Origin of the sequence: Mesorhizobium neociceri (assembly GCF_013520985.1) — a bacterium.
In the GTDB taxonomy this organism is placed as follows: Bacteria; Pseudomonadota; Alphaproteobacteria; order Rhizobiales; family Rhizobiaceae; genus Mesorhizobium; species Mesorhizobium neociceri.
This window is the reverse complement of record NZ_JACDTY010000001.1, coordinates 115344-173014: the sequence shown is the minus strand read 5'-3', so window position 1 is coordinate 173014 and position 57671 is coordinate 115344. Positions and strand designations below refer to the sequence as shown.

Annotated in this window: 52 protein-coding genes (2 of these 52 cut by a window edge); 20 read left to right on the top strand and 32 right to left on the bottom strand. The window is 62.0% G+C overall.

What is annotated here, in order from left to right; genetic code table 11:
• From H0241_RS00770 to H0241_RS00750, 5 genes are all read left to right on the top strand, one after another.
• Positions 1 to 222: the 3' portion of a carbohydrate ABC transporter permease gene (locus H0241_RS00770; RefSeq protein ID WP_181055532.1), read on the top strand. 738 nt of this gene lie to the left of the window's left edge; the window shows 222 of its 960 coding nt (coding positions 739-960); its start codon lies beyond the left edge, outside the window; its stop codon occupies positions 220 to 222.
• Positions 219 to 1109: a carbohydrate ABC transporter permease gene (locus H0241_RS00765; protein WP_181055531.1), complete on the top strand. Its 891-nt coding sequence runs from the start codon at positions 219 to 221 to the stop codon at positions 1107 to 1109. The genes H0241_RS00770 and H0241_RS00765 overlap by 4 nt, the downstream gene beginning before the upstream one ends.
• 124 nt (positions 1110 to 1233) lie before the next feature.
• Positions 1234 to 2331 carry an ABC transporter ATP-binding protein gene (locus tag H0241_RS00760; RefSeq protein ID WP_181055530.1) on the top strand — a complete coding sequence of 366 codons (1098 nt, stop codon included), beginning with the start codon at positions 1234 to 1236 and terminating at the stop codon, positions 2329 to 2331.
• A 30-nt stretch (positions 2332 to 2361) separates the two neighbouring features.
• Positions 2362 to 3525 carry a mandelate racemase/muconate lactonizing enzyme family protein gene (locus H0241_RS00755; RefSeq protein WP_181055529.1) on the top strand — a complete coding sequence of 388 codons (1164 nt, stop codon included), beginning with the start codon at positions 2362 to 2364 and terminating at the stop codon, positions 3523 to 3525.
• Between the two features lie 23 nt (positions 3526 to 3548).
• Positions 3549 to 4292 carry a ribonuclease activity regulator RraA gene (locus tag H0241_RS00750; RefSeq protein WP_181055528.1) on the top strand — a complete coding sequence of 248 codons (744 nt, stop codon included), beginning with the start codon at positions 3549 to 3551 and terminating at the stop codon, positions 4290 to 4292.
• A gap of 45 nt (positions 4293 to 4337) precedes the next feature.
• Here the strand turns inward: H0241_RS00750 and H0241_RS00745 are convergent, their stop codons facing one another.
• The 10 genes from H0241_RS00745 to H0241_RS00700 form a co-directional block, all read right to left on the bottom strand.
• Complete coding sequence (locus H0241_RS00745; protein ID WP_181055527.1) at positions 4338 to 5378, bottom strand: DUF930 domain-containing protein; 1041 nt, start codon at positions 5376 to 5378, stop codon at positions 4338 to 4340.
• A 118-nt stretch (positions 5379 to 5496) separates the two neighbouring features.
• A complete protein-coding gene (locus tag H0241_RS00740; protein ID WP_181055526.1) occupies positions 5497 to 6294 on the bottom strand; it encodes an ABC transporter permease subunit in 798 nt (265 codons plus the stop codon).
• Between the two features lie 2 nt (positions 6295 to 6296).
• Complete coding sequence (locus H0241_RS00735; RefSeq protein WP_328824585.1) at positions 6297 to 7154, bottom strand: 2-aminoethylphosphonate ABC transporter permease subunit; 858 nt, start codon at positions 7152 to 7154, stop codon at positions 6297 to 6299.
• Positions 7147 to 8292, bottom strand: coding sequence for an ABC transporter ATP-binding protein (locus H0241_RS00730; RefSeq protein ID WP_181055525.1), 1146 nt, complete (start codon positions 8290 to 8292; stop codon positions 7147 to 7149). The genes H0241_RS00735 and H0241_RS00730 overlap by 8 nt, the downstream gene beginning before the upstream one ends.
• A 29-nt stretch (positions 8293 to 8321) precedes the next feature.
• Positions 8322 to 9353 carry a 2-aminoethylphosphonate ABC transporter substrate-binding protein gene (locus H0241_RS00725; RefSeq protein WP_181055524.1) on the bottom strand — a complete coding sequence of 344 codons (1032 nt, stop codon included), beginning with the start codon at positions 9351 to 9353 and terminating at the stop codon, positions 8322 to 8324.
• Between the two features lie 247 nt (positions 9354 to 9600).
• Positions 9601 to 10959, bottom strand: a complete 1359-nt coding sequence (pbfA, locus tag H0241_RS00720; protein ID WP_181055523.1) for a (R)-1-hydroxy-2-aminoethylphosphonate ammonia-lyase — start codon at positions 10957 to 10959, stop codon at positions 9601 to 9603.
• Between the two features lie 71 nt (positions 10960 to 11030).
• Positions 11031 to 12488 (bottom strand): phosphonoacetaldehyde dehydrogenase, encoded by a 1458-nt coding sequence (gene phnY / locus H0241_RS00715; RefSeq protein WP_181055522.1) that lies wholly within the window; start codon positions 12486 to 12488, stop codon positions 11031 to 11033.
• 237 nt (positions 12489 to 12725) lie between these two features.
• Complete coding sequence (phnA, locus tag H0241_RS00710; RefSeq protein ID WP_181055521.1) at positions 12726 to 13982, bottom strand: phosphonoacetate hydrolase; 1257 nt, start codon at positions 13980 to 13982, stop codon at positions 12726 to 12728.
• Positions 13983 to 14007: 25 nt separating this feature from the next.
• The gene (locus H0241_RS00705; protein ID WP_181055520.1) at positions 14008 to 15207 is read right to left on the bottom strand and encodes a 2-aminoethylphosphonate--pyruvate transaminase; all 1200 of its coding nucleotides are present in this window, start codon (positions 15205 to 15207) and stop codon (positions 14008 to 14010) included.
• Positions 15208 to 15346: 139 nt separating this feature from the next.
• A complete protein-coding gene (locus H0241_RS00700) occupies positions 15347 to 17053 on the bottom strand; it encodes a Na/Pi cotransporter family protein (RefSeq protein WP_181055519.1) in 1707 nt (568 codons plus the stop codon).
• Positions 17054 to 17202: 149 nt separating this feature from the next.
• Between H0241_RS00700 and H0241_RS00695 the strand changes: the two genes are divergently transcribed.
• Entirely contained in the window at positions 17203 to 18072 is an 870-nt protein-coding gene (locus tag H0241_RS00695; protein WP_181055518.1) for a LysR substrate-binding domain-containing protein, read from the top strand.
• Here H0241_RS00695 and H0241_RS00690 read toward each other — a convergent pair.
• From H0241_RS00690 to H0241_RS00680, 3 genes are all read right to left on the bottom strand, one after another.
• Positions 18069 to 20549, bottom strand: a complete 2481-nt coding sequence (locus H0241_RS00690) for a GcvT family protein (RefSeq protein WP_181055517.1) — start codon at positions 20547 to 20549, stop codon at positions 18069 to 18071. The genes H0241_RS00695 and H0241_RS00690 overlap by 4 nt on opposite strands.
• Before the next feature lie 83 nt (positions 20550 to 20632).
• On the bottom strand, positions 20633 to 21421 hold the full coding sequence (locus H0241_RS00685) for a DeoR/GlpR family DNA-binding transcription regulator (protein WP_328824584.1): 789 nt from the start codon (positions 21419 to 21421) through the stop codon (positions 20633 to 20635).
• Between the two features lie 101 nt (positions 21422 to 21522).
• A complete protein-coding gene (locus H0241_RS00680; RefSeq protein ID WP_181055516.1) occupies positions 21523 to 21678 on the bottom strand; it encodes a DUF1127 domain-containing protein in 156 nt (51 codons plus the stop codon).
• Between H0241_RS00680 and H0241_RS00675 the strand changes: the two genes are divergently transcribed.
• The 3 genes from H0241_RS00675 to ftsZ all read left to right on the top strand — a co-directional run bounded on the left by H0241_RS00675 (position 21677) and on the right by ftsZ (position 24261).
• Positions 21677 to 22783 carry a LysR family transcriptional regulator gene (locus tag H0241_RS00675; RefSeq protein WP_328824583.1) on the top strand — a complete coding sequence of 369 codons (1107 nt, stop codon included), beginning with the start codon at positions 21677 to 21679 and terminating at the stop codon, positions 22781 to 22783. The two genes, H0241_RS00680 and H0241_RS00675, sit on opposite strands and share 2 nt — an antisense overlap.
• Positions 22784 to 22863: 80 nt before the next feature.
• On the top strand, positions 22864 to 23022 hold the full coding sequence (locus H0241_RS00670) for a hypothetical protein (protein ID WP_181055514.1): 159 nt from the start codon (positions 22864 to 22866) through the stop codon (positions 23020 to 23022).
• A gap of 258 nt (positions 23023 to 23280) precedes the next feature.
• On the top strand, positions 23281 to 24261 hold the full coding sequence (gene ftsZ / locus H0241_RS00665) for a cell division protein FtsZ (RefSeq protein ID WP_181055513.1): 981 nt from the start codon (positions 23281 to 23283) through the stop codon (positions 24259 to 24261).
• A gap of 112 nt (positions 24262 to 24373) precedes the next feature.
• Here the strand turns inward: ftsZ and H0241_RS00660 are convergent, their stop codons facing one another.
• The 5 genes from H0241_RS00660 to H0241_RS00640 all read right to left on the bottom strand — a co-directional run bounded on the left by H0241_RS00660 (position 24374) and on the right by H0241_RS00640 (position 30909).
• Positions 24374 to 25750: an aspartate aminotransferase family protein gene (locus H0241_RS00660; RefSeq protein WP_181055512.1), complete on the bottom strand. Its 1377-nt coding sequence runs from the start codon at positions 25748 to 25750 to the stop codon at positions 24374 to 24376.
• Between the two features lie 286 nt (positions 25751 to 26036).
• On the bottom strand, positions 26037 to 27092 hold the full coding sequence (locus H0241_RS00655) for a trans-3-hydroxy-L-proline dehydratase (protein WP_181055511.1): 1056 nt from the start codon (positions 27090 to 27092) through the stop codon (positions 26037 to 26039).
• Positions 27093 to 27240: 148 nt separating this feature from the next.
• Positions 27241 to 27678, bottom strand: a complete 438-nt coding sequence (locus tag H0241_RS00650; RefSeq protein WP_181055510.1) for a GNAT family N-acetyltransferase — start codon at positions 27676 to 27678, stop codon at positions 27241 to 27243.
• 58 nt (positions 27679 to 27736) lie between these two features.
• Positions 27737 to 28756, bottom strand: coding sequence for an Ldh family oxidoreductase (locus H0241_RS00645; protein WP_181055509.1), 1020 nt, complete (start codon positions 28754 to 28756; stop codon positions 27737 to 27739).
• Positions 28753 to 30909 (bottom strand): N,N-dimethylformamidase beta subunit family domain-containing protein, encoded by a 2157-nt coding sequence (locus tag H0241_RS00640; protein WP_181055508.1) that lies wholly within the window; start codon positions 30907 to 30909, stop codon positions 28753 to 28755. The genes H0241_RS00645 and H0241_RS00640 overlap by 4 nt, the downstream gene beginning before the upstream one ends.
• Positions 30910 to 31169: 260 nt before the next feature.
• On the opposite strand from H0241_RS00640, the gene H0241_RS00635 reads away from it, so the two are divergent.
• From H0241_RS00635 to H0241_RS00610, 6 genes are all read left to right on the top strand, one after another.
• Positions 31170 to 31835 carry a GntR family transcriptional regulator gene (locus H0241_RS00635; RefSeq protein WP_181056129.1) on the top strand — a complete coding sequence of 222 codons (666 nt, stop codon included), beginning with the start codon at positions 31170 to 31172 and terminating at the stop codon, positions 31833 to 31835.
• 232 nt (positions 31836 to 32067) lie between these two features.
• Positions 32068 to 33075 carry a trans-3-hydroxy-L-proline dehydratase gene (gene lhpH / locus H0241_RS00630; protein ID WP_181055507.1) on the top strand — a complete coding sequence of 336 codons (1008 nt, stop codon included), beginning with the start codon at positions 32068 to 32070 and terminating at the stop codon, positions 33073 to 33075.
• A gap of 79 nt (positions 33076 to 33154) precedes the next feature.
• Positions 33155 to 33976, top strand: coding sequence for an ABC transporter substrate-binding protein (locus tag H0241_RS00625; protein WP_181056128.1), 822 nt, complete (start codon positions 33155 to 33157; stop codon positions 33974 to 33976).
• Between the two features lie 113 nt (positions 33977 to 34089).
• Positions 34090 to 34752 carry an amino acid ABC transporter permease gene (locus H0241_RS00620; RefSeq protein WP_181055506.1) on the top strand — a complete coding sequence of 221 codons (663 nt, stop codon included), beginning with the start codon at positions 34090 to 34092 and terminating at the stop codon, positions 34750 to 34752.
• Positions 34753 to 34762: 10 nt separating this feature from the next.
• Positions 34763 to 35416 carry an amino acid ABC transporter permease gene (locus tag H0241_RS00615; protein ID WP_181055505.1) on the top strand — a complete coding sequence of 218 codons (654 nt, stop codon included), beginning with the start codon at positions 34763 to 34765 and terminating at the stop codon, positions 35414 to 35416.
• On the top strand, positions 35413 to 36135 hold the full coding sequence (locus H0241_RS00610; protein ID WP_181055504.1) for an amino acid ABC transporter ATP-binding protein: 723 nt from the start codon (positions 35413 to 35415) through the stop codon (positions 36133 to 36135). Before H0241_RS00615 ends, H0241_RS00610 begins: the two co-directional genes overlap by 4 nt.
• A 362-nt stretch (positions 36136 to 36497) precedes the next feature.
• Here H0241_RS00610 and H0241_RS00605 read toward each other — a convergent pair whose 3' ends face one another.
• Positions 36498 to 38567 (bottom strand): oxidoreductase, encoded by a 2070-nt coding sequence (locus H0241_RS00605; protein WP_181055503.1) that lies wholly within the window; start codon positions 38565 to 38567, stop codon positions 36498 to 36500.
• A 276-nt stretch (positions 38568 to 38843) separates the two neighbouring features.
• On the opposite strand from H0241_RS00605, the gene argE reads away from it, so the two are divergent.
• On the top strand, positions 38844 to 40010 hold the full coding sequence (gene argE / locus H0241_RS00600; RefSeq protein ID WP_181055502.1) for an acetylornithine deacetylase: 1167 nt from the start codon (positions 38844 to 38846) through the stop codon (positions 40008 to 40010).
• A 12-nt stretch (positions 40011 to 40022) separates the two neighbouring features.
• Here the strand turns inward: argE and H0241_RS00595 are convergent, their stop codons facing one another.
• The 10 genes from H0241_RS00595 to H0241_RS00550 all read right to left on the bottom strand — a co-directional run bounded on the left by H0241_RS00595 (position 40023) and on the right by H0241_RS00550 (position 51415).
• Complete coding sequence (locus H0241_RS00595) at positions 40023 to 40958, bottom strand: LysR family transcriptional regulator (RefSeq protein ID WP_181055501.1); 936 nt, start codon at positions 40956 to 40958, stop codon at positions 40023 to 40025.
• Between the two features lie 50 nt (positions 40959 to 41008).
• Positions 41009 to 42499: an aldehyde dehydrogenase gene (locus H0241_RS00590; protein WP_181055500.1), complete on the bottom strand. Its 1491-nt coding sequence runs from the start codon at positions 42497 to 42499 to the stop codon at positions 41009 to 41011.
• 21 nt (positions 42500 to 42520) lie between these two features.
• Positions 42521 to 43195, bottom strand: a complete 675-nt coding sequence (locus H0241_RS00585; RefSeq protein ID WP_181055499.1) for a DUF1028 domain-containing protein — start codon at positions 43193 to 43195, stop codon at positions 42521 to 42523.
• A gap of 4 nt (positions 43196 to 43199) precedes the next feature.
• The gene (locus H0241_RS00580; RefSeq protein ID WP_112394870.1) at positions 43200 to 43616 is read right to left on the bottom strand and encodes a RidA family protein; all 417 of its coding nucleotides are present in this window, start codon (positions 43614 to 43616) and stop codon (positions 43200 to 43202) included.
• 44 nt (positions 43617 to 43660) lie between these two features.
• The gene (locus H0241_RS00575; protein ID WP_181055498.1) at positions 43661 to 44935 is read right to left on the bottom strand and encodes a flavin-containing monooxygenase; all 1275 of its coding nucleotides are present in this window, start codon (positions 44933 to 44935) and stop codon (positions 43661 to 43663) included.
• Between the two features lie 148 nt (positions 44936 to 45083).
• On the bottom strand, positions 45084 to 46688 hold the full coding sequence (locus H0241_RS00570) for a GMC family oxidoreductase (RefSeq protein ID WP_181055497.1): 1605 nt from the start codon (positions 46686 to 46688) through the stop codon (positions 45084 to 45086).
• A 45-nt stretch (positions 46689 to 46733) separates the two neighbouring features.
• Complete coding sequence (locus H0241_RS00565; RefSeq protein ID WP_181055496.1) at positions 46734 to 47537, bottom strand: ABC transporter ATP-binding protein; 804 nt, start codon at positions 47535 to 47537, stop codon at positions 46734 to 46736.
• 13 nt (positions 47538 to 47550) lie between these two features.
• A complete protein-coding gene (locus tag H0241_RS00560) occupies positions 47551 to 48363 on the bottom strand; it encodes an ABC transporter permease (RefSeq protein ID WP_328824582.1) in 813 nt (270 codons plus the stop codon).
• A gap of 133 nt (positions 48364 to 48496) precedes the next feature.
• Positions 48497 to 49486, bottom strand: coding sequence for an ABC transporter substrate-binding protein (locus H0241_RS00555; protein WP_181055494.1), 990 nt, complete (start codon positions 49484 to 49486; stop codon positions 48497 to 48499).
• 993 nt (positions 49487 to 50479) lie between these two features.
• Positions 50480 to 51415 carry a GlxA family transcriptional regulator gene (locus H0241_RS00550; protein WP_181055493.1) on the bottom strand — a complete coding sequence of 312 codons (936 nt, stop codon included), beginning with the start codon at positions 51413 to 51415 and terminating at the stop codon, positions 50480 to 50482.
• Positions 51416 to 51487: 72 nt separating this feature from the next.
• Between H0241_RS00550 and H0241_RS00545 the strand changes: the two genes are divergently transcribed.
• Positions 51488 to 52174, top strand: a complete 687-nt coding sequence (locus H0241_RS00545; RefSeq protein WP_181055492.1) for a DJ-1/PfpI family protein — start codon at positions 51488 to 51490, stop codon at positions 52172 to 52174.
• 144 nt (positions 52175 to 52318) lie between these two features.
• Positions 52319 to 53014 carry an HD domain-containing protein gene (locus H0241_RS00540; protein WP_181055491.1) on the top strand — a complete coding sequence of 232 codons (696 nt, stop codon included), beginning with the start codon at positions 52319 to 52321 and terminating at the stop codon, positions 53012 to 53014.
• 595 nt (positions 53015 to 53609) lie between these two features.
• On the opposite strand, the gene H0241_RS00535 is transcribed toward H0241_RS00540, so the two are convergent.
• Both H0241_RS00535 and H0241_RS00530 read right to left on the bottom strand, forming a co-directional pair.
• Complete coding sequence (locus tag H0241_RS00535; protein ID WP_181055490.1) at positions 53610 to 54845, bottom strand: MFS transporter; 1236 nt, start codon at positions 54843 to 54845, stop codon at positions 53610 to 53612.
• An 18-nt stretch (positions 54846 to 54863) separates the two neighbouring features.
• Complete coding sequence (locus tag H0241_RS00530; RefSeq protein ID WP_181055489.1) at positions 54864 to 55529, bottom strand: peroxiredoxin-like family protein; 666 nt, start codon at positions 55527 to 55529, stop codon at positions 54864 to 54866.
• Between the two features lie 110 nt (positions 55530 to 55639).
• Between H0241_RS00530 and H0241_RS00525 the strand changes: the two genes are divergently transcribed.
• Positions 55640 to 56530 (top strand): LysR family transcriptional regulator, encoded by an 891-nt coding sequence (locus tag H0241_RS00525; protein ID WP_181055488.1) that lies wholly within the window; start codon positions 55640 to 55642, stop codon positions 56528 to 56530.
• Positions 56531 to 56676: 146 nt separating this feature from the next.
• Positions 56677 to 57582, top strand: coding sequence for a LysR family transcriptional regulator (locus H0241_RS00520; RefSeq protein ID WP_181055487.1), 906 nt, complete (start codon positions 56677 to 56679; stop codon positions 57580 to 57582).
• Here H0241_RS00520 and H0241_RS00515 read toward each other — a convergent pair.
• Positions 57566 to 57671, bottom strand: partial view of a peroxiredoxin-like family protein gene (locus tag H0241_RS00515; protein WP_181055486.1) — the 3' end only. Its footprint extends 599 nt past the window's final position; only the last 106 of its 705 coding nucleotides appear in the window; its start codon lies off the right edge, out of view; it ends in the stop codon at positions 57566 to 57568. The two genes, H0241_RS00520 and H0241_RS00515, sit on opposite strands and share 17 nt — an antisense overlap.

Below are 57671 nucleotides of genomic sequence, written 5' to 3'. Positions count from 1 at the left end.
GCCAACTTCAATTCCTTCATCATCCCATGGATCATGACCGGTGGCGGGCCGTCGAACGCGTCGCACATATGGATCACGCACATTTATGAGCTCGCCTTCGGCCGGCAGCGCTGGGGCGTCGCATCGGCCTATTCGGTACTCCTGTTCCTCATGCTGATGATGTTGGGCTACTTCTATGTCCGTGCGTTGGCCGGCAACGAGCGCAAGGAGGGGGGCGCATGAGCACGATTGTCGAGACAGCCCCTCGAGGTCCGACCCGGCGCCGCATGCGCGTCGACGGATGGCGGTGGGCCGGGCGCATCTTCCTCGTGTTCATGCTGCTGTACACCGCGTTGCCGATGATCTGGATGCTGCTCACATCGATCAAGTCCGGTTTCGCGGCGATGCAGTTCCCGCCGCAATGGTGGCCGGAAGAGCCTACCCTTGCCAGCTACCAGAAGCTGCTCGATCCGCAAAACAGCGTCGGCCAGGACTTCCTCCGCTTTTTCTGGAACAGCCTCTACGTGTCGACGGCCACGACAATCCTTTCGGTGATCGTGGCCGTTCCCGCGGCTTACGCGTTTTCGCGCTTTCGTTTCCCCGGTCGAAACTTCCTGTTCTTCACCGTGCTTTTGCGCAACATGTTCCCGGCAGTGATCTTTCTCGTGCCTCTCTTCATCCTGATGCGCGCGATCGGGCTGGTGAACACGCACGGCTCGTTGATTCTCACCTATCTCACTTTCGGCCTGCCGCTGGCGATCTGGCTGCTCAAGGGCTTCTACGACAACATCCCGGTGCAGCTCGAGCAGGCGGCGCGCATCGATGGGGCGACGCGGTTCCAGGCCTTCATCCTGATCGTGATGCCTCTGTCGACGCCCGGAATCATCGCCACCGCGATCTATTCGTTCATCGGCGCATGGAACGAGTACATCTATGCCTACACCTTCCTCTCCAAGAACGAGCAGTTGACCCTGCCGGTCGGCATACAGCGCTTCTTCTCGGAAAATACGACGGACTTTCCGGGCCTGATGGCGGCCAGCTTCATGATGAGCGTGCCCGTCGTGGTGCTGTTCCTCGTCCTGCAACGATACTTCGTACGCGCCCTGACAGAAGGCGCGGTCAAGCACTAGAGCCGGATGATTTCAGGTCTGTTCGACCTGAAATCTGAATCCGGCTCTAAATCCAAGAGATAGAGCATGATGTCGTCCGAAAACCGCTTCACACTTTTCGGCATCATGCACTAGGGAGTTGCCGATGGCCCACGTGGTCCTCAAAGATCTCGTCAAGACCTATGGCGGCTTCAAAGCTGTCAACGACGTTTCGCTGACGGTCAATGACGGCGAGTTCGTTGCGCTCGTCGGCCCTTCAGGCTGCGGCAAGACAACCACGCTCAATCTTGTCGCTGGATTGATTCCGGTCACATCGGGCGACATCGTCATCGGCGACCGGGTGGTCAACGACCTCGACCCCAAGGACCGAGACATCGCAATGGTGTTCCAGAACTACGCGCTCTACCCGCAGAAATCGGTCTACAAGAACCTGGCGTTCCCGCTGCAGATGCGCAAACTGCCCAGGGACGAGATCGACAGGAAGGTCAAGGAAGCGGCGCGCGTGCTCGACATGACGCACCTGCTCGAGCGCAAGCCGCGCGAACTTTCAGGCGGGCAGCAGCAACGTGTCGCCCTGGGGCGTGCCCTCGTTCGCGACCCCGCTGTGTTCCTCATGGACGAGCCGCTCTCCAACCTCGATGCCAAACTGCGCGTGCAGATGCGGTCGGAGATCAAGCGGTTCCACCAGGACCTCAAGGCAACGATCATCTATGTGACGCACGACCAGCTCGAAGCCGTGACCATGGCCGACAAGATGGCGGTGATGAACGGCGGCTACCTGCTGCAATACGATTCACCGGCGCAGGTCTTTGCCCATCCGGTAAACATGTTCGTCGCCAGCTTCATCGGCAGCCCGGCGATGAGCCTTATCCCGCTGGAAGCATCGACAGCAAACGGCAACACTGCGTTGACCGGCGCGGAGGGCTGGAGCCTTGAGCTCTCACCGCTCAACGCTCAGAAGGTCGCGAAGGCAACGTCCGGGAAAGTCGTGCTCGGCGCACGTCACTCGACGATCAGGCTCCACAAGAGCGCGGTGCCAGGCAGCGTCCCGGCCAGAGCCTACACAGTGGAGCCGACCGGAGACGTCACCTTCGTGCAGGCGTTGCTGTCCGGTGCCATCGTCAACATCAGCGTGTCCCCCAACATCTCCGTCGCACCTGACGAGCAGATCTGGCTCGAGTTCGACCAGGAGCGGATACATCTGTTCGACGGCGAAACTGAACTGGCCCTGAAGGCCGGCTGAGACAAGACGGGGTCATTGGGAACGTTGGCGATGACTGGGAAGCTTAAGATCACCGCGATCAAGCCCTATCCTGTGTGGGTTGGAACGCGCAACCAGATGCTCGTCAAGATCGAGACCGACCAAGGCATCTTCGGCTGGGGCGAGAGCGGCTTGAGCGGCCGCGAGAGGGCAGTGGCCGGCGCGGTCGAGCATTATCGGGAATTTCTTATCGGCCGTGACCCCATGCAGATCGGGCGGATCTGGCAGGAGGCATATCGCAGCCAGTACTTCGAAGGCGGGCGCGTTCTGCAGGCGGCGATCTCCGCCATCGACATCGCCCTGCACGACATCAAGGGCAAGGCGCTGGGGGTGCCGGTCTACGAACTGCTGGGCGGCAAGCAGCGCGACCGCATCCCCACCTTCGCCTCGACCGGAGACGAGGCCGAGGGCGATGCTGCCATCGAACGGGCCCGCGAACTGCGCGCGCAGGGATGGCAGGCGATCCGCTTCTTCCCCGTAGGGCAAAGCAGCAGGGACATCTTCGAGCCCCGCGAGTCGATCGGCCCCACGGCGAGCATGCTGAACAAGGCGCGCGAGGCGCTGGGCGACGACGTCGTCCTCGGTATCGACTATCATCACCGACTGTCGGTGGCGGAGGCGGCGAGCTTCTGCAACAAGCTCGGCCGCGGCGTGCTTGATTTCCTCGAGGAGCCGATACGCGACGAGACACCGGAGGCCTACGAATCCCTGCGTAGGATGACCGACATCCCGTTTGCCATCGGCGAGGAATTTGCCAGCAAGTGGCAGTTCCTGCCCTACATCGAGCGCGGCATCCATCAGTTCAACCGGCTCGATGTTTGCAATGTCGGCGGGCTCACCGAGGCGATGAAAGTCGCTGGCTGGAGCGAGGCGCACTATGTGGACCTGATGCCGCACAATCCGCTTGGTCCGGTGTGCACGGCCGCGACCCTGCATCTCGCCGCCGCGGTACCCAACTTCGCGTGGCTCGAGACCAGGGAACCCGAGACGAAGCTGGGCTTCGACAATTCCGACTTCTTCCCCGTGCAGCCACGGCTCGACGGTGCCGACTATCCCGTCAGCGACCTGCCGGGGCTCGGCGTCGAGGTCAACGAAGCGGCGGTCCAGGCAGAGGCTTTTCGTTTCTGGGAAGCACCGCACCTTAGGCGCCGCGACGGGTCTGTTACGAACTGGTAGTTGCCTTTCATCCGGAGTCCACAATGACGCATACACCTGACATCACGCGGCCGCCCAAAGACCTCATTGACGCGCTGAGGGAAATCGGCGCCGCGACGGTTGCCGGCACGCTTGGCCACATGGGTTTCCGCAATCCGCACATGGTCGGACCGGTGGCGCAGAACCACGGGAAGTCGATCGTCGGGCCGGCGCTGACGCTGCAGTTCCTGCCGCAGCGGCCGGACCTGTTCTCCGAGGGGGAATATGCCGATCCGGAGACGCAACTGCACCGGCACGTGCTCTACCACGCGCAGGAAGGCGATGTCGTCGTCGTCGACGCGCGCGGCGACATGAGCTCGGGCGTCTTCGGCGATATGATGTCGACGTATTTCAAGGGCAGAGGCGGCGCGGGCATTGTCATCGATGGATGCATGCGCGACCGGCCCAATGTCGAGAAGCTCGACCTGCCCCTATGGTTGCGCGGCTGGACGCCCAACTACCATGTGCAAACCAGCATCTATCCGAACGCCGTCAACGTTCCGATAGCCTGTGGCGGCGTCACGGTGATCCCCGGTGACATCATCATCGCCGACGACGACGGGGTGGTGGTGCTTCCCGTCGCAATGGCCGCAAAGGTGATTGAAGAATCGAAAAAACATCACGATTGGGAAGAGTTCTCGCGAGAAAAGCTGATGCAGGGTGCGCCGCTGCAGCGCTACTATCCGCTGCACGACGATGCCCGCGGCGAATATGAGGAATGGCGCAAAGCCAATCGCCCGGCGGATTGACGTGGAATCACGCGGCGCAAGTCGACTGAATGTGCCCACGACAGACTACTGGGCCGTCCCCACCCGAAAGCCCAGCCGACGAGCTTCTTGGTCAAAACGGGCGTTTTCTTCGGGCGAGGCGGCGGCTCCGACACGGAAGTCAAAGGACGTGACCCGCGTCGCATCGGTATCGATTCCGCACCGGAAGCTCACATGGTACCATCCGGTCGTTGCCCGGAACTTCGCATCCGAGTCGACAACAACATTGCCCACCTCCAGCGTTCTAGTTGGCAGCAACTCGGGAGAAAAGGATGCGCCCTTCAGTTCCTCGCCCAGCACGTTGGCGCAAAGTGTGGCAACGCGCTCACCGCGAGATTCGCCGTCCATCGCGGTCGTGGCGAACGGATCGCCGGTAGCGCCTTTCGCGTAGAGCCTGCGGACGCCTGGAAGGCCGGCATAGGCTCGTGACATTGCAGTGGCCACGTCCGTGGAGCTTGGCTTGCTGGCGCTTCCTCCTCCAGGCTTCGAGACCTTTGCAGGCTTCGGGGCGTTTTCGGGTCTGGACTTCGGCGCCTGAGCCGATGCGGGAAGCTCGATGTCACCGTCGTCGCCGGGGGCGGCCAAAGGCTGGTCGCCTGTGTCCTGGGTCGCCTGTTTTTCCTGCGTAGGCTCGGTATCGGTAGGCTTGCTCTCTGCATCTTTTTGCCCGACAGGTGGCTTGGTATCGCCATCCTTGGCCGGCGACGGCGCGCTGTCTTCAGCGCTGTTGCCATCGAGGGATTTCCGCGGGCCGGTATCCTTGTCGCCGAACTGAAAAACAGGCTTCAAGGGCTCGATTTTCGACGGCTTTTCCAGCACAGGCGGCTTTTCAACCTTCTGCTCGGGCGGCTTTTCTACTTTCGGTTCCGGCGGCGTGGGAGCAGGTTTCGGTTTGGGCTGGTCGGGCGGCGGCACGAGCGCGACATTGACCGGCTGCTCCTCCTGCGGCTTTTCCGGAGGCGTGGGCAGGCCGTAGACCAGGAGCGCGGCGATGAGCACGTGCAGGATCAGCGATGCGGGCAAGGCCCACAGCAAAGTCCGACGCCGCTCAGATGTCTCGTCCTTCATCCCTCACGATGTGGAGCGAAACTGCGGCGGCATCAAGCACGGCCGCAGCATTGGCGCAATTTAGCCGCAGCGCGGTAAGAGGATCGACCGGCGCCTGATTGCTACAAGTGATACAAGCCTATGAGCCTGTGGCGCGCGCGGTAACGCGCTCCAGCCCGAGCAGCAGGACCAGCGTCGCTGCCACCAGGATCATGGTGAGGGCGGCACCGGCAAAAATGTCGCCGCGATCGGTCAAGCTGAAGATCGACACCGGCAGCGTCACCCAGCCCGGCGGATAGACCATAACGGTGGCGCCAAGTTCGCCCATTGACAGCGCAAAGCTGAGGCCGAAGGCGGCGACCAGATAGGGTGCGAGCAAAGGCAGCGTGACGTGCCACAGCCGATAGGCCGGCCGGGCGCCGAGGCTTGACGCCACCTGTTCGAAGTCTGGCGACAGCCGGGCGAGACCAGCCGAGACATTGCCGAAGGTGAAGGCCGAGATCAGCACGAAATGCGCGATCATGACGATCGCCACCGTGCCGTTGAGCAACAGCGGCGGATGGCTGAAAGCAACCAGCAGGCCAAGGCCGACCGACACCGAAGGCACTGCACTTGGGATGAAGAAGAGCAGCCCCAGCAGCCGCTTCAAGGCGTGACCTTGCAAACGAAGCGACAGCGCCGCCCAGGTGCCGCTGACCAGCGCCAGCGCGCTGGCCAGGAAACCGGTGATCAGGCTGGCCTTCACCGAGTTCCACGCCGACCCCCTGATGACATCGGTGTAGTGCTCCGTGGTCAGGCCGTTGGGCAGCACGCCGTTCCATTGGTCGGAGAGGCTGGACAGCAGGATCACCGCCAGCGGCGCCAAAAACAGCACGCCGAAGATCAGTGCGAAGAGCAGCCACAGGACAAGGCGACCGGAGCGCGACCAGACCAGCATGGCTAGGCTCCCAACCGGCCGGCGGCGAAGCGGTAGAGACCGAACAGGCCGAGCGACAGCGCGATGTTGATGACGGCGATGATGCAGGCGATCTGATAGGCCGATTCCTGGATCGCCTTGCCATAGATCAGCAGCGGCAGGGTGATGACGCCCTTGGCGCCGATGAACAGCACGATGCCGAATTCGTTGACGGTCAACAGCAGGCATAAGCTACCCCCTGCGATGAGCGCGGGGATCGCCGCCGGCAGGATGACCTGGCGCACGATGCGGAACGGCCGCGCGCCCAGCACGCTTGCCGCCTCGATCTGGCCGCGGTCGACCAGCGAGAAGGCGGCAAGCAACGGCCGCAGGATAAAGGGCGTGTAAACCGTGACTTCGGCCAGCACCACGCCCCAGGTCGAATAGAGGAAATCGACCGGCGGCAGCGGCAGCGAGAAGGTCTCCATCAGCCCGGCATTGAGCATGCCGGCCGAGCCATAGAGGAAGGTGAAGGCGAGCGTCACCAGGAAGGTCGGCAGTGCCATGAACGTGTCGATCAGACGGGCGATGAAGCCTGAGCCGGGGAATGGCACGAAGGCGAGGATCAACGCCAGCACGAGGCCGACGATCAGGCATCCGGCCGTCGCGGAAACCGAGATCGTCACCGTGTTGATCAGCGCGTTGAGGAAGAAGCGCGAATGCAGGACGCGGATGATCTCGGCGGCGTTGGCGACGCCACTGTCGTCGAGGAAAGCCTGCCGGGCGATCAGCGCCAGCGGATAGAAGAACAGCAGCGCCAAAAGGGCTGCCGGCGGCACGATCCAGAATTTGCCGAGCGAGACTTTCGCCATCGGCGCGCGGATGGCGATGGCGTCAGACACCGGCGTCCTCCGGAAGCAGCGAGGTGTCGGCGGGCGCGAAGTACAGCGGCACTTTGACGCCAGGTTCGGGCAAGGCCATCGGCAGTTTCGTCGCCGAGACGCGCACCGGCGTGCCGTCGACATCGAGCACGAGGTGGGTCAGTTCGCCCTGCCAGTGCACTTCCCTCAGCGTTCCGACGATGCGGTTGGTGTGCTCGCTGTCGGCCGTCAGGCTGAGATGCTGCGGCCTGATGCAGAGCAGGCTCTTGTCGCCGGCCTTCTCGTCACGGCCGGCACTGGTGAGTATGACATCGCCGTGCCTTGCCGTGGCAAAGCCCTTCGAGCCGACGCCTTCGGCGATGGTCACCGGCAGAAGGTTGGCACGGCCGAGGAACTCGGCGGTAAACCGGTTTGGCGGGCGGCGGTAGAGTTCGGTCGTCGGCCCATGCGAACAGACCCTGCCGTCGCGCATGATGGCGATCTTGTCGGCCAGCGTCAGCGCTTCTGTCTGGTCGTGGGTGACGTAGAGGATCGTCAGGCCCGGCAGGCTGCGATGCAGGCGAGCGATCTCCTCGACCATGTTGCGGCGGATCTGCGCGTCGAGCGCCGACAGCGGCTCGTCCAGCAGGAGCACGCGCGGCCGCACCGCCAGAGCACGGGCAATCGCGACACGCTGCTGCTGGCCGCCCGAGAGTTCGCGTGGATAGCGCCTGGCAAAGGTCGCCATGCCAACGGTAGCCAGCGCATCCTTGACCCGCTCGCCGATCAGCGCCTTGTCGGCGCCTTGCGCCCTGAGGCCGAAGGCAACGTTGTCTTCCACCCGCATATGCGGAAACAGCGCGTAGTTCTGCACCACCATGCCGAGGCCGCGCTCGTAAGGCGGCAGGTCGGTGACATCGGTTGCACCGATGCGGATGCGGCCGCTGGCCGGCCGCACAAAGCCGGCCACGGCGCGCAAGGCGGTGGTCTTGCCGGAACCGGAGGGGCCGATCATCGCCAGGATTTCGCCCGGCGCGATATCCAGGGTCAGCGGATGCAGGACGACATGCGCGCCATAGGCAACGCTGACCTTGTCGAAGTGAACATTGGAGCCGACGCCGCGAATTTTCGCGGCGTCGATGTCCATGACACTGGCACCTGTAAAGGCTGCGGCCGACATGGCGTTGTCCTCCGGGTTTCCCTTGCGGATCAGCTTCCGGTCACTTCGTTCCACTTCTTGACGTAGTCGGGAAGCTTGCTCAGCGCCTCGTCCCAGTTCGGCGACCAGATGGTTACGCCCTTCATCGCTTCCTGCGCCTTGGCGAAATTGGCGTCGTCCGGCTTGACGTCCTTGCGTGCCGGCATGCCGAGCGCAACCGAGCTGATCGTCGACTGGGCTTCCTTGGCGAGCAGGAAGTCGATCAGCTTCTTGCCGTTGTCGCCATTGGGCGCACCGGTGACGAGGCCGATTTCGTAAGGCAGCGCGAAGGTGGAGCGGGTGCCGTCAGGGCCGGCGGGCCAGAACACCTTGATGTTGGGGTTGTCGGCCATCTGCGACAGGTTCATCTGCAGATCGCCATTGGCGACATGCAGCTCGCCCTTGTTGACCAGCGCGGTCAGCTTGCCGGTAGAGGCGGACGGGCCGACATTGTTGTCCTGCAATTTCTTCATGTACTCGAAGCCGGCATCTTCGCCGCCAAAGGCGTGGATGATCTGCAGCATGACGGCGGTGCCGTCGCCGGCCTGGCCGGGCGTCGAATATTGGATCTTGCCCTTGAACTTCGGATCGAGCAGGTCGTCGTAGCTCTTCGGCGCTTCCGCCAGTACGGCGCTGTTGTAGATGAAGTTCATATAGTTGTTGACCAGCGGCCGGTACTTGTCGGTGCCGCCGTCGATCTGGTCGGCGCCTTCCGGCTTGTAATCCTGCAGCAGGCCGTCGGCGGCTGCGCGCTGGACGAAGGGCGGCAAGGTCACCAGCACGTCGGCCTGCGGGTTTGACTTTTCCTTCGCGACGCGCTCGACGACACCGCCCGAGCCTGCCTCGATATACTGCACGGTGATGCCGGTGGCCTTGGTGAAGGCGGCGAATTCGGTCTCATACCAGCTGCCATTGCCGTCATGCAGGCCGTCGGCGGAATAGATGGTGACGACGCCATCGGCGAGCGCCGGTGCGACAAGAGCCGACGACGCCAGCAGCGACGCGGCGAAGGCCAGTGCGATGGTTGTGTTTCGCGATTTCATGGATCAGTTCCCCTGTGATTGATGGCACATTCTGCGATGCACTGTGACGATCGCGCCGTCGGGATCTTGCCGCCCGGTAGCGCTTGTGGAGGTCGTCGTTGGATCAACTTTGGGGATTGGTGATCGATAAGTAAAATCTATTTATTTTATGACAGGCAAAGTTCTTCTGATACCTGCCATGGAACTGTCGCATGCCTGTCGCGGCAGCGATTCCGTGCTGCGAAAAGCCGACGATTGGCCGTCGTGGTCAGGCCGCCAGCACCTCGCCCTCGACGATATCAAGCGCGCGGTCGAGATCGGTTTTCGAGATGACCAGCGGCGGCGATAGCGTCAGCACATTGCCCTGACTGACCTTGAAGCTCAGCCCTTGTTCGAGACAGGCATAGAACACACGTTCGGCAAGCTCCCGTGCCGGCTGGCGTGTGGCGCGATCCTCGACGAGCTCGACGCCGACCATCAGTCCCCTGCCCCTGACGTCGCCGACATTTGGCGAACGCGCCATCAGGCCCTGCATGCGTCCCAGCATATGCTGGCCGAGTTCGGCTGCGCGCTCGACCAGTCCTTCCTTGAGGATAATGTCGATCGTCGTCAGCGCGGCGCGCGTCGTCACCGGGTTTTTCTCGTGGGTGTAGTGGCCGATGGCGAAGCCGCCGGTGACGTCGAGATCGCGGCGCGCGATGACGGCGGCGATCGGCAGGATGCCACCGCCGAGCGACTTGCCGAGCACCACGATGTCGGGCGTCACGCCATCATGCTCATGGGCGAACAATTTGCCGGTCTTGCCAAGGCCGGTCGGGATTTCGTCGAAGATCAGCAAAGTGCCGTGCCGGTCGCAGGCTTCGCGCACACGTTTCCAGAAGCCGGGCGGCGGCGGGTTGGGCGTTGCCCGCATCGGCTCGGCGACAACCGCAGCCACGTCCTGCTCGCGGCCGAGCACATAGGCGATCATGTTGGCGCAGGCGAGCCCGGAGGCTTCAAGCGAATCGTGGCCATAGGGACAGCGATAGCCGTCCCAGGGCGCGACATGCTCTGTGCCGGTCATCATCGGCCCCGCGATGTGCGAGCGGAAGGTCGCCTCGCCGCCAACGCTGGCAGCACCGAAGCCCGCGCCATGAAACGCATCCCAGAACGACACCGTCTTGAAGCGCCCGGTCGCGGCACGCGCGATCTTCAGCGCCACTTCGATGGCGTCCGAACCACCGGTGGTGAACAGCACCTTGCCGAGATCGCCGGGCGCCAGTGCTGCCAGCTTTTCTGCCAGCTCGACGGCGGGTTCACAGGTGAAGCGGCGCGGCGCAAAGCAGAGCTCGTCGAGCTGCTTCTTGATCGCCGCCACCAGCCTCGGATGGCCGTAGCCGAGGTGGTGCACACTGTTGCCATGAAAATCCATGAAGCGGCGGCCGGCGGTGTCCTCGATCCAGATGCCTTCGGCCTTGGCGATGGTCGAAAGGCAAGGGCTGGACAGGCTCTGATGCATGAAGGCGGCCGCGTCGCGGTCGAGCAGGTCGCGTATGCGCGGATCGTCCTGGCCGGCGTCCCAGCGGCCGCGTGCGGCTGTGGTGTTGGAATCGCCCTCGGTATGCACAAGCTCAGGTATCGCGGCCATCATGGTCTCCGAAACGCGAATGAGGGAGCGTCGAACGCTCCCTCCATTGTCTGCCAATCAATGCCGCCCGGTCAGGACCAGGGCAGCGAAAATGTCTTCACATTGGTGTAGCTCTTCATCGCCTCGATGACGCCTTCCTTGTAGCCATTGCCGCTGTCCTTGATGCCACCGAAGGGCGACATCTCGATGCGGTAGCCCGGCACTTCCCAGATGTTGACCGTACCGACCTGCAGGCCCGAAATGTATTTCTGCATGCGCGGAAAGGAGTTGGTGCAGACGCCCGACGACAGGCCGAAGGCGGTCGAGTTGGACAGCGCGATCAGCGCCTCGTCATCGTCCGGCGCGCGCACGATCGGGATGATCGGCCCAAAAGTTTCTTCCATCACCAGTTCGGATGTGTGCGGCACGCGATCGACGACGATCGGCGGCAGCAGCGCACCCTGGCGGCCGGGATTGTAGAGAATGTCGGCACCTTGCTCGGCGGCCATGTGGACGCGGGCTTCGAAGAGCGCCGCCGCCTTCTCGTGCACCACGGTGCCGAGGTCGGTCGAACGGTCCATCGGGTCGCCGAAGCGGATCTTCTTCGCCCGCTCCAGCACCAGCGGCACGAAGCGGTCGGCGACGCTTTCCTGGACGAGGATGCGCTTGACCGCGGTGCAGCGCTGGCCGGAGTTTTTCGTCGCTCCGGCCACCGCCAGGTCCGCCGCCCTTGCCAGATCGTCGTCCGACAAATCATTGAGGATGATCAACGGATCATTGCCGCCGAGTTCGAGCACCTGGCGCTTGTAGCCGGCGGTACGGGCAATCATCTTGCCCACCGGCACGCCGCCGGTGAAGGTGATCAGGTCAATGTTCTCGTTGGTGATCATCTCGTTGCCGATATCGGCCGGCCAGCCTGTCACCACCGACAGCATTTCCGGCGGCAGGCCGGCTTCGTAGAGAATGTCGGCCAAGAGCAGCGCCGTCATCGGCGTCAGTTCGGTCGGCTTGACCACCACGCAATTGTTGGTGGCGATCGCCGGCGCCACCTTGTGCGAAACCATGTTGAGCGGATGGTTGAACGGCGTGATCGCCGAGATCGCCTTCAGCGGCTCACGGGTGGTGAAGATCTTGCGCGCCTTGCCGTGCGGAGTGAGGTCGCAGGAGAAAATCTGGCCGTCATCGTGGATGCACATCTGCGCCGACAGGGTGAACACGTCATAGGCGCGGCCGACCTCATAGAGCGAGTCAGTCTTGGAGATGCCGAGCTCAAGCGTGATGAGATCGGAGATTTCTTCCCGACGCGACGCCAGCGCTTCGGCGGTGCGAAACAGGATCTGCTGGCGCTCGTAGCGCGTCAGCTTCGATTTGTAGCCGGCGGCGATCTCGAAGGCCTGGCGAGCGTGCTCGGCGCGGCCGGCAGGCACGGTGCCGACCACCGCATTGGTGTAGGGATAGTGGACGGGAACAACGTCATCGGCATTGACCTTGCGCCCCGCTATGCGCATCGGCTCGTGGCGCACCTTGATGGAGGTATCGAGTTTGGTCATGTGCTCTGCTCCGGCAGATTCTTGGGCGCGTTGTGGCGGAGGGATCGACCCCCACTCCGGCCCTTCGGGCCACCTCTCCCTCGATCGACGGGGGAGAGGAAATCAGGCGAGGTCAGTGCCCTCAACGTTTACAGGCTAAGCCGTAGCCAGTCTTGGCGCCTTTCCTCTCCCCCGTCGATCGGGGGAGAGGTGCCGAGCGCAGCGAGGCGGAGTGGGGGTCGACGTTCACACTCGACATCAAGCCAGCGCCGCCGCCATCGTGGCGTAGTAGAAGGCGTCGAAATTGCGCAGCGTCGGTTCGTTGGGCAGGTCCGGCAGCACGCGATTGACGATGAACGGCACCTCCTGCTCGGTCAGCCCGCCATGCGAGCGCAGCGGTTCATTGAGCGCCGCCAGATCATGGCGGTGTTCCGAGGTGCCGATGGTCTTGTTCTCGGTCGAGATCAGCACGATGTCGCCAATGCGGTCGGCCGGCAGTTCGAACCGCTCGCAGGCCGTCGGGCTGTCGACGACCAGCATGATGCCGTCGATCTTGGCCAGCCGGGCCATGATGCCGGCCTGGTCGGCGCCATCAGGCAGATAGGCGGTGGCAAACGAACCGAGCGCGCCGTGGTGCACGACATAGGGATCGGTGATCGGCAGGATGACGCGGGCAGCATTCTTGCCCAGCCATTCGTCGAGCAGGTCCTGGACATAGACGACATCAGGCGAACCGTCCGCCTTGTGCTTGGGCTTCATGCCATGGTCGGCGGTGACGACGATGGCAGCACCCAGCGCGTCGAGCTCGGTCAGGTACTTGTCGAACATTTCGTAGAAGGCGTTGGCCTGCGGCACACCAGGCGCATATTTGTGCTGCACGTAGTCGGTGGTCGTCAGATACATGATATCAGGCCGGAATTCCCTGAGCAGCTGGACGCCGGCGGCAAAGACGAATTCCGACAGTTCCGCCGAATAGACCTCCGGCACCGGCAGCCCGAAATGCTTGGAGGCATTGTCGATGCCGTGCTCGGCCTTGGTGGTGGTGTCGGACTTTTCCGCCGAGAAGCACAGCGCGCGGCCCTCGTCGAAGGCGAGACCCTTGCCGAGCAGAGCGCGCAACTTGTCCTTGGCCGTCACCACCGCAACCTTGGCGCCCGCATCGTAGAAAGCCTGGAAGACGGTCGGCGCGCGCAGGAAGCGCGGGTCGTTCATCATCACCTCCTTGCCGGTCTCGCGCTCGTAGAGATAGTTGCCGCAAATACCATGCACTGACGGCGGGCGGCCGGTGGCGATCGACAGATTGTTGGGGTTGGTGAAGCTCGGAATGACCGAATGCGCAAAGCGCACCGTGCCTTTCTCCTTGATCCTGACCAGCGCCGGCATCAGCCCGGCCTTGATCGCTTCATCGAGATAGGCCGGCTCGCAGCCGTCGAGGCAGATGGCGATGGCCGGCACGCGCGGCCAGGCGTAGGTGCGGCCGTTAACGGCGACATTAATGGGAGACATCTGGTTCATCGAAAATCCCTCGAAATCGGCCGCTTCAGGCGGCGAGTTTGGCGCGCTCGGCGAGTGCCGCGGCGGGTGGAGCCGCGGTATCGACGCCCATTTCATGCAGTGAGAAAGCCGCCGCCTCGACGACGCGGCGCATGACATGCTCGTCCATCTGGCCGATGCAACCGATGCGGAAGGAGTCCACGGCGGTCAGCTTGCCCGGATAGATGATGAAGCCCTTGTCCTTCATCAGCTCGTAGAAACGGTCGAAGGCGAAACTGGCATGGGCCGGGTTGAAGAAGGTGACGATGATCGGCGACAGCCAGCGGTCGCCGAGCAAGGTTTCGAAGCCGAGGTCGCGCATGCCGGCGACCATCACGTCGCGGTTCCTGGTGTAGCGGGCGCCACGCCCAGTGACACCGCCCTCGGCCTCATGCTGGCGCAGCGCTTCGAGGAAGGCGGCGACGACATGCGTCGGCGGCGTGTAGCGCCACTGCCCGGTCTTGTTCATGTGCGCCCACTGCGCATGGACGTCGAGCGACAGCGAGTGGCTGCGGCCCCTGGCGGCTTCCAGTTCGCTCTTGCGGGCAATGATGAAGCCAAAGCCCGGCACGCCCTCGATGCATTTGTTGGCCGACGAGACCATCGCCTCGTAGCGGATCTCGTTGACGTCGAGCGCCACGGCGCCGAAGGCGCTCATGGAATCGACCAGCAGCTTGCGGCCCTTGGCGTGGACGGCCTCGGCAATCTCGGCGATAGGGTTGAGGATGCCCGAGCTGGTCTCGCAATGGATGGCGATGACATGGGTGATGGCCGGATCGGCCTCAAGCGCTGCCGCAACCTCGTCGCCGCGCGGCGGCAGATAGTCGCCCTTGTCGATCAGCGTACAGGCGCGGCCGAGATATTGCATCGTCTGCGCGGCGCGCAGGCCATAGGCGCCATTGGCCAGCACCAGCACCTTGCCGTCCTTGGGCACGAATGAACCCAGCATCGCCTCGACGCAGAACGAGCCGCTGCCTTGCATCGGCACGCAGTCGAATTCGTCTCTGGTATCACCGGTCAGCGCCAGCAGGCGGCGGCGCAGGTCGGCCGTCATGGCGCGGAAGTCGCCGTCCCACGATCCCCAGTCGCGCAGCATCGCCTGCTTGACCGAATAGGCCGTGGTGAGCGGGCCTGGAGTCAGCAGATAGGGCTCGCCCAGCGCCGGCGCCTCCAAGGGCTTTGGGGCAAATTTGGTCTCGGCGAGCATGGTGTCCTCCGACAGATCGCTTTTCGATGTGGCCTTACTCTCGGCCTGAATGATATATTTGTAAAATCGTTATTTCATATCGAAGTATCGATTTATGCGATGGACAAATTGGCCGGCTTCATCGAACAGTTCCGTCTTGTCATGCCACTGCGGAAACCATCTCGTCCGCAACCCCATTGCCCCTCGCCAGCCGGCTTTCGAGCAGATCGCCGCTTTGCGTCAGCAAGGGATAAGCGACCGAGGCCAGCAGCGAGTTGACCTCCTTCAACGCCCTCACCGCCTCCAGGTGAATGTCGCTGGTATCGATGCTCTGCGGCATTCCCGATTGCAGGCGCTTGAGGTGACGGTCATGGCTCATGCGTTCCAGCTTGCGCATCCGCTCCTTTTCGACGACGAGCTGCCGCGCCGAGTCGAGGTCGCTCGACACCAGCACGTTGAGCGCAAGCTGCATGTTGGCCATGACACGATTGTGAAGCCCGGACAATTCGCTCCAGCCATCGCTTGAAAAACGCAGGCCCTTGTCGCGCAATTCCCGGGTGAGCACGAGCAGGTTCTTGGCGACGATGTCGCCGGCGCGTTCGAGGTTGATGGCGAAGTCGGTGAGCTCTATGCCACGCTGGGCTTCAGCCGCAATCATACTGCCGCGATTGACCTCGGCTATGTAAAGCTTGATGTCGGTATGGGCGCGGTTGACCTCTTCGTCGAGCTTCTGCGCCTGGCGGATCTGCTCGGCGGTGCCGGCGTCGAAGAAATCCATCACCGGACGCAGCATCACCTCGACGACTTCGCCCATGCGCAGCAATTCGCGGGTAGCGCTGGCCAGGGCGAGACGCGGTGTGCGCATGACAGTGCGGTCGAGCGCGCTGGCGCGACGCGACATCAGATCGGCACCCTCGCCTGCCTTTGCCTCCGGTCTGTCGGCGATCATAGAGGTGACCAACCTTTCCATCAGGCCGGTGAAGGGCAGACAGCAGACGACCAGTGCGAGATTGAAGATGAGATGCAAATTGACCAGTTGGCGGCCTTCCGTTGCGCCGAACAGATGTGCCGGGAACACAACGGCCTGAAGCACGAACAGGGCTACAAACGCGGCCGTGCCCCGGAAGATCAGATTGCCGAGCGGGACACGGCGCGCCTCGACAGCCTCCCCGCGCGTCAGCCACACAGCAATCAGCGCGCCGCCGCAATTGGCGCCGAGGATGAAGAACAGACCGACCTCGACTGGCAGGACGTCCTGCGCGGCGAGCGTGACGAACAAAAGGATCGCTGCCACGCTGGAATGGATCAGCCATGTAAACAAAGCCGCGGCGACAAACGCCGTGAAGTAGTCGGCGCGCAGATAGGAGATTACCAGCGGCAACAAGGCGCTTTGTCGCATCGGCGCCGTCGCCTCACTGACCATGTGCAGCGACAACAGCACGAAGGCGATGCCCATCAGGATGCGCCCGCCTTGCTTGATGCCACGTGCCTCGAATTTCAGGAACATCGCGCCGCCGACCAGGATCAGCGCCGGCACCAGCCAGCTGAGGTTGAATGACAGCACCTGAACGACGAGCGCCGAACCGAGATCGGCGCCAAGCAGGATCGCCAGCCCACCGGATACTGAAATCATGCCGCTGGCGGCAAACCCGGCCGCCAGCATGGCGACCGCGGTGGAACTCTGCAGCAGCACTGCAAGCACGGTGCCGGCGCCGGCTGACCGGAGCCGTGCGCCCCGCGCCTGTCTTAGCGCATCGCGCAAGGCAGGGCCGCAGGCCCGCTCGACCCCGGTGCGCACCATGCGCACGGCCCACAGCAGCAGCATGACGGCACCTGCGAGATGCAGCAGGATGATGGAAAATTGCATGGCCGCGCCTCCAACGGCCGGCAGGGACGTCGGCCTACCGTAAGGCTGATGGCCGGTCAGACATAAGTCAAATCGTTCATTTCTATCTTTTAGTTAGTGCACCTTATGATAGACTGCCGTGCGATTTCAGGCGTTCGGAGGCACGAGAGATGCGCTACGTCCAGCTACGGGCCTTTCATCAGGTGGCGATCTCCGGCGGTTTTTCACGCGCCGCGGAAGCGCTGTTCCTGACCCAGCCGGCGATCTCGGATCAGGTGCGCAAGCTCGAGGAGGAGTATGATGTCCTCTTGTTCAACCGCAACAAGAAGCAGGTGACGCTGACCCAATCGGGCCAGAAGCTGCTCGATATCACCCATCGCATGTTCGACACCGAGCAGCAGGCGCTCGAACTGCTGACCGAGTCGCGCGCGCTGCGCTCCGGCACGCTGCGCATTGTCGCCGATGCCGCGCATCATCTGCTGCACATCCTCGGCAGTTTCCGGGCTCGTTATCCCGGAGTCCAGGTTTCGGTGCGTGCCGGCAACACCGAAACGGTGATCAGCAGCCTCTACAGCTACGATGCCGACATCGGCGTCCTGGGCGAAGTGCCGACCGGGCGCGATTTCGAGGTGCTCAAACTGAACTCGACGCCGATCATCGCCTTCGCCTCGATCGATCATCCGCTGGCCGGCAAGAAATCGCTGACCCTCAAGCAGCTTGCCCAGGAGTCGCTGGTCATGCGCGAGCGCGGTTCGAAAACGCGTCAGAAGCTCGAAGACCTCGCAGGCGCTTCGAAGATCGAACTGAGGCCGGTGATCGAGGCCGAAGGCCGCGAAGCCGTCCGCGAGATCGTCGCCTCGGGCGCCGGCATCGGCTTTGTCTCGGCGGCCGAATTCGGCCAGGATTCGCGGCTGGTGCCGATCACCATCGACGCGCCCGAGACCTTGATGGACGAAGCGCTGATCTGCCTGCGCGAACGCAGCGGCGGCAAGCTGGTGCGCGCCTTTCTCGACATGGCGCGCTCGATGTCGGTGGATTAAGCCGCCGCCGCGCGAAGCTCCACCACATCCGCCTTTACCCGTTCCGACTTCGGATCGTAGGGGCTGCGCAGATGGGCCGTGGCCGCATGACGAATGCCGGCGAGGTCGATCTCGAAACGCCCACCGTTAAGGAACGCCGTGTCGACGCCGGTTTCGTTCTCGATCAGCCCGAGCGCGACCGAGCGGCCGAGCGTGTGGCCGTAGGCGGCCGAGCGTACTTCGCCAACCGGTCTGCCATCGCGCAGGATCAGCTCGCCGCCCCACAGCATCGGCTCGGCATCGTCGAGCGTGAACAGCACGACACGCTTGGCCGGTGCCGCCGATGGCTTTGCCTTAACCAGCGCGTCGCAACCGATGAAACCGCCCGGCTTGTCGATGCTGACAGCGAAGCCAAGCCCGGCCTGCCAGGGGTTGATGTCAGGCGTCAGTTCCCTGCCCCAGGCGCGAAAACCCTTTTCGATGCGCAAAGCGTCGAGCGCGTAATAGCCGGCGTCGAGCAGTCCGAATTCGCGGCCGGCCTCATGCAGCGCCTCGTAGACGCCAACGGCGAATTCGGTCGGCACGATCAGCTCCCAGCCGAGCTCGCCGACATAGGTCATGCGGTTGGCATAGGCTGTGGCGTAACCGATATCGATCTCGCGGATGGTGCCGAAGGGGAAGCCGGCGTTGGAAAGATCCGCCGAGGACAGTTTGTCGAGCAGGTCGCGCGAGCGCGGCCCCATCAACGCCAGCACCGCATAGGACGAGGTGACATCGGTCAGGATGGCGTGGGCATCGGCCGGGATGTTCTTGACGATCCAGTCGGCATCGTGAACCGCTTGCGCGGAACCGGTGACGATAAGGAATTTTTCCGAGCCGAGCCGCATCACCGTGAGATCGCTTTCGTAGCCGCCGCGATCGTTGAGCACGCCCGTGTAGACGGATGTGCCAACGGGCACATCGACATCACCGGCGCAGATTCGGTTGAGTGCGGCACAGGCGTCGCGGCCCTGGACGAGAAGCTTGGCGAAGGAGGTCTGATCGAAGAGGGCGACGGCTTCGCGCGTTGCTTTCATCTCGCGCCTCACCGCCTCGTGCCAGTTCTGGCGGCCGAAGGCATAGTCGTTCTCGGCTTTCTCTCCAGAAGCAGCGAACCAGTTGGCGCGCTCCCAACCCATCTTGGAGCCAAAGCAGGCGCCCTTGGCGGCCAGCCGGTCGTAGAGCGGCGAGCGGCGGAATGGCCTTGCAGTGTCCAGTTCGCGGTTCGGCCACGGCATGGCGTAGTGCAGGCCGAGCGTCTCTTTCACGCGGTCGTGCAGCCAGCGCGGATTGTTGTTGAACGAGGCGAAGCGCCTGATGTCGACCGGCCACAGATCCATGGTCGGCGCGCTGTTGACGATCCATTCGGCCAACGCCCTGCCCGCGCCGCCGGCACTGGCGATGCCCATCGAGTTGAAGCCGGCGCCGACATAGAAATTCTTCAGCTCCGGCGCCTCGCCGAGGAGAAAATTGTTGTCCGGCGTGAAGCTTTCGGGGCCGTTGTAGAATTTCTTGACCTCGGCCTCAGCCAGTTGCGGCACGCGCACCAGCGCGTTTTCCATCAGGATCTCGAACTGGTCCCAGTCGTCGGGCAGCAGCGCGAACTCGAAATTCTCGGGGATACCGTTCATGCCCCACGGCTTAGCATGCGGCTCGAAGCCACCCATGACCAGGCCACCGACCTCTTCCTTGAAGTAGATGAAGCCGTCGGGGTCGCGCATCACCGGCAAATCCGGATGCACGCCCTCGATCCGGCCGGTGACGATGTACATGTGCTCGGCCGAATGCAGCGGCACTGAAACGCCGCACATCAGCCCGACCTTGCGCGCCCATTGGCCGGCGCAGTTGACGACGATTTCGGCAGCAATGTCGCCGCGATCCGTCTCGACGCCGCAAGCGACGCTATTCTTCACCGTAATGCCGGTGACCTTGACCCGCTCGAAAATCTTGGCGCCGCCATTGCGCGCGCCCTTGGCCAGGGACTGCGTGAGATCCGTGGGATTGGCCTTGCCATCGCCCGGCAACCAGACGGCGCCGACCAGATCATCGGTCGACATCACCGGCCAAAGGTCGCCGGCTTCCTTCGCTGAGATGACATCGATCTCCACCCCTTGCGCGCGGGCCGAGGCGGCGGTGCGCTTGAGCACCGTCATGCGGTCGGCGGTGCGCGCCACCGACAGCGAGCCGCAATTCTTCCAGCCGGTGGCAAGCCCCGTCTCGGCCTCCAGCTCACCATAGAGCTGCGTGGAATATTTGATCAGGCTGGTCATGTTGAAATGGCTGCGCAATTGCCCGACAAGGCCGGCAGCGTGCCAGGTAGTGCCGCCGCTGAGCTGGCCCTGCTCCAGCAGCACCACATCGGTCCAGCCGAGCTTGGTCAGATGATAGGCGACCGAGCAGCCGATAATGCCGCCGCCGACAATGACGACGCGCGCCTGGGTGGGGAATTCGTTTGCCATGGAAGATCCTGCCGTCGCGAAATCTGCAGCGACCATAGCAGAGGCATTCCAAAAATCAACACAAAATGCAACAAAATATCACATCATGGCGCAACCATGAGGCTCGGTCCTTTGCGCGCCAGCGCCTCGGCGATGTCGGCCTGCGGCCTGGCATCGACGATCACCCCGGCGGCGCGCTGAAAATTCGGAATCCGGAGCGGCGTCAGCTTTGCGAACTTGCTGCGGTCGAGCACGAAATAGGTTTTGGCGGCGAGCGCGATCATGCGTCCGCGCTGTTCGGCGCCGGCACGGGTGAAGTCGGTGACCTCGCCGTCAGGCGAAAGCGCGCCGCCGCCGAGGAAGGCGATGTCGACACGAAACCGCGCCATGGCTTCAAGCATATCGATACCGGAAGCCGCCTCCTCGCCAGGGTCGATTTCTCCGCCCAGCATATGCACCCGCATGCCGGGCACATGACACAAATGCAGCGCAATCGGCAGGCTGGCGGTGCAGATCGTCAGGTCACGCAAGTCGGTCATGGCTTGCGCCACGGCCAGCGTGGTGGTGCCGGAATCGAGGAAAACCACCATTCCGTTCTTGACCAGACCGGCCGCCATTCTGCCGATCTCCGCCTTGCCTGCGGCGTTCTCCTGGCTGCGCAGGCTCATGGCCGGTTCGCTCGGCTCGAAGCGGGCGGCGCCGCCATGCACGATATCGAGCTGCCCCTTGTCGGACAGCAGCTTCAGGTCGCGGCGGATGGTTTCGCGCGAGACATCGAAGAACCCGGCAAGCTCGGCGATGCTGACCGACCCTTGCGCGCCCACGCGCTTCAGAATCTCATCGTGGCGCCGCGTTGCAAGCGCGCGCACCGGCTGGCTGCTGTCAGAAGACACCGAATCCTCATGTGACCTTCGATGTTGCAATATGTGGCAGTGAACGTCAGGCAAGGCAACCGTCGCCGCCGGCTCCATTCTCTGCATGCCCGCCTCCAATCTCAACGACGCAGGCTGGCGTCGCGGGCACGCTCGCGGATCTCGTCGCGAGAAAGGCCCGCATCCGCCAATATGCTGTCCGGAAGCCGCCTCAAGCTCGCAAGCGTCTGGCGATAGGCAAGCCAGCGGGCGAAACGGTGTCGAAGTTCATGCAACATGATCATCTCCTTGGCGAGCGGAATACCCGCGCTCTTGGGTTGGTCGAAAACGCAAAGCAACTGCGCAAAGCGTATGCACGATCGAACGGATTGTGCTGACTTCCTGGCCAGTCGAGGCGCCTGTCATTATCCCGCCAGGGCAGGATTATCCAACGCCTCCAATGCCTGCATACTTGCGCGTGATGCCCGCCTCGCGCTACAGCCACCGTCGCAAGGAGTTTTTCAATTCTGCAAAATGGATATTGGCTGGGATGATCTGAGGTTGTTTCTCGACGTTGCGCGGCTGGGTGGCCTGAGCGCGGCAACGGCAACAACGCGCCTCAGCGCAGCCACACTCGGACGACGCGTCACCGCGCTCGAAAAGCAGATCGGCGAGGCGCTGTTCGTGCGTCAGCAGACCGGCTACCGGCTAACCCCGGTCGGTGAAGAACTGCTGCGGCGCGCCGAAGACGTCGAGGCAGCAATGCAGTCGCTGACCCGCTGGCGCGAGGGAAACCTGCCCGACCGCATTGTTCGCGTCTCGGCCGGGCCATGGACCTCGGCCTTCGTTTCCGCCCATATCGGCGAAATCTGGACGGTCGATGACGGCATCAGGGTAGAACTCGTCACCACCACCGACCGGGTCGACATCGGTCGCCGCGCCGCCGATATCGGCATCCGCAGCGAGCGCCCGACCGAGCAGTGGCTGGCCGGCCGTCAGAGCGGCAAGGTCGCCCACGCCATTTATTCCGGGCGCCACCTGATCAACGGCATCGCCGCCGGGTTGTTCGTCGGCGTCACCGGCGAAGGAGCAAACATTGCCTCGGCGCGCTGGCTGCAAGCCCATCACGGTGACCGCATCGCCGTGCGCGGCAACAACACCCATTCGGTGCGCGAACTTGTGGCCGCCGGTGCCGGCCTTTCCGTCTTTCCGTGCTTCGTCGGTGACAGCGATCCGCGGCTGGTTCGCGTCGCTCAGCCTATCCCCGAACTCGAAACGGACCAGTGGATTGTCACCCATCATGAGGAACGCCACTCCCGGCCGGTACGAAAAGTCGCCGACCGGATTACTGCCCTGATGGGGGCCCATCAGCCGTTGTTTCGCGGCAAGATGCCGATCCGCTAAGCCTCAGGCGTCGATCAGCCGCCAGCCGAGCCGCATGCTGGCGCTCAGGCTTTGGTGGCTGGCACGAATCGGTTTTCACAGTGGGCGAATATGCCGTCACCGCATGGGTGCTCAGTAAACCGGGCGACCCGAATCGGACATGGCGCGGCGTGCTGCTGCTCGATAGGCGCGCCGAAAGCCCGCTTGCACGTGGCTGGCGTCAGATTCTCAAGGTCCTGGTGCGTGAGGCGGGTGCGTGAAGCTTGACGGGTGCGATCCCGAAGGATTGCTGGATTTTCGCTGGCCAGAATCTGAGCCAATTCCAAAAGATTGGACTGGAGACTCGTTCAAAAGGTCGGCTTGGATAGGCGTATATGGTACAAGTCCCACATCTTGTCTTGCCGCAAAGTTCGCCCTCTGATTCCCTGTGCCAAGGCTATAGAACGTGATTCTTGCACCTGGCGTGTTCAAGCGTCGCGTTCCGGGATGAACCTTTTGTCGATCAAGGAGACAAGACGATGAGCACCGCGGCAAGGCCCGTCATCTCGGAAATGCGGCCGAAGATAACCGTTTTCGGCGTCGGCGGCGGTGGTGGCAATGCAATCAACAACATGATTGCCGAAAATCTGCAGGGGGCGGAATTCATCGTCGCCAACACCGATGCCCAGGCACTGACCATGTCTAAAGCATCGCGGCTGATCCAGTTGGGAGCCAACGTCACGGAAGGCCTTGGCGCCGGATCGCTGCCCGCGGTCGGCCGTGCGGCAGCCGAGGAATCGATCGACGAGATCAGGGACCACCTTGCGGGAACGCATATGTGCTTCGTGACCGCCGGCATGGGGGGCGGAACCGGGACCGGTGCCGCGCCCGTCATAGCGAACGCTGCGCGCACAGCCGGAATTCTGACGGTGGCGGTCGTCACCAAGCCATTCACCTTCGAAGGAAAACGCCGGATGCAAGCCGCCGAAGAGGGCATCGAGCAGCTTCGCGAATGCGCCGATACCGTGATCGTTATTCCGAACCAGAATCTGTTCAGGATCGCCGACGCCAGGACGACTTTCGCGGACGCCTTCGCCATGGCTGATCGCGTCCTTTATTCCGGCGTCGGCTGCATCACCGACCTCATCGTCAAGGAGGGGCTGATCAATCTCGACTTCGCAGATGTGAAGTCGGTGATGCGCGACATGGGCCGCGCGATGATGGGTACCGGGGAAGCCACGGGTGAGGACCGCGCCAAGAAAGCCGCCGAAGCGGCAATCGCAAACCCGCTTCTCGACGAAGCCTCGATGATCGGCGCCAAGGGCGTCCTGGTCTCGATCTCGGGCGGCATGGATATGACGCTGTTCGAAGTCGATGAGGCCGCCACCCGCATCCGCGAGGAGGTCGACGCCGACGCCGACATCATCGTCGGCGCCATATTCGACCGGGCACTTGCCGGAAAATTCAGGGTCTCAGTCGTCGCTACAGGATTGCGGCAGGGACTTGAGATGCCACAGTAAGCAAGGATTCGGTTCCTGGCCCAACGGAGCTACCGAGGCGGAGGCCGCTGCGACGAGGCCGAATAGGGGCGATGGCTCCTGCGACATCAAGACTCGCCTGCAATCACCTTGTTCAATCCAGCGGCCGAACCTGCGGCATAGCGGCGGCGAGCGACCGCTCGAAAGCATCGATCAGCGTATCGACCTGGGTTTCGGTAATGATGAGCGGCGGGCAGAAGGCTATCGCATCGCTCATGTTGCGCGAGATCACGCCATTCTGCTGCAGGAATCCGTTGACCAGTCCGCCAAGCGCCCCGGGCTTCCCCCACGGCGCCTTGCTGGTCTGGTCAGCGACCAATTCGACGGCGGCGATCAGACCCACACCACGCACCTCTCCGACGAGCGGATGCGAAGTGAGCTTGCGCAACCGTGCCTGCATGTGCGCACCGACCGTACGCGCGTTGCCGACAAGGTCGCGCTCCTCGATCAACTTGAGATTCTCCAGCGCCACGGCTGCGGCGACGGGATGGCCGCCACCCGTGAAGCCATGCCCGAACGTACCGATGCGGTCGCTCTCGTCCGCAATTGGTTCGAACATCTTCTCATTGATGAGCAGCGCCGAAATCGGCAGGTAAGACGACGAGATCTGCTTGGACAGCACCATAATGTCGGGCTTGATGCCGAAGGTCTGCGAGCCGAACATCTCGCCTGTCCGGCCAAAGCCGCAGATGACCTCGTCGGCCACGAGCAGGATGTCGTATTTCGACAGCACCGCCTGGACCTTCGCCCAATAGCCTGCCGGAGGAACGATGACCCCGCCCGCACCCATGATCGGCTCGCCGAAAAAGGCGGCGATGGTCTCGGGCCCCTCGGCGAGGATCAGCGTCTCCAGATCATCGGCAAGACGGCTCGAGAATTGTTCTTCGCTTTCACCTGGCTCCGCATCACGCCAGTAGTGCGGCGCCGATGTGTGGAGCACGTTGGCGATCGGCAAGTCGAATGAAAGATGGTTGTTGGGCAGCCCGGTCAGGCTAGCCGAGGCAATCGTCACGCCGTGATAGCCGCGTTTGCGACTGATGATCTTCTTGCGAGCTGGCTGGCCGAGCGCATTCGACCGATACCAGATCATCTTCATTGCCGTGTCGTTGGCCTCGGAGCCCGAATTGGTGAAATACGCTTTGCTCATCGGAACTGGCGCCATCTGAACCAGCTTCTCGGCTAGGTCGACAAGCGGCGAATGCGATTTCGAACCGAAGTCGTGATAATAGGGCAGCTTCGACATCTGCCGCGCGGCGGCGTCGACCAGCCGCTTTTCCGAGAAGCCGACGGCGACGCTCCACAAGCCCGCCATCGCTTCGATGTAGCGATTGCCGGCCACGTCTTCGACATAGATGCCATCGCCCTTTTCGATGATGAGCGGACCTGACTCCTGATGTTTACGGGCGTTGGTATAGCCATGCAGGTGGTAGCGGATGTCACGAGCTTCAGGGGAGTTGGGTCTGGCGTCCACGACGGCTCCTGTCTACAGGGGTTCACGGGGAACTATCTCCTGCCCCTTTCGCATGATCACAAACCAAGACGGACCGCACAAGGCAAGCGTTTTGATATTTGGTTGCGGGACCTCAACCAACGATGCTTGCGCTTGGTATGGCCTGGCGACCCGAAGAAAAGAGCCTGACTAATGCAAGCCACAGTCCCCGAGCAACATTGGCTATTCGTCAGAAGTCGGATGAACCAATGTGCGTCGGGTGTCTGGTGGTGGCCTGGCTGTCCGGCCAGCCCTTAGCCGGCGGGATTCATACCCCTGCTCGACCGGCACCGACATCCTCAGCCGGCCAGGTGTCAGAAACCCGATAGCCGGTCGGGAATGGATCGCTCGGATCGAGCATGTGCTGGTGGATACCCGTTATCCACGCGCTTCCCGAAACAACCGGAATGATGCCGGCTCTGCCGCCCACAGAGACCTCTGACTCGATGTGGCACTCGAATTCGGATCCGATGATTGATTTTCCCACGAACCGCTGTCCGATGGCCAGACGACCCTTCACATGCAGAATGGCCATCCGAGCCGAGCAACCGGTTCCACAGGGTGAACGGTCGATTTTTCCGGGGCGGATCGCAACTGCATTGACGCCTTTGAGCGTATTGTTTTCCGAGACAATCGGGCCGGCAAATTGACAGAACGAAATATGGTTCCATTCAGAATTTTCAGGATGTGAGAAGCCAAGCTGCTCATCCGCCGCCCGGGTTATCCTGACACCCAGCTCCGCAAGTTCGCGCGCCTCGTCAGGGCGCAGTGCAAAGCCGAGCGCCTTCGCATCGACAACAACGAAGCTGTCCCCGCCATAGGCGGTATCCACAGTCAAAGTGCCAATGCCCGCCACGTCGAGCTGCGCATCGAGCTTGTCTGCGAACGATGCAACATTGCGCACGCTGATCCTCTCGGCCTTGCCGTTCCGGCAGTGTGCGGTCACCTCAATCACGCCGCCTGGCGGCTCAAGCACCATTCGAGTCTCGGGCTCCTGCATTGGCACCATCCCTGTCTCGAGCAAAACTGTTGAGACGCACATCGAATTCGAGCCGGACATGGGTGGCGTGTCCGCGGGTTCCATGATGATCCACCCGAACTGTGCGCCCGGCGTCTTTGGCGGCACCAACAGGTTCACATGCCTGAAGACACCACCGCGAGGCTCGTTGAGAACAAAGTTCCGCAGGGTCTGGTCGGCGGCGATGAACCGGGCCTGCTCCCACACGCTCGCACCGGGTGGAGATGCGACACCGCCAACGATCACGTCGCCGACCTCGCCTGCAGCATGGCAACTTACAACGTGGATCACTTTCGAAGCGCGCATCGACGCCTCCCCTCCATTTCGAACTGACCAACAGAATGCGCACCGCCATGCGAGCTCAGCCTCACCCCAAGCAAGAGAGCGAGAGTGATTGACCCAACCATGCGATGGGCCGCCTCGTACCGGATGCGGGCGACTGGAACTCTCGCCTCTAGGTGGATTTCCTCATGAAATAGAGGCCCGGCAGCTTGTCCGTGAACCCCCACTTTTCATAGAACGGCACCATGTCCTCCAGGCAGTAAAGCTCTCGGTGCTTGACGTTGACGAGCGCTGGATCGTTCAACACGGTCTCCATCAGCAGAGCGCCCAATCCCGTGCCGCGCCAGGTGGCCTTGACGATGATGTCGAAGATCATCGCCTTGTAGACGCCATCCGTGATGGTGCGGGCGAATGCAACGAGATCGTCGCTCTCGGGATCCACGAACGCAAACATCGGCCCACCCGTTAGCAAGGCAATTTCGGTGTCAGCCCGGGTTCGGCCCTTTGTCCACCATTCGGCCTGAAACAGTGCCACTAGCTGGTCGATCTGCGAGGATGTAAGCGACCGCTTGAGGCCGAGCCGGCTTTTGTCTTGAACAAGGTTGGTCATGTTGGTTCCAATGATGGTTTTGAATTCGTTCGTGCGGTTCCGCGGGAAAACTCCCCCTTCAGCCAGCCAAGGTTCTTAGTTGGAAAAGGTTGTCCTGCGAGATTGGAATGCCGAGGCGTTGTGCGTTGAGGCGGCTTGCGTAGCGTCGCTGCCCTGGCAGCCGATCCTGGCCGGCATCGATCAGCCGTGAGCACAGCAACGAGACGCGTTGAGCAAATCCGGCGTTGCCACCGCGCGTCGGGTCTATGACCATCAGCAGCTGGCCAGCCTTCGGCGTCTGCGCGCCGACACACTCGCCAAAGTCATTTTCGAAGGACAACTGGCCGCCGGTCAACGCCCCGGCCATGAGCTCAACCATGAGCGCAATGGACGACCCCTTGTAGCCGCCGAAAGTGTTCAGCGCTCCGCCCGCCAGGATCGCATGAGGATCTGTGGAGGGTCTTCCAGCACTGTCGAGGCCCGTCCCTGGCGGAAGCGGACTGTTGGCAAGGGCATGAAGTCTGACCTCTCCATTGGCCATCACGCTTGTCGCCTGGTCGACAACGAGTGGTTCGGCATCAGCCACGGGCGTTGCGAAGGCAATGGGGTTCGTGCCGTAAACCGCGGTGTGACCGCCGTGCGGCACAACGTTTGCCAGACCGTTGACGAAGGTAAGCGCCAGCAGGCCGTCGCGGGCGAACGGCTCGACATCGGGCCAGAGCGCGCTGAAATGGTGAGAATTCCGGATCGCAATGATCGCGATGCCAGCGCTTTCCACCGCGGTCCTGACCGCTTCCGCGCCGGCGGCCAGCGCCGGCTGAGCGAAGCCGTTGCGCGCGTCGATACGAATGAAGGAAGGGCTCGTCCGATCGACGTCAGGTTCGGCCTTGCCGTCGACCCATCCGGTCGCAAGCGATGCCACATATCCTGGAATTCGGAATATGCCATGGCTGATGGCGCCGTCCCGCTCGCAGCCAGCGCAATTTGCAGCAAGAATGTCAGCAACGATGCTCGACGTTCCATGGTTGAGAAAGATGTTCCGAAGGAGCGATCGGAGATCATCGAAATTGATGCGGCCATCGGCCTGTTGGGTCGTCATTGCGGCACCTCGAGAAACTTCCGCAGACAATTCTCCAGAAGGCGTGAGACGTTGTTGTCGTAGCCATTGTGCGAAAGGCTGCCGCAAAAGGTGATCGAACCCACGGAAAACAGGCCGCCGCCATTGTCTGCCATGCCGTAAACAATGTTCGAGCGGATGCCGCCATAAGGTCGCGGCCCGCCGTCGAAAACGCCCGGCAGCAGCAGTTCTTCGAATGTCGTTTCAAACGTTGGCCCATGGCCCTCGGACGCGGCGACGACGCGCACAAAATGCGGTGTCCCCAGATCCGCCGCGGCCTGGTCGATTTCAAATCCTGCGGCGCCTCCACCGGAGAGGCCGAAGTCGCCTATTCTCTGGTCGCTCGGGATGCCGTCGAACAGGAATGCCAGATCGGCCTCAAACGACTCTTTGGTGCGGACATAATAGGTCCCTTCAAAGGCGCCTTCGGCGGTGAAGCCGACGCCGGCGACCTTCTGCGGCGCGATGCCGTTGCGCCGCCACAACCCGCCATATTCGCCGTCGAGTTGATTGTAGTATTCTCCGGGCTGGCTGGCCCAAACCCGCATTCCGCCTTCGGCCCGGCGAATCTCGATCATATGGGGTTCGTCCGGATTGCGGCCGATCTTCCAGTAGAAGCCGTTGCCGCCGAGATACATCAGCTTGCCGCCTCCCTCCCTGTAGGAGATGAGAGCTTCAAGTGTCCGGCGCGTGTGGTATTCCGGATGTGTTCCCGTGAGGACCACATCATAGCCGGACAACGCGTCTGCCCCATCGCGATCCAGGTCTTCGTCGGTCAAGACATCGAACTCGAAGCCTTTGACCGTCAGCCAATCTGTCAGATGAGAATCCGCGGAAAAATGACGCATCCCCGAGCCATTTGCGTCGAAGTAGGTGAGATATTGCGGACGCATCGTCATGATCGGCCGCAACCGCGACGACAGGGTTATGCCCGATCCGTCCGGATGGCGGTTGTAGGTGGAATAGCCATAGGCGCCTATATTATCGGGATTGTGGGGGTAGGCATTCCACTCTCTGACCCGCGCTTGCAGTGGACGGGAAAAATTACCCCGAGCGTGGTTGGCGTAGGCCATGTAGGTGAACGTTGGCGCCACGAACAAGATTCTTTGCCTGGGCAATTGCGGGCTGCGCAGGACATAAAACGGAATGATGTCGGTGCCGATCCCGTTGTCGACTGAAAGACCATAGACGCCCGAGGGCATGCCCGCCGGCACCTCAATCGCTATTGTCGTTTCCCACTTGCAGTCGCTGAGATCGTCGGAGTGGAAAGTGATTGCGGCATAATCCTGTGGCGCGACTCTCCAGTCCACGTTGCGGCCGGTCCAGCCTGACGACCTGACGGCGCGCATCGGCATGTTGATGAGCTCGAGACAGCGCGATCGATCGACATTGTCCTCAATCCATTCGCGGCCGATGGTGTTCTCGAAGGTCCAACTGGCCAGGATATTGCCACTGGTGTCGCTTACCACAGGCGCTTCGATCGAGCCGTTGAAGCAGTCCTGTGGATGTCCAACCCATGTCGCCGCAAAGCAGATATGATCGACATCGCGAAATACGTTCAAAACGTCATTCGCCGCGACGGCAACAACCTCTGCGCCTCCGCGGGAGTGAACGGGAGACTTGCGGGCAGAGACGCCTTTCTCGTCGAAGTTGACATCGAGCTTCGTCCATTCGTTCAGCCGCAGATCGAGCTTCAGTTCGACGGCTGTCAGAGATGGCCGTAGCGTCTTCAGAACGAGAGTTTTGTCGACCAGAATCAGCGCCAAGCCATTGGAGCCATCAGAATTCTGCAGCGAGAAAATGGTCTGGCCAGAAGCACTTGAAACTCTTGGCTGAACGATAAGGCTGACGACTAGGCCCTCGGGGCGTTTTGGGATGGGTCCAATAGCGCAGGAGCCCAGATGAGCCCTCTGCTCAACCGCCCGATACCGACGCTCCAATCCAAATTCGACCCTTTCGCTCTTCGGTCCTGGGCCGGTCGGATTAGGGTCACAGCAGTCCAATCTGACGGCACTTGCTGAAACATCCCGATTGCCGGCCGACGATATCTTGAACTCAAGAACCTCGCCCGCCTTGGCGCTCAGCGGCGCAACGTAGCCGATGACTGCCGGCAGAGGATGCTGGGGATTGAGCATGTCGTACCAGTGTTAGAGCAACAAGCCGCCATTCGACGAATACGGGCGTAAGCTTGCAAAGGCGCAGGGCCCACGCTATCTCTATATCGAATATCGTATACGCTATCCGCTTGTCAACGGCCCCCCTTGCCCATAGTCCAACGCGAAACCCAAGCCAATTTTGTTGGGAATATTGTATACGGGCTGGATACTATGTCAGACGAAATTGCCTATCCCGTGATTCCACCCACGCGCAGCAAATTGTGAACCTGGAGGTATCGTTGCCCTTAAATCCTGCAGGTCTGCCTTCTCTCGGCTCCGCACCGACGGCATCGGACCTCATCGCCAAGCACATACGCGAAGCCATCATCACCGGCGAGTTCGACGAGGGGGAACCCATTCGCCAGGACGACGTGGCAAAACTTTTCGATGTCAGTAAGATACCGGTCCGCGAAGCGCTCAAGCGCCTCGAAGCCGAAGGCCTGGTGGAGTTCCAGCGCAATCGCGGCGCCGTCGTCAAAAGCGTTTCGGAGCCCGAGATCGCGCAGATCTTCGAAGTAAGAGCGATGCTGGAGTCGAACGCGCTGAAACTGTCTGTGCCACATATGACGGCGAAGACGTTCCGGCGGGCAGAACAATATTGCGACGCGTTCGCACGCGAGACGAATGTAGCTCGATGGGCCGAGCTCAACTGGCAATTTCACTCATGCCTGTATGAGGATGCCGACCGGGCCTTCCTCATGAACCTCATCCGGTCCGTCAACGACCGGATCGAGCGCTATCTGCGCATCCAGCTCACGCTGTCGGGCGGGACCGGCGTCGATGACAGGGAACATCGCGAAATTCTCGCCGCATGTCGCGAGGGCAACGCCGGTCGAGCGGCACAGTTGCTGCACGACCACATCACCAAGGCATGCGCATCGCTGTTGGCAAACATTCGCAAATAGACGCCTCCGGGCGCCGAATCAGCCCTCCCTCTGCCGGAAACCCACAACGGCGCCCAAGCAGGTATTTATCCACTTGACGTCTTCCGTTTATCGTATACGATATTCTGTACGAGGGTTCGCTTTGCCCTGGAGACACATCACTTGAGGTTGGCGCCTCCGGTGTTGCGGGACGATGTTGCCCTGCCCGCCCCTCCACGACGGATTGGCGAGAGATACCGTTTTGGGGAGAGACATGAAGTACGAGAGGTCTTTGAACACAGTCGAGCTGCATACCTGCGGCGAGACGTTCCGGCTTGTAACGCAAGGGCTGCCAAAAATCCCCGGCAAGACCATTGTGGAGCGTGCCACCTGGTTAAAGCAAAAAGCCGATCATTATCGGCGCGCCGTGATGCTGGAGCCGCGCGGCCACAAGGACCTGTACGGCGGCTACCTGACTCCGCCTGTCAGCGAAGGTGCGGATTTCGGCATCATCTTCCTGAACAATACCGACTACAGCCCACATTGCGGCCATGGTGTCATCGCGCTCGCAACCGCCGCGGTCGAGTTGGGCTGGATCGAGCGGGTGTCGCCGGAGACACGCGTCGGCATAGACGCCCCCTGCGGTTTCATCGAAGCCTTTGTCGAATGGGACGGCGAAAGGGTCGGGTCCGTTCGGTTCGTGAACGTCCCGTCATTCGTCTTCAAGCGGGATGTCAGCGTTGAGACACCGACATTCGGCCAGGTGAGCGGCGACATTGCCTATGGCGGCGCAACTTACTTCTATGTCGATGGAGGCCAGCACGGCGTCGCCATCCGTGAAAAGGATCTGCAGAGGGTCATGCAGCTCGGCTACGAGATCAAGGCTGCCATCAACGCCAAGATGCCCTTCGTTCATCCCGAAATTCCCGAGTTCAACGATGTCTACGGCGTCATGGTCTACGGCGCCCCTCGTCATGAGGGATCAACGCAGGCTAATTGCTGCGTCTATGCTGACCGGGCGATCGATCGATCTCCAACGGGATCGGGGACAGCCGGCCGCCTTGCGCAATTGCATCTGCGTGGGGAGCTGTCCGTGGGAGAAACCCTGGTGAACGAGTCAATCATCGGGACGATTTTCAAAGGACGCGTTCTCAGCGAAACGAAGGTCGGGGAGTTCGACGCCGTCATACCCGAAGTGAGCGGGCGAGCCTCCATCTGCGGCTTCGCCAACTGGGTCATCGATGAGTCCGATCCGCTTACCTACGGGTTTCTTGTACAGTAGTATCGTATACGATATTCTAAATACGATATCAATTGTCATATCCAGAAGCCTTCAACCCAAAACAAAGAGAGGAACTGAAATGCGTATTTCTCCCTTCATTTTCGCCGCCGCCCTCACATCCGGACTTGCGACTGCGGCACATGCCGACCAGTTGGACGACATCATCTCGGCCGGCAAGCTGCGATGCGCGATCGAACTCGATTTCCCGCCCAACGGGGCGCGCGACGCAGACAACAAGCCGATCGGCTTTGACGTCGACTACTGCAATGATCTGGCGAAGGCACTTGGCGTGGAAGCCGAAATCGTCGACACGCCTGACCCCGATCGGATTCCCGCAATTCTTTCAGGGCGAGCTGATGTGGGCATCGCGGTCGCATCCGACACGCTTGAGCGGGCGAAAACGATCGGCTTCTCGATCCCCTATTTCGTGTTCAAAACCATCGTTTTGGTGCGCGAAGATTCCGGCATCAAAAGCCCGACTGACATTAAGGGGCACACGGTAGGAGGGCCGGCAGGCGCCTATGAGACGCTTGCTCTTGAAGCGTCGGTCAAAGGCTTCAATGACCCCAACGGCAAGATGCTGACCTTCCAGTCTCAATCGGACACCTTCCTGGCGTTGAGCCAGAAGCAGATCGACGCGACCTACACGACATCCACCATCGCGACATCCATCATCCAGTCGGGCAAATATCCCGGCCTGAAGATTGTCGGCGACGCTCCCGTCGATGCTGACTATTGCGCGATCCTGGTGCAGCGCCACGAGCAGGGCCTGCTCAACTACGTGAACCTGTTCCTGAACCGACAGGTCCGTTCCGGTCGCTATGCCGAACTCTACAAGAAATGGGTTGGGACAGAAGGCGGTCCGGCTCCGGACCTCACCGTAGCAGGCGTCTATCGGTAGCAGTTCGCGCCGTCCCGGACGCGGTCTTGTGATTGCGTCCGGGATGCTCGGCGACGGCGACACGTTGTTGCTGATCCGAGGGACAGTATCCAACGCATGAAGGGGGTCCTCGCATGGCATACACCTTCCAGTGGCGTCCCGTGCTCCATTCGCTGCCAGAAATGCTGTGGGGGGCGTTGGTGACCCTCGAAATCGCGGCGCTGGCGATGGCAATCGGCACGGTTTTCGCCATTTTGCTGGCGCTTGCAAAAAGATCGGGCGGAAAGACGCTTTCGGCCCTGGCCGACATATGGATCGAGACCGCGCGAAACACCCCTGCCCTATTTCAGATCTACCTGATCTATTTCGGCCTCGGATCCTTCGGGCTTCGTGTCGACTCCTATTCCGCACTCCTGCTGGGCATTACCTTCAACAATGCCGGCTATCTCGCCGAAACTTTTCGCGGTGGCTTTTCCGCTGTCCCGGAAACCCAGACGCGCGCGGCGCGCTCCTTGGGATTGGGCCAAATACGCACCATGTGGCACATCGTCCTGCCGCAAATGCTGCGCGCGGTGTTCCACGCCATGACCAACCAGATGGTCTGGTCGATCCTGATGACATCCCTTGGGGTGGTAGTCGGCCTGACAAGTGACCTGACCGGAGTTACGCAACAATTGAACGTCGTGACATACCGGACGTTCGAATATTTCTTCGTTGCAGCCTGCCTGTATTACCTCATATCGAAAATATTCACGATTAGCGCGCGCTTACTCGCGTCGCGCCTATTCCGTTATTGAGGGGCTGGAGATGTTTTTTGGCGCCTCATTATCCTGGAACGACATTCTCTTCATGCTGAGTGGTGCGGTTACCACGATCGCCATCACCTTGGCCTCAGTGGCCATCGGCACCAGCCTCGGCGTTTTGTTCGGCCTGGCCAGAGCCGGTTCACCCTGGTGGATCAGTTGGCCAATTGGCGGAATTCTGGACATCTTCCGGTCCATTCCGTTGCTCATCCAACTGGTGCTGTTCAATTCGTTCAACAGCATGTTCCGCCTTCACTGGCCGACCTATTTGGTGGCTTGCCTTTGCCTCGGCATCTATGCCGCTGCATTTTGCACCGAGATCGTCAGAAGCGGCGTGACAGCAGTCCCTACAACAACCAGGCGCGCCGCCCGATCGCTCGGTTTGACCTGGTTTCAGGAGGTGGTGTCGATCACTTTGCCGATGGCAACCAGGATCGTCTTTCCAAGCTGGATCGGTTTGGCGCTGGGAGTCATGAAGGACACCGCTCTCGTGCTCTGGATCGGCATCGTCGAGCTCCTGCGGAGTTCGCAGATCGTCACCACCAGAGTGCAGGAGCCGCTTCTGGTCCTGTCCATCGCTGGCCTGATCTATTTCCTGATGAGCTTCCCGATTGCGAGGCTCGGAGCACAGCTCGAGAAGAGGTGGCGGATACAATGATCGAGATAGACAACGTACACAAACACTTCGGCACTCTGCACGTTCTCAAAGGTGTAAGCCTGAATGTGAAGAAGGGCGAAGTCTTGTCGATGATTGGCGGATCGGGCTCCGGTAAATCGACCATGCTGATGTGCATCAACGGTCTCGAGGGCATTCAGAAGGGGAGCATCAGCGTTGACGGCATCGACGTCCACGCCAAGGCCACGGACCTCAACAAGCTTCGCCGCAGGATCGGCATCGTCTTCCAGCAGTGGAATGCCTTTCCACACCTCACCGTCCTCGAAAACGTCATGCTTGCTCCGAGAAAGGTGTTGGGCAAGTCGAAGCAGGAGGCCGAGGCCATCGCCGTCCAACAGCTCGGCCATGTCGGGCTCGGCGAAAAGCTCAGGGCATTCCCATCGCGTCTTTCCGGCGGACAGCAGCAGAGAATGGCGATCGCACGCGCTTTGGCCATGTCACCCGACTACATGCTGTTCGACGAGGTGACCTCCGCTCTCGATCCACAATTGGTCGGCGAGGTTCTGGACACTCTGCGCATGCTCTCGAAAGAGGGAATGACGATGATCGTGGTGACGCACGAAATGCGCTTCGCACGGGAAGTGTCAGATCGCGTCGCCTTCTTTTGCCAAGGGCAAATTCACGAACTCGGCACGCCCGAGCAGATATTCGACAGTCCTCAGAAACCCGAGACGGCCGACTTCCTGCGCTCGGTATTGTAACAGGACTGTTGGAGCGCCTTTCGTAGGCGCGCCTCCCTACAGTGAACGTTAGTTCGATTCCCTCACGCCAGTCCTCGGTAGCCCACCATAAATCAACAAAATCAACGCCATGCATGGAGGTTCGCCAGCCATGACTTGGCTAACCGAGCCAAAATATAGCATCAAGCCATTGATAAATAACGATAATGGTAAGCCCAGAGGACGTTGATTCTATTGCGTTTTTCGCGGGCCAAAATCAGAAAGTTTCCTGTATCGTTCCGTATTGTCTTGCGATTGATCCCGACATCAGATTTCGACACGCTTGCGCGAAACACGATCGGCTTGTGGCGGCGTCATTTCCCTATTCAAGCCATGCCATCGGCCTACCCCGCCGCCAAGGCCGTCACTTCACGGCGGAACGGCAGCGCATCACCGATATCGTCTTCGTCCAGCTCGCGCGCGAAGCGGTGCCCGGCATAGGTCGCCCAGGCAATCGGACCTGGCGCCTCGGCATCGCCTATGACCTTGATCGAGCGAATGCCATTGTCGGCCCATTCGTCGCGCCGCGCTTTCAGGTCGCGCCAGACCTGGTCGTCCTGTTGGCGCGACGTCACCAGCACCACGGCGTCCGCGGCGATGTCGTGTCGGGTGCCGGTGTAGGCGCAGGCAGTGGCAACACCTCCCGGCACGACGCGCGTCACGGTCCGGTTCAGCACGATCTCGACGCCGAGCCCGGCCAGCCGGCGATGGATGGCGCCCTGCTCCAGTGTGTTGCGGGTCCAGTCGGACACATACGCTGACGGCGTCACCAGCGTCACCTTGGCGCCCTGGCGCGCCATAAGCTCTGCCAGAACGCCACCCATGTAGTAGTGGTCGTCGTCGAACAGCACGACAGTGCCGGTCGGTACATTTCCGCCCATCAGGTCGTCCGGGGTATAGAGCGGCATGGCCGGGTCCACCGGCATCGGCACGACATGCGCACGCGCCACGCCATCGCGGCGCCATGTCGAGCCGGTGGCGATGGCAAGGTTTTGAAAGCCGAAGGCAAGGATATCCTCGGCCGACAATCGGCTCTCGAAATAGACGTCGACATTGGACATCTGGCTAATCTGATATTGGCGATAGTCGCGCACGCGGCCCCATGCCGAGAGGCCGGGCAAGCGGCATTCGCGCGCCACGCGACCGCCAAGTTCGGTGCCGGCTTCGGCGAGGGCCACCTGATAGCCGCGCAGGCCGAGCGCACGCGCCGCCTCCAGTCCGGCGGGACCGGCGCCGACGATCAGCACGCTGTCGCTGTCGCCCTTGGCCTGCATGCGTTCGGGATGCCAGCCCTTGCGCCACTCCTCCATGAAGGTCGGATTCTGCGTGCAGCGCGAGATCGACATGGTCATGTCGCCGGTGATGCAGATGTTGCAGCCGATGCATTCGCGAATGTCCTCGATCCGCCCCTCCTCCACTTTCTTCGGCAGGAAGGGATCGGCAATCGACGGGCGCGCACAGCCGATGAAATCAAGCGTACCGGACTTGATCATCTTCACCATCACGTCCGGCGAGGTGAAGCGCCCGACGCCGACCACCGGCTTCGAGGTCAGCTTCTTGATGCCGGACACCAGGCTCTCCTGCGCGCCCTCCTCCTTGAACCGCGACGGCCCGGAGCAGTCCTCCCAGGCGCCATGCGCCAGATCCCAGAGGTCGGGCAAGTTGGCATGCATCTCGATCATGTCGCGCACTTCGGAATTGGCGAACCCCAGCTCGCCGATCATCTCGTCCAGCGACAGCCGCAGCGTCAGGCCGCAAGTGTCGCCGATGGCGTCCCTGCCCTCCTCGATCAGCTCCCGCATCAGCCGCGAGCGGTTTTCCAGCGAGCCGCCATATTCGTCACTGCGCTGATTGGTGGCGGTGGAAAGGAAGTGCTGGATGATGCCGAAGCCATGCGCGCCGTAGAGGCACACCAGATCGAAGCCGGCCAGCTTGGCACGTTTGAAGGCATTGCGATGCCAGCGGCGCAGGTCGCGGATATCCTGCTTGTCCATGGCGCGCGCCTGAACCGGATCGTTGGTGAAGGTGCGGATGGGCAAGGCCGACGGCCCGCGCGGTACTTCCTTGGTGTAGAGGTTGGGGCCGTTGATGCCTGAATAGGCGAGCTGGATGCCGGCCAGCGCGCCATGCTGGTGCATGGCCTTGGCCATCATCGCTAGTGCCGGGATATCGGCATCGTCCCACAGCCGGAGCTCGATGAAGGGCGTGATCTCCGATGTATGGTGCATCTCGGTCTGCTCGGTGAAGATGACACCCCAGCCGCCTTCCGATTTGATGCGGCGCATCTCGGCCGCGGCCGAAGGGTCGCGATAGCCGCCGCCATTGCAGTGCGGCACCTGGTAGAAGCGGTTCTTGGCGGTCACCGGACCGATCTTCACGGGCTCGAACAGAATGTCGTAGCGTGGATCACGCATGGTGCTTCCTTCCTGCCCGCGTCACATCGCGGCATGCGTGGTGATGAAACCTTGGCGCCGGCCGGTCCGCCCAGTGGGTAGATGCCGTAAAACCTACTCATAAGTTGCGGCGCGTGCCGGAAAACTACAGATTTCTTCTGTGCCGATTAGGACGCGCCTAATCAGCCCCCGCCGCCTGGATTAGCATCTGGTGAATCCCGGCTGAGCCAAATGCGACTTCAGCACCGCGCCCACGCGATGCTAGATAGCGCGCACGGCCAATGAGACCTACAACACATGGACAGCATCCGAATCCTTGAAAAGCTGATCGCATTCCCGACGGTGAGCCGCGTTTCGAACCTCGACCTCATCGGCTACGTGACGGAGTTGCTGGCGGCACAGGGCATTGCATGCCAGATCATCCGCAGCGCGGACGGCCATAAGGCGAACCTTTTCGCCACCATCGGGCCGGCCGACGCTCCCGGCGTGATGCTGTCCGGCCATACCGATGTCGTCCCCATCGACGGCCAGGACTGGACGCTGCCGCCTTTCGAGATGAGCGCGCGCGACGGCAAGCTTTACGGCCGTGGCGCTGCCGACATGAAGGGTTTCGTGGCCTGCGCGCTTGCCGCGTGCCTCAAGGCCGCGAAAATGGGTCTGCACACGCCCTTGCATCTGGCGCTTTCCTACGACGAAGAGGTCGGCTGCATCGGCGTACACAGCCTGATCGACATGCTGCGGTCCGCGCCGTACCGGCCATTGCTGTGCATCGTCGGCGAGCCGACCAACATGCAGGTGGCGACCGGCCACAAGGGCAAGCTCGCGGCACGCGCCATCTGCAGGGGACGCGAAGGCCATTCGGCGCTGGCGCCGCTGGCGCTCAATGCCATTCATCTGGGCTGCGACTTCGTCTCCGCATTGCGCGGCGAACAGGATCGGCTGGCGCGCGACGGCGCCCGCGACGGCGACTACGACATTCCCTACACGACCGTCCACGTCGGCAAGATCAATGCCGGCGTGGCGCTCAACATCGTACCGAACCTCTGCCAACTCGACTTCGAGATCCGCAATGTCGCGGCCGACAATGCCGCCGATATCCTTGAGGGCCTGCGCGCGGAGGCGCAGCGTATTGCCGCTGCCGCTTCAACGATCGCGCCGGAGGCGGCCATCGACATCGACATCACCAACACCTATCCGGGTCTGGAGACGCCGACGAATTCGCAGGCTGTGGCCTTCGTGAAGTCGCTAACCGGCGCCAACGACACCATCAAGGTTGCCTTCGGCACCGAAGGCGGATTGTTCACCCGCGACCTCGGCACGCCGACCATCGTGTGCGGGCCGGGATCGATGGCGCAAGGCCACAGACCGGACGAATTCGTGAGCGTCGAACAGATGCGCCGCTGCGACGACATGCTGGACAATCTGCTGCGGCGGCTTGCCGATCACCAGCTTCAGGTTGCCTGACAAAGTTCGTGGCTATTCCACGACCCTACCACTGCCGAATACGCCCTGTTCGACGACGAAACGGCGGCAATGATCGATGAATGCCTGCACTGTCTGGGTGCGGTGCTCGGCGTTGGGCAACGCGACCCCCATGGTCAGAGGCCGCAAATCCCCCTCCAGGGGCACGAAGACCAGCGGCTTGCCGTCGGGCGCCAGCGTGTTGAGCGGCCGCATGTTGGCGATGCCATAGCCGAAGCCGTTCGCGACCATCGACCGCATTACCGCGATGTCGCCGGTGCGCTCGGCAATGTTCGGCCGGATCCCCCGCGAATGAAAGGCCGAGAGGAAATATTCGCGGCTATAGGGCAGGTCGAGCAGCACCATCGGCTCGTCGGCCAGCTCTTCCGTCGTGATGGAAGCCTTGCCGGCGAAGCGGTGCCCCTGTGGCAGCATGACATATGCCGGCACCAGCATCAGCGGTTCGAACGTCGTGTCCTGCGACAGTTCTAGATCGTAGGTCAGCGCTGCGTCGATTTCGCCTCGCTGCAGCATTTCGAGCAACTGACCCTGGTTGCGTTCGAACTGCCGGAACCGCACCTCGGGATAGGCGCGCTCGAACTTGGCGCGCAATGTCGGCATGACGATCTGCGCGAAGGTCAGCAGGCATCCGACCGCCAGCGGCCCGCGCACCTTTTCGGCGATGTCGCCGGCGATATCGTGCAGGGCGTCGGCGTCGGCCAGCAGCCTGGCGGCCTCCTTCAGGAAAACGCGCCCGCCAGCCGTGAGCGACAGGCCATGCGAATGCTTGCGGACAAAAAGCTGGACGCCGAATTCGGCCTCCAGTTGCGCGATCGACGCCGAGATCGAGGGCGGCGAAACATTGACCTGCTCGGCCGCCTTGGTAATGGAGCCGGCTTCGCCGACGGCGACGAAATATTCCAGTTGTCTCAGGGTAAAGCGTAGCGGCATGGGCTTCTATGTTGCCGGTTTGGGCGCCGCGATCAAGCGCCCGCGCGGCTTCAGTATTTGATCCATGTCGTTTTCAGCGCGGTGTACTTGTCCAGTGCATGCAGCGACAGGTCGCGGCCAAAGCCCGATTGTTTGACACCGCCGAACGGCGTCATCGGGCTCAGCGCATCGACCGTATTGACGGAAACCGTGCCGGCGCGCAGCCGGCCGGCAACGCGATGCGCGCGCGAAAGACTGTCGGTCCACAGCGATGCTGCCAGCCCGTACGGGCTGTCATTGGCGATGCGGATAGCCTCCTCTTCATCGTCGAAGGCAATGACCGAAAGCACCGGCCCGAATATCTCATCCCTGGCAATTGGGTCGTCATGGGCAACATTGTCGAAGATGGTGGGCTGTATGAAGCTGCCGCGGCCGTTGACCGTGACCCGATCGCCGCCGGCGACCAGGCGCGCGGTCTTCTTGCCGGCCTCGACGAAGCGCATGACGTTGGCGGCGTGGCGGGCATCGACCATGGCGCCCATTTTCGAGGTAGGGTCGAGCGGATCGCCAGGCTGGGTGGCGGCCGCGCGCTCAGCCAGTCTCTCCACGAAGGCATCCTTGATGCCGCGTTGCACGAGCAGGCGCGAATTGGCCGAACAGACCTCGCCCTGGTTGAAGAAGATGCCGAAGGCCGCCATGTCGGCCGCCGCATCGAGATCGCCGCAATCGGCGAAGACAAGGTTCGGGCTCTTGCCGCCGGTTTCGAGCCAGACCTGCTTCATGTTCGACTGACCCGAATACTGCAAGAACATCTTGCCGACCGAGGTCGATCCGGTGAAGGCAAGGCAATCGACATCCATGTGGCGGCCGAGCGCCTGCCCGGCCGTCTCGCCAAGGCCAGGCACGACATTGAGCACACCGGCGGGCAGGCCCGCCTCCATGGCGAGTTCCGCCAGCCTGAGCGCCGAGAAAGGCGACTGCTCGGCCGGCTTCAGCACCACCGAATTGCCCGCCGCCAGCGCCGGCGCGCATTTCCAGGTCGCCATGTCGAGCGGGAAATTCCACGGCACCACGGCGCCGATGACGCCGAGCGGCTCGCGCCGCACCAATACCAGATCGCTGCCGCCGGTCGGCGCCACCTCGCCATAGATCTTGTCGATGGCCTCGCCATACCATTGGAAGATGGCCGCCGATCCGGGGACGTCGACCGAGACCGCATCCTTGACAAGCTTGCCCATATCGAGCGATTCGAGCAGGGCCAGTTCATGCAGGTTTTCGCGCAGCAGCTGCGCCAGCCGCAACAACACCTCCTTGCGGTGCGCCGGACTGGCCCGCGACCAGACACCGGCGTTGAAGCTGCGCCGGGCAGCAGCAACCGCCAGATCGATGTCTTCCTCACCACAGGACGCCACCTCGGCCAGCACGTCGCCGGTTGCCGGATTGATGCTAGCGAAGGTCCGGCCCGAACGCGCCGCAATCGTCTTGCCGTCGATGAACGCCTTGTCGCGAAAACGGATCGCAGATGCCTTGCTGATCCAGTCCTTGTGGCTGAGCTCGCTCATCGCAGGTGACCCCTGTCTTGACTATTCGTCGCCCGGTACGCCGTAGCTCGGCGCATCGGATGGGTTTATCGCGCGGGTCACATAGGCATCGAGCTGCGGCTTGTAGAGTTCCCACAGTGTCGCCAGTCGTTCGATCGGGCAGTCGTCGGTCCAGTCGCAGCGCAGGTCGGCGACCGGCCACGCCACCTCGCGCACCAGCTTCATGCCGGCGGAATGGACAGGGCCGGCCTCGCCGCCCGCTTTCAGCGCGGCGCGCATGGTCGCGATCAGGCGGTCGCCGAGATGCCCTTCCGACGCCAGGAAGGCCTCGACCATGGCTTGCGGCACGCCGTCATGGGCCAGCATGTTGCCACCGCAGGCGACATTGTCAGCGCGCGCCTCTGCCCAAATGCCAAGCGCCCTGGGGCCTGAATGGATCGCGGTCGTCCCGGCGGCATCGACAGCCAGCACTTGCCGATATTCGGGATAAGCGCCGGTGCGCTTCAGGATCGCAACCGCCTCGGCGGCCGAGGCACCGCGCGCCAACAGTTCGAGCCCCCTGGTGCCGAGCGTCGGATCGGTGACGTTCTGGCTGGCAATGGCGCCAGCGCCCGCCTGCGCATAGGCGCAGCGCGCCGCTACCGCCGGAGAGGAAGACGACACCGCGACGCCGAACATGCCGGTGCGGCTGCACCGCGCGACAATGGAGAAGGTCATGGCATCAGTCCGGGATTACGGCGGTGCCGTCGATCTCTACCAGCCAGTCCGGCCGCGCCAGGGCCTGCACGACGAGACCGGTCGAAACAGGATGCACGCCTTTGATGTACTCGCCCATGGTGCGGTAGACCGCCTCGCGATGGCGCACGTCGGTGATGTAGACGACCACCTTGACCAGGTGCTCCATGGTGCCGCCGCACTCTTCGATGAGCTGCCTGATGTTCTGCATCACCTTGTGCGTCTGCTCGGCCGGATCGTGGCTGTCGATATTCTTGGCGGTGTCGAGATCCTGCGGACACTGGCCACGCAGATAGACCGTCCGACCACCCCGCGTGACGACCGCCTGACACAGATCATTATCGAGCTTCTGTTCGGGATAGGTGTCCTTCGTGTTGAACTTGCGGATTCTTGTGTGCGCCATCCTGGTCTCCATCAGATCGGGCTCGTGGCTGTTGTTAGCGTCGGTCAGGCGTCCACCGTCTCGCGCCGCGCGGCAGCATGGTAGGCCAGATATTTGCGCTGCGTCGAAATCCGGTCCGCGACATGCTTGGCATCATGCCAGACGCCCCAGATGAAACTCGACCCTCTTCGCGACTGCCAGGGAAGCCCGAGAAAATAGAGCCCAGGCTCGACCGAGACGCCGCGCTGATGCCTTGGCCGGCCCTTCTCGTCAAAAGCATCGACCTTCAACCAGCTGTAGTCGACGGAAAAACCCGTCGCCCAGATGATCGCCGCTATCCCGGCTTCGGCCAGATCGAGCTCACGAAGCGGATTTGTCAAGCAGTCGGGATCCGGGTCGATCCGACGGGCCGTTGGCTCCTCCGGCAGGTCGAGACCGTTGCGGGCAACATAGGCGTCGGCCTCGTCCAGCAGCGACATCAGGTTGGCGTCACCGCGGGCAATGTTCTTCGCCAGATCGGACGCGAAGGTCAGCACGCCGTCCTGATATGTTTTTGTCATGCCGACCAGGGTAAGCCCCTGCGCGGCCAGCCGACGAAAATCAATCGTTTCGCCGCCACGCGCGCCGCTCACCGCAATCGTTACATGCTCCGTGCCAGGCCCCGGGGTCTCGAGGTCCCATTTGCCGAGAACGCCAAGCCACCAGCAGAAATCGCGCCCGCGATAGGCGCGCGGCGGGCGGTCGTGCGGGCCGACCGAGAGGTAGACGCGCCGCCCCGAGCGCTGAAGCTCGTCGGCGATCTGCACACCTGACGATCCCGCCCCGACCACCAGCACCGCGCCCTTTGGCAACTGTCCGGGGTTGCGGTACGCGCTGGAATGAATCTGCAGAATGCCGGCATCGCCGGGGACAAGGGCGGGGATGACGGGGACCTGGAAAGGTCCGGTCGCCGCGACGATGCTGTTGGCTTCGATCACGCCGTCCGACGTCTCGACGCGGAACCCGGGTCGACCGACATTTCTTTGCGCGAGCTTGACCTCGACGCCGCAGCGGATCGGCGCATTGATCTGCCTTGCATAGGCGGCGAAATAGTCCGCAACCTCCTCCTTGGAGGGAAAGCCGTTGGGACCCGTTACGGGGAATTCCATGCCAGGGAAACGGTCATGCCAGGCCGGCCCATTGGCAACGAGCGAGTCCCATCGCTGCGAACGCCAGCGCTCGGCGATCCGGCCACGCTCGAGAACGAGATGCGGCACGCCGCATTTGCTCAGATGCTCAGACATAGCCACCCCCGCCTGGCCACCGCCGACGACAAGCGTGTCTATTTTTTCCACCGACATTTCTGCGTCCTTTCCCCCCAAGAGTTTCTGCGGATGCGAGGAGGTCAGATCGCTGGTGTACTGGAGGGACTGATTAGCGAAAATTACGATTTCACGTGGCAGTGGTTAGCTTGTCCCTAAATGCCAGGAGAGACTGGCCAACGCGAGACTATGACAGCATCGCCTTGGCTGCTTTTTCGCCGATCATCATGGATGGCGCATTGGTGTTGCCGCCGATCAGCGTCGGCATGATCGAGGCGTCCGCCACGCGCAGATTGTCGAAGCCGCGCACCTTGAGGCCGGCGGGATCGACCACCGCCATGGTATCGTTACCCATCTTGGCCGTGCCGACCGGGTGATAGACGGTGAGCGCCTCGGCACGCAGATAGGCGAGGATCTCGTCGTCGGTGACGACATCGGGTCCCGGCAGGATTTCCGCTCCGCGAATACCGGCAAAGACCGGCGAGGCCAGGATCGAGCGCGCCAGCTTGATGCCCTCGACCAGAGTCAAAGCATCCCGTCCGTCGCTGAAGAAGCGGTGATCGATCAGCACATTTCGGCGGGTGCCGTCGCGCTCGAGCGTGATTTCGCCGATGCTTCCGGGTCTGAGCACGCAGGTGTGCACGGCATAGCCATGGCCATATTCGACAAGCCTACCGCGATGGCTGCGGTAGCCCGGAACAAAGTGGAATTGGACATCGGGAATACCGCCGGCATATCTCGTCTTGGCGAAGCCGCCGGCCTCGACATAATTGGTCGTCAGCATGCCCTTGCGCCGGACGAAATACTGAAAGGGCGCCGCCAGCATCGCCGGCAGATTGGCGAGCGACAGGCCAAGCGTCCTGGCGCTCTTCGACCGCACGGTGATCATGCCGTCGACATGGTCGCGCAAATTCTTGCCGACGCCGGGCACGTTCATCACCGGCTCCACCCCCGCCGCCTTCAGCTCCTCGGCCGGGCCGATGCCGGAAGCAAGCAAGATGCGCGGCGATCCGATCGCGCCCGCGCTCAGCACCACTTCGGCGCGACATGTCAGCCGCTGGGCTGCCCCGTCCTTGATCACATTGACGCCGATGACGCGCCCGCTTTCGACTGCCAGGTCAAGCACCTCGACGCCCGACATGACCTGGAGATTCGAGCGACTGAGAACCGGACGAATGAAGGCGGTGTAAGCCGAGAATCGCTCCCCCTTGTTCTGGGTGACATTGTAGATGCCGAGGCCGAGTTGGCCATCGCCGTTGAAGTCGCGGTTTTCAGGCAGGCCGATGTTCCGGCCCGCCTCTACCCACAGGCTGGATACGACGTTGGGATCACGCGGATTGTCGACCAGCAATTCGCCGTCGAAGCCGTGATAGGCCGGGTTCTGCGACAGAAGGTTCCGCTCCAGCCTCTTGAAGACCGGCAAGACGTCTGCATAGGACCACCCGGCGCAGCCAAGTGCCGCCCACTCATCGTAGTCCGCCGCAGCGCCACGGATATAGACCATGGAATTGATCGAACTCGACCCGCCGAGAAGCTTGCCTCGGTTGACCGGAATGCGGCGGTTGTTGAGCAGCGGCTGCGGCACGCCCTTGTAGCCGTAATCGAAAGTCGGATTGCCGTAGAGCGAGAGAATGCCGGCCGGCACGCGCACCCTTGTACGGTCGTCGCTGCCGCCGGCCTCGATCAGGCAGACGCGGTTAGCGGGGTTGGCGCTCAGCCTGTTGGCCAGGACACAACCGGCCGAGCCCGCGCCGATGACGATATAGTCGAATTCCGCCGCCTCGATGCTCATGCCATGCCTGTTTCGTGATCCACCCCGAAGACCGCCGATATTGCCTTAGTGCTCGTCGTCTTCGTCGTTCTTCAAGAGCTCGAGGATTGCCCGCTTCATGGCGATGAAGTTGGGCTCCATGACCAGATCCATGCTGCGCGGGCGCGAGAAGCCGACGCGGATTTCCTTCTTGATCTGGCCGGGCCGGCCCGACATGACGAGCACCCGGTCCGCCAAAAGGATCGCCTCGTCAATGTCGTGGGTGACGAACAGGACCGTTTTCTTGGAATGGTCCCAGATCCTCAGCAAAAGCCTCTGCATTGAGTGGCGGGTCTGGCTGTCGAGCGCACCGAAGGGTTCGTCCATCAGCAGCACCTGCGGATCGTTAGCGAGCGCGCGGGCAATCGCCACGCGCTGCTTCATGCCGCCCGACAGTTGCGAGGGATAATGGTTGGCGAATTTCGCCAGGCCGACCTCTTGGAGAAAATGCTCGACGATGGCCCTGCGCTCGGCCGCCGGCATGCTCTTCCGCTTCGGACCGTATTCGACGTTCTGCGCCACGGTGAGCCAAGGGAACAGCGTATAGGCCTGAAACACCATGCCGCGATCCGCGCCCGGCTCGGTGACCGGCTTGCCGCCGACGGCGATCGTGCCGCCGGTGCGCTCCTCGAGCCCGGCGATGAGATAGAGCAGGCTCGACTTGCCGCAGCCAGATGGGCCGACGATCACACAGAACTCATTGGGCGCGACATGGAACGAGATGCCGTCCAGCGCCAGCACTGCGTTGTCGCCCGTGCCGTAGCGCAGCGCCACATTGTCAACGCCGATGTCGGCGCTCTTCGGTTTCGTCGTGAGTGTCAGGGCGTCCATATCAGCGAATTCCTCAATTGGCCCAGGGAGCGACGAGGCGGCGGATGCCCCGGAACAATTGGTCGGTGCACAGACCAAGGATACCGATCATGGCGATGGCCATGAAGATGACGTCGACCTGGAAGCCGCGCATCGCCTTGAGCGAGATGTAGCCAAGTCCGCTGCGGGCGGCGACGAGTTCGGCGACGACGAGATAGGTCCAGGCCCAGCCCATGGTGACGCGCAGCACGTCGAGCACGTTGGGAAGCGTGGCCGGAAAGACGATGTGGAAGACCGTGTCGCTGCGTTTCGTGCCGAGCGTATAGGCGGCGTTGACGAGGTCGCGCTGAACGCCGCGGGCGCTGTCGGCGATCATCACCAACTGCTGGAAGAAGATGCCGAAGATGATGACGGCCACGCGCTGCTCGATGCCGATGCCGATCCACAGGATGAAAAGCGGCACGAAGGAGGTCACCGGCAGATAGCGGATGAAATTGACGAGCGGGTCGAGCGCCGCCTGGACGATGCGATAGGTGCCCATCGTCAAGCCGAGCGGCACCGCCACGATGCTCGAAAGAACGAAACCGATCAGCACCACCTGGACGCTGGCGAGCACGTGCTCCCACAACGACCCGTCAAGCGCCATCCTGATGGTGGTGGACACGACGGATTCCGGGCGCGGCAGGAACATTTCCTTGACCGCTCCGGAATAGGTCAAAGCGAACCAGCCGCCGATGACCGCGACCCAGACCAGGACGCTGAGCGTGATGGCGAGAGGGCGCGACACGGCCTGAAAAGGCGTCGCGACAGCCTTCCAGACGGATCGACCGGGCTGATTCTGATCCACGCTCTTGGTCACGATATGGCTGATGGGAGACGTTGCATTCGGTGCCAATGTCACAGGGAAACCCTTTGGGCTGGATAGACCGCAGGCGAAAGGCTCGGCCTGCGGTCCAACGAACTCGCTTTGCGAGGCCAGATCACTTTGTCAGGAAGGACGGATCGACGAGGTCGTCGTATTTGATGTCCATCTTGAGCTTGCCGAAGCCGCCCCAGACATCGCCGCCGAGCTTGATCAGCTTGCCGGCGTCACCACTCTCGCCACCAGCGAAGAATTGCGCATTGCGCTCCTTGCCGTAGAAGTTCACGCCCGCGGCGGAGGAGGCGAAGTCCTTCGGCTCCTTCAGCCAGCCGCCGACGCCCTTGGCCATCACCTCGTAAGCCTTCTCGGGATTTTCCTTGATGAACTCGTTGGCCTTGTAGAGCCCCTTCACCAGCGCCTCGACATCCCCAGGATTCTTGGTGATGTAATCGCAGTTCAGCGCCACCACATCGACGATCAAGCCTGGTGTCTTCGAGGAGTCGATCAGCACCTGCCCCTTATTTTCCTTCTTGGCCAGCGTCAGATGCGGCTCCCAGGTGACGGCAACGGGAATGCGATCGGCCATGAAGGCGGCGGCGGCATCGTCGGCCGTCATGTTGGTGATCTTCACATCGGCCTGGGTGAGACCGGCCTGCTTGAGCAGGATGTTGAACCAGAACTGCGACACCGAGCCTTCATTCAGCCCGACTTCCATGCCCTTGAGGTCGGCGACGCTCTTGACGCTGCTCGGCGCCAAGACGCCGTCGCCGCCATGGCTGTCGTCCAATGCATAGACCGATTTGAAGCAGACGTCCTTCGAACGGTACTTCATGATTTCGTCGATGGTCGAGGCGCTGCCGTCGAGTTCGCCGGCGGCGACGGCCGCCATGTACAGCGATGCTTCCTCGATGATTTCGAGCGAGACATCGAGGCCACCTTGCTTGAAGTAGCCCATGTCACGCGCAAGGAAGAGCGGGCCGTATCCGACCCAGGTCGTCATGCCCAGCTTCAAGCTGCCGGCTTCGGCGTGGAGGCTCACCGAAAGGGCGCTGAGGGCAATGCCGGCCGCAAGCGCGGCACGGCGAAACTTCGAGATTATTGTCGTCATCACGTTCCCCTGTCTTTTTCTGAGGTCAGGCGCTGTCTGCACCAAAACAACCCGCTTCGGGCGCATCGCCGAAGGTTGCCGCCTGACGTTCTTTTTGTTCTCTTTCAGCCGGCGGATGGAGCAAAGCATGCTGTGTGCGATGCACAAATAATGATTTTCGATAATTCTGCTTAGGCTGGGCCTAACCAAGCCGGCGCTGCCGCGTCTGCGCCACCCACAGACTTTGGCGTGCGACGGGTTGACGATCCCGATGACCTCATCGTCGCTTTCGGAGAGGTCAACGACGGTCGCCTCCTGGAATTGGCGAAGCTAGCTATTAACCTGGCTTCTAGGCCGCGACCTGCCCTCGCGCATTCAATGGCGACATCAACACCAACGCCTTCTTCCGTGTGCTCGCGGATGAAGGCCGGCACGTCGTCCTTTGTGGGATCGAGTCAGATCAAGTTAACTGACGAGCGCATTCGAGCAATTTGAGGCTGTGGCCGAGTTCAGAACCCGCCTATTTGCACGTCGCTGCCGCCGATTACCGCACGCATCGTTGCAAGGCCTTTTCGAAACCAGGAGGCTTAAGCTACGTGTGACGGGTGCCATTAACGAGACGGAGAAAATTGACAAACGGGCCAGAAACCATTTCATTCAAAAGTCAAAATACTTACCCACTAACGTTCAATTCAAACTCAAAGATTTAAGCATAAGCTACTGATTTGTAATAATATGGCGGGCACGGAGGATGTATAAAAGCATTGATTTTATTGAGTTTTTCGTGGGCTAGAATTAGAAATCTTCCCGCAGTGTTCCGGATCGTCTCGCGGCGATTGCCACTATATCAGAACGATGCCGATGGTACCGTTGGCTGGGATCAGCGCATGACGGCTTCTTTGGACTTTTTAGCAGTGCGACTCTGGTGTCGGAACTACCCATGGGACCAGTTTGGACGCCTGATCGTGGCGCTTCTCCACGCACTCTGGCGGTTGTGCTACGACACGCTCAAGCTCAGATTCGAGCGGCCCGCCTGATCGATTGGGGCGGTCGTCCATAGATCCGGATAAATGCCCGCCTCATGTTCTCGGCGTCGCCAAAACCGACTGCTTCCGCGATGCGTTCGACAGGTTCCCCCGTTGCCTCTATGCGGCCTCTTGCCAAATCCGCGCGAAGCCGTTCCACGACACGCGCAGGCGTGGTGCCGGTTTGCGCCCGGAATGTCCGGCTGAACTGGCGCAGGCTCATGCCCGCCGCCTCGGCAAGCCGCTCGACGGGAAGGTCCTCGGCAATGTGATCGCGTGCGTGGCCAAGTGCAGCAGTGATCCGATCGCTCTTTGGCGCTAGATCGATCGACGCGGCGAATTGCGACTGTCCGCCATGGCGACGATGGTAGACAACCAGATGCTGGGCAACGGCTTTGGCGATGGCAAAGCCGTGATCTTCCTCAATGAGGGCCAAGGCGAGATCGATGCCGGCTGTGATGCCCGCCGATGTCCAAACATTGCCGTCCTTGCAGAAGATGCGGTCGGCCTCGACGCGGATGGCGGGATAGTCGCGTTGGAGCCGGGCGGCATGTCGCCAGTGCGTTGTCGCTCGGCGCCTGTCCAATAACCCAGCCGCCGCCAGCGTGAATGCCCCGGTGCACACGCTCGCAATGCGGCGGGACCGTCCCGCGGCCTCGACTATCCCGTTCAAAGCCTCTGCCGGAAGCGTCGGATCGATCCGGCCCCCGATAACGATGAAAGTATCGAACGTGCGGTCGTCGAGTGCGGCGGCAGTTGTCGAGATGCCAAGGCTGTTGGTGACAGCCCCAACGCCGGCCGCAACGATATGGACCTCGTAGACCGGACGTCCGATCTCGCCATTTGCCGCCTCGAACGCGCCGGCCGGACCAGCAAGGTCGAGCATCTGAAACCCTGGAGAGATGTAGAAGCCAAGCTTTTTCATGGCCGAATGATAGGGAAGTTTGGCCTTTAGGTCAAACACCCTTCATCGTATTTTTGCTACAGGAGGTAAGCGATGTCACAGCAAATCAGTGTGGTGATGCCAGTGTACGACGGCGTCACTCAACTGGACTTCACCGGTCCGCACCAGTTTCTTTCACGCACGCCCGACCTGGACGTCAGGGTGGCGTCGCTCGGTGGCCAGTCGATCACGGCGGACCGTCTCACCTTCTCGAACCTGGAGGACTTGGCCGCGATCGAGTCCTGTGACGTTCTTCTGGTACCGGGCGGTGGTGGCTGCGTCGCTGCGATCGAAAACGAGCTCTATCTGAACGAGATTATCCGGCTGGGGGCGACTGCTCGCTATCTGACGTCTGTATGCTCGGGCTCGCTCATCCTGGGAGCCGCTGGCTTCCTTACAGGCCGCCGGGCGGCTTGCCATTGGGCATGGCAAGAACTGCTGCCGATCTTCGGTGCCATCGTTGACGATAGCCGCATCGTCCGGGACGGCAATATTCTGTCCGGGGGCGGCGTCACGGCAGGCATCGATTTCGTTCTGGCCCTCATCGCGGAGCTAAGCGGCCAACGGGTAGCCGAAATGGTCCAGCTTGGTCTGGAATACGCGCCCCAACCGCCCTTCAATGCTGGCCGCCCGGATACGGCGTCGCCTGAAATTCTGGAAGCTGTGAACGCGCGCAGCGCGACGAACCGAGCACAACGGCGGGCACGTCTCGAAGGCTGGGTGGCTGCCCGCCAAACGTGAGGTGACAGACATGTGCGGGCTTCACGCCTTTGTTATCGCTACAGGATCGCTAGGCGCCGCATCCTTGGTCTGGGCATCGCGATGCCAATCTCTTCAGCCAACGGGGACGAACCACACGTGTCCGCGAAACGCGTGGAGCGCGAGATGAGCGACCGCGACGAGATGAGCGACCGCGACAAGCCAGACTTCTTTGATGCGCTGGCAGTCGGTCGGGCATTGGACCTTACCCTGCCCGACAGTCGCGCCGTCCGGGATGCCTACGAGGCTGCGCAGACCGAGTCGCCGCCTTGGCTCCTGAACCATGTGGTACGTTCCTGGCTTTATGGCGCGAAACTCACCCAGAAACGTGCGCTCACCCCGGACGCAGAACTGGTTGCTGTCGCGGTGCTTTTGCATGATCTCGGCCTTGCGCGTGGCGGCGCTCCAGACCGTCGCTTCGAGGTTGTTGGAGCGGACGCTGGCCGCGCCTTCGCCCTCTCCCACGAGTTGGGAGAGCGGCGCGCGGACACAATATGGGACGCGATCGCCTTACACACCACCGGATCGATTGCCCGACACAAGGGGATCGACGTCGTAAGCTGCCTGACTGGTATCGGGTGTGATTATGGCGGCGTCGGGTATGATGAACTGAGCGACGACAACAAGGACGCGATCTTGTCAGTCTATCCTCGCCTTGGCATGAAGAACCATCTGACGACTTGCCTTTGTGACATTGCAAGAAACCATGCGAATACTACGAGGGACAATTTCATCGCCGACTTCGCTTTGAAATATGTTCCAGGATATACGCGCGGCCGCTTGTCGGTCGACATCCTGCGTGAATCGCCCTTTGCCGAGTAGCCGGTACAACTGTGGCACGATGTCCATGCCCGGCAGCACGAAGAAGTGCATTTGCGGCCAAGGTAGAAGAATTCGCGACCTGACGAGCGGTTGTACACACTGCCGGCCAAGAGAAGTCTGCTTCGGGTCACAATTTCCGGTTCCGCCGGGACATGACGCGCCGAACGTGTCGCCGCCTTGCCAAGCGACGCAAGCCCCGCGCGCTATTTATCACGATCCCCCTCGCCTGATACTGAGTGACCGATTCTCAGGGACCGACGGGGTCGAGGCCAAAGGCGGTGTCGAAATGAGCCATAAAATACAATGAAATCAAACGCTTAAAATGTTGGTGGGCCCGGAGGGCGTATTAGGAATGTTGATTTATTGAGTTTTTCGTGGGCCAAAATCAGAAATCTTCCCGTATCGTTCCGGATGCTCCCGTGACGCCATACAGTCCACTCTAGCTAACCTCGTTTGTGACGTTCGGAGCCGTGCTCCAAAATGACCGCATTGAGGCCGCCTGCGGACGGTCCGGTGGAGAAACGAAGTAACCAGAAAGGTGCCGTTCGGCGCGACCTTCATCGTCGCACACTAGTTTAAACTGCTATGTGGATCCTCAAGTAGTCAACCTTTGCCCCATTGGCGTTGCGGCAAGCATGCGCCGCAACGCCAGCATGGCGCTTACGCCAAACAGCGGGCCGGGCGCGAGGACGAGAAAGCTCCAGCGCCAGCCAAACACCTCCGCTACCAATGAGGTCAGGTGGATCGAGACGAAGGTGAGCGCGATGCCGACGCTCAACTGCAGGGAAAGCGCCGTACCGACATAGCGCGGGTCGCTCAATTCGGTGGTCATGACGGAAAACTGGGCGGAATCGCCGATGACGGTCATGCCCCAGAGAACGGCGATGGCGATGAACAGCCAAAGCGGTCCGTCGAAGGCGAGGCCGATCGTCAGGGCGCAAAGCCCCGAAAGCGTCATCATCATTGCTGCCGTTGCCGTGCGGCCGATGCGATCGGCGACAAGCCCGCCCAGGATCGAGCCGATTCCGCCTGATGCCACGACGAGGAAAGCCAGAAGGGATGCTGATCTCGGGCCATCAATGCCGAGGCTAGGGCTTCCCGCCCTGATATAGGCCAGCATCCAGCCCCACATGGCGTAGAGTTCCCACATGTGGCCGAGATAGCCGAGATTGGCGAGCGCCAGCGGGCGGTTCTGCAGGACCGCCCGGATATGCCGGGGGTCGAAGGTCGATTTGGCAAAGAGAAAAGGGCCTTCGCCGCCAAGGCACAGGATCAGGATTGCGCCGGCCAATGCAGCGAGCGACGTCGCGACGATGACATCCTGCCAGGCGACATCGGCTGCAAGCGCGGACAGCAGGTGCGGAAACGCCGAGCCGAGCGTCAGCGCCGCGAGCAAGGCACCCATTGCCACGCCGCGTCCCCTGCGGAACCAGGTCGAAACCAGCTTGAGCGCCGGTGGATAAACGCCCGCCAATGCAACGCCGGTGGCGAAGCGGGCAAGCAGCAGCATGCTGACCGACGGCGCGAACAGCAGGCAGAGATTGGCAATGGCGGTGATCAGGGCGCTGATGCCTATCACCTTGCGAAGCGAGACGATGTCCAGCAGGCCGGCAATGCTGGAGGCGAGCGCGCCAACCGCAAAGCCGACCTGCACGGCGCCTGTGATCCAGGCGCCTTGCGCCGGCGACAAGCTCCAGACTTGCGTCAGCTGCGGTGCGATTGCGGTTGCCGAAAACCAGGCAGTCATGGGCAGGAAGGCGCTGGCGCAGATCACCGCCAGCATCAACCAGCGCCGGCCGGCGCCAACGCCGGCCGGGTTCGTGGCTGCCATGGGTTCCATCGGGCAGGCTCAGGCGGCGACCGCGTTTTGCAGCCGCGTCAGCAACGGAAGCAGACCGGCCGGGTCGGGCCGGATCGTGTAGTCCGGGCTCACCTCCGCATAGACGATGATGCCGTCGCGTCTGATCACGAACCGCGCCGGCATCGGCAATGTCCATGACGGGTCTTCGTTGACGGCAGGCAGATCGACGCCGAAGCTCTTGTAAAGCGCGATCAGGTCGTCGGGCAGGCGGAAGCGCAGGCCAAAAGCGCTGGCGACTTCGCCGTTCGGATCGCTCAACATCGGGAACGTGACCTGCTTGTCGCGCTTGGCCTTGCGACCGTTCGCCGGCGATTGCGGGGAGATGGAGACCAGCTGCGCGCCGGTGGCGTTGATTGCCGGCCAGGTCTCCTGCAGTGCGCCAAGTTCGATGTTGCAATAGGGGCACCAGACACCGCGGTAAAAGCTGAGTACCAGCGGGCCGCGCGCCAGCAGGTCGGCCGACGAAACGAGGCCGCCGTCAGCCTCCACCAATGTGAAGGAAGGGGCGACCGCACCGACCCCCAGGGCGCGGTCGGCCTGACCGGACGCGATGAGCTCGGCGGTGGCGCGGTGCATGATCTCGACCGCCTGTCTGGGCGCCTTCTTGCTCTCAAAGTCGGCCTTGAAGGCATCAAGCTTGTCTTGCAGCGACATGGGATTACTCCGAAGATTTCTCACCGCTCTCGCAGCGGCGGAAACGTCCTCGCCTATTTCCCAAAACAGGGGTAGCCTGACGGAAAGGATAGCAATCATTCGGAAAATGGATGGCTGACCGGCTCCAGGAACTGGAAGTGTTCGTGCGGGTGGCGGAGCGCGGCAACCTTTCGCAGGTAGCCCGCGAAATCGGCCTGTCGCAGCCGTCGGTGTCGCGGATCCTGAACGATCTGGAGGCGCGCATCGGCGCCCGCCTGCTCGTCCGCACCAGCCGGAAGGTCGGGCTGACCGAGGCAGGGCATGGTTATCTCGAACAGGTCCGGCCGTTGCTCGCCGAGCTTGGGGCGGCGGCCGACACTGCTGCCGGCAATGAGGAGTTGCGCGGGCTGCTGCGCGTCGAGTTGTCGGTCACTTTCGCCGTGCGCGCGCTCATTCCGCGGCTGCCCGGCCTTCTTGCCGAGCATCCCAACCTCTCCGTCGAACTGATGATGGACGATCGAAGGCGCAGCCTTGTCGAAGAAGGCGCCGATGTCGCGGTCAGGCTCGGTCTGCTCGACAGTTCAAGCCTGATGGCGCGCAAGGTCGGGCAGACGCCGAGACTGCTGGTAGCCTCACCGGACTACATTGCCCGGCACGGTTTGCCGCAAAGCCCTGGCGATCTGGTTCAGCACGAGGTCATCTTCGGCCCTTCCGACAGCACCGGCGCGACCTTTCAGGAGCTGATCGGCCCGGAGGCCAGCTTTACCCTGCCGGAAAGCCCACGCATCCGGGTCTCGAGCTCGGCCGGCGTCACCGCCTGCGTGCTGGCCGGACTTGGCGTGGCCTTTGGGTCCGGCTGGATGTTCAACGCCGAACTTGCGGATGGTCGCCTTTGCCGGCTGCTGCCGGAGTTTCCGCTGCCAACCATCCCCATCCACGTCCTGTTCCCGGCCGGGCGCCAGCCAAGCAAGCGGGCAAGGGGATTTGCCGATTGGCTGAGCAGATCGCTCGGTGCGTCATGACTCTGGATTGTCAGAGTCTTGATTGTCTTGCCGTCGGCGGCCATTCGCACCATGGTGCAGGCCACTTTGCTGAAAATGAGTTGTTGCGTTAATCTTCAAATATGCACCATCGCTGATAGACCATTTCGCTGAGGGGGCGAAAATTCATGGAGATGCAGCAGGTCCGCTATTTTCTGGCCCTGTCCAACACGCTTAATTTCACCAGAGCAGCGGAAGAGTGCAATGTCACGCAGCCGGCCCTGACGCGCGCAATCAAGACCCTTGAAGACGAATTGGGCGGGGAGTTGCTTCGGCGCGAGCGCCAGCATTCCCATCTGACCGAGCTTGGCCGGCGTATGCTGCCCCTGCTGCAACAATGTTACGATGCCGCGACTTCCGCAAAATCTCTTGCCAAGGCCGTGCAAAGCAGTGACGTCGCTCCGCTCAACGTCACCATTTCCAACAGCGTCAACATAGCGCTGCTGGTTTCACCCTTCACCGAGCTTTTCCGGGCCTACCCGGGAGTGCATCTCAAGATCAGTCGGGGGTCGCCGACCGCTGTCATCGAAGCCCTCAAGAACGGTGAGGTCGAACTGGCGGTTGCCGGCCCGCTGGGACAGGCCTGGGATCGGCTCGACACATGGCCGCTTTTCCAGGAAGGGATCGAGCTCGTCGTGAATTCCGACCACCCTCTTGCCCGTCGAAACGAAGCGGACGTCGCGCTCAGCCAGTTGGCCGGAGAACCCGTGCTCAGTCGGATCGACTGGGAAACGAGCGAAGATCTGTCGCGCGGTCTCTCGGCCAAAGGAATTGCGCCTCGCACCGCACATGAGGTTGAAACCGACCAGGATCTGCTGGCGCTGCTGGAAGCCAATGCGGGCGTTGGCTTTGTCTCGATGACTGCACCCCGCTCGCCCAACGTCCGCAGACTCAAGCTGCGCGATCTGGATGTTTCCCGGATCGTCGCCGTCTACGCAGTCGCCGGCCGACATCGCTCGCAAGTGGCCATGACGCTCCTCAATCTCCTGCGATCGACCGACTGGTCGACATTTGGCGTCAGCGAGCCCGCCTGAGTGCCGTGATCAAGTCGTCGATGTCCATCCGCCGACGGTAGTCGGGATCGACGAACCGATCTGTGATGATGCCATCAATCCCGACAACG

Coding starts and splice junctions, on each gene's coding strand:
- H0241_RS00760 (WP_181055530.1), top strand. CDS start 1,234: ATGGCCCACGTGGTCCTCAAAGATCTCGTCAAGACCTATGGCGGCTTC.
- H0241_RS00695 (WP_181055518.1), top strand. CDS start 17,203: ATGCGCTACGTCCAGCTACGGGCCTTTCATCAGGTGGCGATCTCCGGC.
- H0241_RS00555 (WP_181055494.1), bottom strand. CDS start 49,486: ATGACGACAATAATCTCGAAGTTTCGCCGTGCCGCGCTTGCGGCCGGC.
- H0241_RS00540 (WP_181055491.1), top strand. CDS start 52,319: ATGAGCGACCGCGACGAGATGAGCGACCGCGACAAGCCAGACTTCTTT.
- pbfA (WP_181055523.1), bottom strand. CDS start 10,959: ATGGCCGCGATACCTGAGCTTGTGCATACCGAGGGCGATTCCAACACC.
- H0241_RS00625 (WP_181056128.1), top strand. CDS start 33,155: ATGCGTATTTCTCCCTTCATTTTCGCCGCCGCCCTCACATCCGGACTT.
- H0241_RS00765 (WP_181055531.1), top strand. CDS start 219: ATGAGCACGATTGTCGAGACAGCCCCTCGAGGTCCGACCCGGCGCCGC.
- H0241_RS00615 (WP_181055505.1), top strand. CDS start 34,763: ATGTTTTTTGGCGCCTCATTATCCTGGAACGACATTCTCTTCATGCTG.
- phnY (WP_181055522.1), bottom strand. CDS start 12,488: ATGACCAAACTCGATACCTCCATCAAGGTGCGCCACGAGCCGATGCGC.
- H0241_RS00690 (WP_181055517.1), bottom strand. CDS start 20,549: ATGGCAAACGAATTCCCCACCCAGGCGCGCGTCGTCATTGTCGGCGGC.
- H0241_RS00650 (WP_181055510.1), bottom strand. CDS start 27,678: ATGACCAACCTTGTTCAAGACAAAAGCCGGCTCGGCCTCAAGCGGTCG.
- H0241_RS00605 (WP_181055503.1), bottom strand. CDS start 38,567: ATGCGTGATCCACGCTACGACATTCTGTTCGAGCCCGTGAAGATCGGT.
- H0241_RS00730 (WP_181055525.1), bottom strand. CDS start 8,292: ATGTCGGCCGCAGCCTTTACAGGTGCCAGTGTCATGGACATCGACGCC.
- H0241_RS00725 (WP_181055524.1), bottom strand. CDS start 9,353: ATGAAATCGCGAAACACAACCATCGCACTGGCCTTCGCCGCGTCGCTG.
- H0241_RS00550 (WP_181055493.1), bottom strand. CDS start 51,415: ATGAAAAAGCTTGGCTTCTACATCTCTCCAGGGTTTCAGATGCTCGAC.
- H0241_RS00610 (WP_181055504.1), top strand. CDS start 35,413: ATGATCGAGATAGACAACGTACACAAACACTTCGGCACTCTGCACGTT.
- H0241_RS00525 (WP_181055488.1), top strand. CDS start 55,640: ATGGCTGACCGGCTCCAGGAACTGGAAGTGTTCGTGCGGGTGGCGGAG.
- ftsZ (WP_181055513.1), top strand. CDS start 23,281: ATGAGCACCGCGGCAAGGCCCGTCATCTCGGAAATGCGGCCGAAGATA.
- H0241_RS00620 (WP_181055506.1), top strand. CDS start 34,090: ATGGCATACACCTTCCAGTGGCGTCCCGTGCTCCATTCGCTGCCAGAA.
- H0241_RS00520 (WP_181055487.1), top strand. CDS start 56,677: ATGGAGATGCAGCAGGTCCGCTATTTTCTGGCCCTGTCCAACACGCTT.
- H0241_RS00570 (WP_181055497.1), bottom strand. CDS start 46,688: ATGAGCATCGAGGCGGCGGAATTCGACTATATCGTCATCGGCGCGGGC.
- argE (WP_181055502.1), top strand. CDS start 38,844: ATGGACAGCATCCGAATCCTTGAAAAGCTGATCGCATTCCCGACGGTG.
- H0241_RS00535 (WP_181055490.1), bottom strand. CDS start 54,845: ATGGCAGCCACGAACCCGGCCGGCGTTGGCGCCGGCCGGCGCTGGTTG.
- H0241_RS00585 (WP_181055499.1), bottom strand. CDS start 43,195: ATGACCTTCTCCATTGTCGCGCGGTGCAGCCGCACCGGCATGTTCGGC.
- H0241_RS00530 (WP_181055489.1), bottom strand. CDS start 55,529: ATGTCGCTGCAAGACAAGCTTGATGCCTTCAAGGCCGACTTTGAGAGC.
- H0241_RS00680 (WP_181055516.1), bottom strand. CDS start 21,678: ATGTTGCATGAACTTCGACACCGTTTCGCCCGCTGGCTTGCCTATCGC.
- H0241_RS00750 (WP_181055528.1), top strand. CDS start 3,549: ATGACGCATACACCTGACATCACGCGGCCGCCCAAAGACCTCATTGAC.
- H0241_RS00755 (WP_181055529.1), top strand. CDS start 2,362: ATGACTGGGAAGCTTAAGATCACCGCGATCAAGCCCTATCCTGTGTGG.
- phnA (WP_181055521.1), bottom strand. CDS start 13,982: ATGAACCAGATGTCTCCCATTAATGTCGCCGTTAACGGCCGCACCTAC.
- H0241_RS00740 (WP_181055526.1), bottom strand. CDS start 6,294: ATGCTGGTCTGGTCGCGCTCCGGTCGCCTTGTCCTGTGGCTGCTCTTC.
- H0241_RS00590 (WP_181055500.1), bottom strand. CDS start 42,499: ATGAGCGAGCTCAGCCACAAGGACTGGATCAGCAAGGCATCTGCGATC.
- H0241_RS00580 (WP_112394870.1), bottom strand. CDS start 43,616: ATGGCGCACACAAGAATCCGCAAGTTCAACACGAAGGACACCTATCCC.
- H0241_RS00645 (WP_181055509.1), bottom strand. CDS start 28,756: ATGACGACCCAACAGGCCGATGGCCGCATCAATTTCGATGATCTCCGA.
- H0241_RS00565 (WP_181055496.1), bottom strand. CDS start 47,537: ATGGACGCCCTGACACTCACGACGAAACCGAAGAGCGCCGACATCGGC.
- H0241_RS00545 (WP_181055492.1), top strand. CDS start 51,488: ATGTCACAGCAAATCAGTGTGGTGATGCCAGTGTACGACGGCGTCACT.
- H0241_RS00595 (WP_181055501.1), bottom strand. CDS start 40,958: ATGCCGCTACGCTTTACCCTGAGACAACTGGAATATTTCGTCGCCGTC.
- H0241_RS00700 (WP_181055519.1), bottom strand. CDS start 17,053: ATGCAATTTTCCATCATCCTGCTGCATCTCGCAGGTGCCGTCATGCTG.
- H0241_RS00655 (WP_181055511.1), bottom strand. CDS start 27,092: ATGCGCGCTTCGAAAGTGATCCACGTTGTAAGTTGCCATGCTGCAGGC.
- lhpH (WP_181055507.1), top strand. CDS start 32,068: ATGAAGTACGAGAGGTCTTTGAACACAGTCGAGCTGCATACCTGCGGC.
- H0241_RS00745 (WP_181055527.1), bottom strand. CDS start 5,378: ATGAAGGACGAGACATCTGAGCGGCGTCGGACTTTGCTGTGGGCCTTG.
- H0241_RS00640 (WP_181055508.1), bottom strand. CDS start 30,909: ATGCTCAATCCCCAGCATCCTCTGCCGGCAGTCATCGGCTACGTTGCG.
- H0241_RS00575 (WP_181055498.1), bottom strand. CDS start 44,935: ATGTCGGTGGAAAAAATAGACACGCTTGTCGTCGGCGGTGGCCAGGCG.
- H0241_RS00705 (WP_181055520.1), bottom strand. CDS start 15,207: ATGCTCGCCGAGACCAAATTTGCCCCAAAGCCCTTGGAGGCGCCGGCG.
- H0241_RS00675 (WP_328824583.1), top strand. CDS start 21,677: ATGATCATCTCCTTGGCGAGCGGAATACCCGCGCTCTTGGGTTGGTCG.